The sequence below is a fragment of the Maribacter algae genome (assembly GCF_047345745.1).
In the GTDB taxonomy this organism is placed as follows: domain Bacteria; phylum Bacteroidota; class Bacteroidia; order Flavobacteriales; family Flavobacteriaceae; genus Maribacter.
The window spans coordinates 346,027-403,697 of sequence record NZ_JBLFES010000003.1; the positions used below are offsets into that span (position 1 = coordinate 346,027).

The window sequence follows — 57,671 nt, forward strand, 5'->3', positions numbered from 1 at the left end:
GAGACAATAAATATTGATTTAAAAATTTGATAATCAAATAGTTAAAAATGATATGTAAAAAGAGGGATTTTGTGTAATAGTGATAAGAAACAAAAAAAGTGTGTAATTGCTACACACTTTTTTTGTTTGTAAAGATCTAGTTTTATTATGCCTGATGTGAAGGCTTCAATAAATCGTTCACCGTTTTTACCGGATTGAAGGTGACCAGTGGCACCTCAACGAATATCGTGTTCCAAAAAGCCATGGCCCCGTTCCAAAGACCGGGTAATTCCAAAGCTTTTAATTCCCTTCCTTCTTTGGTTTTTTCAGTAATAAATCCTTGTTTGTGATCCACGAAGTCCAAAAGGTCATATTTTTCGCCCTTGTAATTTCGGATACCACAAACTAAGTCCACCGGATTAAAATGTGTCGCATGTTGCACTATGGCCGCTTGATCATTATCATTCATATCAATTTGGGCAGACTCTATAATCTGTAACGACACCTCACCGTTATTGTTTGTTATCCAAAACGGACCGCCGCCAGGCTCTCCCTCATTTTTGACCATGCCGCAAATACGAATGGGTCTATTGAGCATCTTTTTTAAGGTTTCAATTTTTTCAGATATCGAAGCTTTTTCAAAATCATCGGAAAAACGAACATTCAATTCCGTCTTTAAAAAAATTGTTACTTCCTTTAATCGAGACGCATCCATGGTGTCAGTATCCAATAGTTTGGCATATGAAAAAGCCTTTTCCTGAACTTTTAAAAGGACTCCGGCAAGTATTTTTTTACTTTCTGCTACGGCATCGGCATCTTTCATTACCGCAACATTATCGATATTTTTTATAAAAATGACATCGGCATCCTGTTCGTTTAGATTCTCGATCAAAGCACCATGTCCACCAGGTCGGAACAGTATGGAACCATCTGTATTTCTAAATGGTTTATTGTTCATATCTACCGCAATGGTATCAGTGGATGGTTTCTGAAAGGAATAATCTACGTGAAAAGTGGTATTGGTGTCATTGGCTATTTTTTCCCGTACTTCATTCAATTCAAAATTGAACATGGTCTCGTGCTGCTCGGAAATGGTAAAATGAAGTTTGGATTCGTTTTTAGCACTCGCATACAGCGCACCTTCCTTTAAGTGTTCTTCAAAAGGAGTCGCCGTATCTTCTACATACTTATGAAAGGGTAAGAGTCCTTTGGGGAAAAATCCGTAGTTCAACGCATTTTCGCTTAAAATTTCGTTTACAAAAGCATAGACTTCCGCTCCTTTGGAAGTAAATTCCGTGTCCAAACGATCTTTTACTTTTTTGTAGAAAGGGAAACGTTCTATCCCCTCGGAAAAGGTTTTTATATCCTTATCATTGGTTCTTTCTAGATATGCTTCCAAAGATTCTTCTGCCGGATCATAGGCATCCAAAAAATTGAACAGTGCTTTGAACATTCTGGAAGCTGCCCCGGATGCAGGAACGAATTTTAAGATGGACAGACCATCCGATTTTTTCTCAAACAAACTGATCAGTTCTTTCTCCTCTTCTTCCGAAAACTTATAGATACCATCACCCACAACTGCCGCATTCTTTAAATTGACAAAAGGGATACCTTCCTTAAAAGTACGTATCTGATCTTCTACTTTTTCCTTTGGTATTCCTTTTTCCCTTAGTTGTTGTACATCCTTCTCCGTTAAATCCATTTTTATTGTAATAGTTTGTCTATTTGTTCCACTGCATCTTGCAGTCGCTTTTTTTTATCTCCTGTCAATATAATAAAATTGCGATTATATTTTTCCAAGGTGTTTTTAAAATAGGAAAACATCCTTTCGCGCTCATTGGGCTTATCCCTTAAATCGTCTTCCTCCCAAGGAATATCTATATACGTGAGCAAATATAAATCGTACTTGTTTTCCAGTGCATATTTTTCCAAAATAGGGTCGCAATGTCCAATATAATACGCCTCGGAATATACTTTAGTTTCCAGTAAATCCGTATCGCAAATGAGAATATCCGTAGCTTTTTTGGTCAATTTATTCTCCAACCTCATCTGGCCCTCTGCAATGGGCAACAAATCTTTGGGTTCACAGGTCTTGCGTTCATTGTTCCACTTATCCTGTAAATATTCCCGGGCATACTCGGGGACCCACACGGTGTTGTAATGTCTCGCCAACTGTTCTGAAAGCGTGGTTTTCCCCGTAGATTCAGGCCCAAAGAGGACTACTTTAAAGATGCTCGAAGGTTGTTGTCTATATTTTTTTTCCATGCGAGATAGCCCTGAACGGCAAGAATCGTAAATATAAGATATTGGAGCGAAAGCATACCCCAACCCCTGTAGGCATAGAGCGGTACCGTAATTATATCGGCAAAAATCCAAAGCGTCCAATTCTCCAATTTCTTCAATGCCATATACCACATGGCGGTGAAGAATATACCCGAAGTGAAAATATCTATGTAATTACTGGTTTCGATTTCAACATTAAAGATTTGATATACTACATAATTGATAATCATGGTCATTATAAAGAGCCCGATGCCAATACCCTTTTCCCTTGTCGTAGTTCTTGTAATCTTGACCACTTTTTCATCATTCTTTTTTCGGGACCAGTTCCACCAACCGTAAATACTCATTGCGGACCAATAGAAATTCATCATCATATCTCCCAATAACCCGTCCCTTAAAAAAAGATAGACTGTTATTACCGTGGCAATCAACCCTGTTGGGTACACCCAAATATTCTCCCTTTTGGCAAACCATACGCTGGCACTACCAAAAAAGAACACGATAGCTTCCAGAACAATAATGAAGGTTTCCTTGTTGCGATAACCGTCAAGGAAAAAATCAAAAATGGGGCTCATATTCGCTTCTATCAGATTTTACCAGTTTCATGTAAAGTAACCCTTTGTCCATTAATTCGAAGGCCGTTTTTATTTCGGTGTTCAAAACACCCATAACGGTATCATACTCTCCAAAAACCTGTGTACTTAATGGATTCTCCAAAATAGTCAATCCAGATGCCCTAAGCTTTTTAATGAAATTAATGATATGCTCTTCAAAATTATTCTGAAGTGGCGAAAAAGTAAGTTCTACGGAAATGTTCATTGTTTAGGTGTTAGGTGTTAGGTGTTAGGTGTTAGGTGTTAGTAAAAAATTGTTTCAAAGCTTCAATCGCAAATAAACTTACAAACATATTCTGAGTACTGATTACTTAATGCTTATTACTGTTTACTAACTACTAATTACTTTTTTAAGCGCATAGACACAGGTGAACTCTTCAAATTCTAAAAAATCTACGGAATAGTCGGTCATATTACCCTCGTACAATATTTGTGCGGTCGTTTTTTGGTCTGCAAAGGAAAAATCGGCAACATCGATATGATGTAGAAAACTCAATCCTTGTTGCCCGTATATTTTGTACAAAGATTCTTTAGCTCCCCATACAATGGTCAATTTTCGTACAATCGCTTCGGTATTCGCAAGGGTTCTATATTCTTCAAAAGGGGTAAATTTATGTGCAATGCGTAAAATCTTCTCGCGTTGTTTTTCGATATCTATTCCTACTGCATCGGTCTTACTGATAATAATCCCCGTGAATTGGTGGGAGTGCGTGATGGAAATAAAATTTCCGTCCTTTAAATGGGGTTTTCCCACAGCATCATAATACAAATCCGTATCCACATATCCGTATTGCGCCAATAAATGGCGAATGCTCAAAAATGCCCTTCTATGCATTTGGGATTTCATCCCATCAAAACGCTGTTGGCAATGGTCACTTAAGGTAATTCCATCGGCTAGAAAGCGCTCTGTTTCTTCCACTTTCCAAATGGCCAAAGTAGTATTTTCGTCAACTGTTATAGTTTTGTAAAGCGGCATGGGATTCCTTGCTTAATTTGTACCTTTGCAGCGCATAAAATTAAGCCTTGCGCTTACGAACGAAAGTAAAAAGAAAAAAAGATATGAGCACCAAAACTATTCCATATGTACCTTTTAAAGTAAAGGATATTAGCCTGGCATCATGGGGAAGAAAGGAAATTGAACTTGCCGAAGCAGAGATGCCCGGATTAATGGCCCTTCGTGAAGAATATGAGGAAGAACAACCTTTAAAAGGAGCACGTATTGCGGGATGTTTGCACATGACCATCCAGACCGCTGTTCTTATTGAAACCTTGGTAGCTTTGGGTGCGGACGTAACTTGGAGTTCCTGTAATATATTTTCTACCCAGGACCAAGCAGCGGCGGCTATTGCCGATGCTGGTGTCCCCGTTTATGCCTGGAAGGGAATGAACGAAGAGGAGTTTGATTGGTGTATTGAACAAACGTTATTTTTCGGTGAGGACCGCAAGCCGTTGAACATGATCTTGGATGACGGCGGGGATTTGACCAATATGGTTTTGGACAAGTACCCGGAATTGGCCGGAAATATTAAAGGGCTTTCCGAAGAGACCACCACCGGTGTTCATAGATTATACGAGCGTGTCAAGAAAGGAACCTTGCCCATGCCGGCCATTAACGTGAACGATTCCGTAACCAAATCCAAATTTGACAATAAATACGGTTGCCGTGAAAGTGCGGTAGATGCCATTCGGAGGGCAACGGATACCATGCTGGCCGGTAAAAGAGTTGTCGTTGCAGGTTATGGTGACGTAGGTAAGGGTACCGCTGCTTCCTTTAAAGGTGCGGGTTCTATTGTAACCGTGACGGAAATTGACCCCATTTGTGCACTGCAGGCTTGTATGGACGGATTTGAGGTGAAAAAATTGGAAACCGTTATCGGAAATGCGGATATCGTTATCACGACTACTGGAAACAAGGATATTATTAGAAGGGAGCATTTTGAAGCTCTAAAAGATAAAGCCATAGTGTGTAATATTGGGCATTTTGATAATGAAATTGATATGGCCTGGTTAAATTCCAATCATGGGAATACCAAAGACGAAATAAAACCGCAGGTAGATAAATATACCATTGATGGGAAGGATATTATTATTTTGGCCGAAGGCCGATTGGTCAACCTTGGTTGTGCCACGGGGCACCCAAGTTTTGTAATGAGCAACTCCTTTACGAACCAGACCTTGGCACAAATTGAACTTTGGAAACATAGTGACAAATACGAAAACAAAGTATATATGTTGCCAAAACATTTGGATGAAAAAGTAGCGAAATTACATCTATCCCGTTTGGGTGCAGAGCTTACGGAACTAAAAGAAGACCAAGCTGAATATATTGGTGTTACGGTCAAAGGTCCTTTTAAACCGGATTATTATAGATACTAAATTTTAGTTACCTTCTCTAAAAAACACAATGTCCGTTCGAGCGCAGTCGAGAACTAAAAACAGGTTTTGATTTCGCTCCATCGGACATTTTATAATTGTAAATGAATATTCTACTCACAGGTGCTACGGGAACATTAGGTTCTCAGGTGTTGTTTTCTTTATTGGAAGACAAATTTTCCCGTATTGAAAAGTTATACCTTCCTGTCCGTGAAAAGAAGTCATTAATGCCCAAGGAACGTATTTTCAAGATGCTGGAGAGCGAACATGTTCCAAAGTTCATTAAAAACAACCTTCAAGAAATACGTCATAAAATTGTAGTGGTCCCGGCTAAGGATATTCTAAATCCTGAGTGTTTTTTAGGTGGAAATAGAATTACTCATTTTATACATTCGGCCGGTTTCGTAAATCTTTCTACTTTACCGGAAGCAAAAGACGAAATTTATAAGGAAAATCTAGATTTTACAAAATCGATTTTTAAAGCTTACACATATTACATTGATAAGTTTATCTATATCAGCACTGCCTTCTCAGCCGGAAATCTAAGTGGAATTCTTCCCAACGATTATCTCAAGGACAATCATACGGCACACAGAAACCATTATGAGGCTTCCAAATACGCTTCCGAACAATTTTTAACTGAAGCAGGAAAAGAAGCGAACATCCCCGTACAAATATTACGTCCAAGTGTCCTGGGCGGCAATATCATGGATCACCCCAGTTTCTTCATTTCCAAGTACATGGTGTTTTATCTTTTTGCAAAATTCTTTTATCGCAGTTCTTCAAAAGATAGTGTACGGATTACGGCCCATAACGATAGCGGTTTAAATATTATCCCAACCGATTACGCGGCAAAAGTAATTACCAACGTGTTCGATACCGATATTGAGCAATTGAACATTGTACATCATACGACCACACATATTGCCAAGGGCATTCAAAAAATATTGGATACGGTAGATTTTCAGAACTTCAGCCTTACCCAAAATATCATTGATACCGCCACTGGGTTCGAGTCCAAGTTAGAGCAGTTTTACTATAATACCATTGGCATACATCTCACACCCTACCTTACCTCCAAACCTTGTGAATGGGACACCACCCTATTACAGCAAATTTTGCCTATTCCCGAATATAATTTGGAGGATTATCTGGCCAATACTATCCAATACGCAAAAAAACAAGGATTTAAGAATCAGCAGTGGTAAGCGTTACTTTTTGGTTAATAATTTTGATTCCCTTCAATACCCTACTTATTTTCATTTACTTCGCACAAAAAATAAACTATGGTCATTTTTGTGGATATGGACGAGGTTATTGCGGATACCTATGGTGCCCATATCGAAATTTACAATAAGGAATTCAACGGCAATCTGACTTCCGAGTCATGTATGGGAAACGAGGTCTGGAAAATGGTGCCCGAAGCTCATCAGGAAAGCGTACGAAAACATGCCACCCGCAGGGGTTTCTTTAAAGATTTAAAGGTAATTCCCAACAGTCAAAAAGTGCTGCAAAAACTTTCTAAAAAATATGAGGTTTATATCGCTTCCGCAGCGATGCAATTCCCAAATTCCTTGGAAGAAAAAAGCGATTGGCTAGATGAATATTTTCCTTTTATTCCGTGGCAAAATAGAATCTTATGTGGGCATAAGCATGTCTTGAAAGGAGATATTTTAATCGATGACCGCAGTTATAATCTTCAACATTTTGAAGGTAGAGGAATTCAGTTTACCTCTCCACACAATGTAAACACAAAAGGTTTTGAAAGAGCCAATTCTTGGTTGGAAATCGGGGAGAAATTACTTTAATCCCAACTTCGCCAAATCGTAAAAATAAAAATTCTTTTCGTCGTTCATCGCAGCGAACAATCCGTTTGGAAAAGTATCGTTCAAGGGAACGGTCGCTACCTCACAACCATCTGTCTCCTTTGTGGATAAATTCACTGCCTTGATAAAAGAATTGTCTTTTCGGGAAAAAATATTGAACGCTCCCTGCTGTTGATCGGACACTATGATATAACCCTCTCCATTGGCATAATTTGCAATGGCGATACCCTCTATATCCCTCAAAAAATATTCTCCACCAAAACAAGAAATTTCTTCATTCCCCATATTCGGTTCTGCATGGTATTTTTTTATGCAGACACCTTCATCGGCATAATAAATGTGTCCGTTTTCATCGTCCACCGCAATGGCTTCAATTTCTTTTGTGCCACTGAAAGAGCCAAATTTTCGAACTAAGCTCGTGCTTACACCGGTACTATCGCTTAATAATGCATATTGATACAAATATCCTTCAGAAGGACCCGTTTTTCTGCCTACTATAGCGTAAACAGCATCGTCTTTGGGCGATTTGTACAATGCTAAGCCCATAGGCAATCTGTTTTCAATGAGCTCTTCGTCCTCAAAAACCGGAAATCCTTCCACATCCAAAGGTTTTATATCCGGTATGGAAAAAACCCTTATTTGATGTTGCTCCCGCTCCGTAAAGACCAAAATATCCGTTTGTGTGGAATCATTTAGTCGAAACCCATATTCCACATCTACATTATTCGGTCTTTTTATATTTCTAATGGTCTTTTCTTCAATAATTTTTCCATCTAAATCAAAAGCATAAATAGCACCGTTCGTTTCTTTGTCAGTGCCAAAAACAATACTCTTTGAAGCATCTTCCGGATTCACCCAAATTGCAGGGTCATCTGTATCGTTCAACGTAAACTCCGTGATAACATCTGGCGCAATAGGAGGCAACTTATTTCCGCAAGATGAAAAAAACGGTGCCATACCTCCTATCAAAACCCATACTTTTTTTATGTTCATATAGTTATTCACTTTTATTTACCGGACAAGTCATACTTTAATCCAAAGGTGAGCCTTTTTTCATAGAATTCTACCTGTTGCGTACGTCTTACATCACCTTGATAATAACGTAACGGTTGGTTCGTAATGTTGTTTAGATCTGCATAAACTCTGAGATTTTTGCTAATGGTATACGAGGCATTTAAATCCAAAAAGGTCTGTTTGTCATAAAACCTGTCCTCAAACGCGTTTCCACCAAGCTCATCGATATAGGCATCCGAAAAGTTAAGCGATAGGCGAAGGTTAAACCGCTTATCCGTATATGCCAAAGAACTATTGAACATATTCGGGGCCGTGCCGGGCAAATCTACATCTTCACGAATTTCATCACCGTTCCGGATACCGTCCGTTGAGGAATTTAAAAACGTATAGTTCAGATAAACATTGAAATTTTTAGCAAAACCGGGCAAAAAATCCAGTTGTCGCTGAAAGGCTATTTCTGCCCCAAAAATAGTTGCGGTATCCCCGTTCAGTGGCTGAAAGACATCAAATCCTGTAGCGGTGTCTTCCGAAAGCGAGGTATAGATAAAATCCTGTATTTCCTTGTGGAACAATCCTCCCGATAAAATTCCAACCGACTCAAAATAATGCTCTGCCATTACATCAAAGTTCATGGAACGGGTGGGGTCCAAATTAGCATTTCCCGCTACAATTTCTTCATCTTCATTGATGATATTCCTAAAGGGAACCAAATCCACATAATTGGGACGCACTATGGTATTGGTCCATGCAAAACGTAGAATAGTGCGGTCAGTGATATTATATTTTAAATGAAGCCCTGGCAAAATATTGGTATAGGAACTCTCATCCCTAATTTGGTTTACCCCATCAAAATCTCCTTCGTCGTTAAAGATTACTTCATTGCCCAAAGAGTTTATTTCTGTGTTTTCTACCCGTATTCCCGCCAGTATAGAAAACTTGTCCGAAAGCTGTTGGTTGGCCATTAGATATCCAGCAATGACCTCTTCATCTACATCAAAATTACCGGCCAAAAATTCATCTTCTACAGCACTGGTCTCAAAAATCGCCGTATCCGAAAAATTTAAATCCCCCAAAAATTCCGGCGACACATAATCTCCTGCCACATATTGGCTACCGGCTAGAAAATCAGCATTGGTCAAATCACTGGTATCCACATCTGCCAAGGTCGCAAATTGGTCGCTCAAGGGTTCCGATTCAAAGAAGTTATTGTCGCGAACTTTATTTTTTGTTCTATATCGACCTCCAAATTTGATAAAACCATCCCCTGCTCCGAAAATATCCGCGGGCAATTGAAAATTCAAAAAGGCGTTGATATCTTTTTCTTCCGTAAACTGATTCTCTTCCGTGAATTCCCTAAACTCAAAATTTGACAAGGCAGCATCCGCTTGGTTTGTGGGTCTAAACGAAGGATAGCGCGGATTACTTAGGTCCGCGGTAATCCCAATAGCATCGCCTATCTCATATTCCGCATAACGCTCGTTGGGTCTTTCCTCACTGGCCAAGGCATATGAGGCCATCCAATCTACCTTCAACGTTCCAAACAGATGATTCCCGCCTAAGCTGTAGTTTTGCATACGCTGATCTTCCAAACGTGTGTTCTGGATTCTACCTCCGGGAATACCGCCTTTCGTCTGCCTCCTTATTTCACCTTGGTAACCGATGATGTTATGGCTTCCGTCCTCAAAAACAGGTTCAATGCTTCTATAACGCAAACGAAATCTATTTTCACGGTCATCGCGCCAATTATACATCGTTTTAATAAATATTGAATTATTTGTATCAAAAGCATAGTCCATGTTAGCGGAAAAACTTCTTCTGATACGCTGTACCAAATAGGTTCGTATATCCGATTCTTCCACAATGGGAGCTACGGTTATATCTTCTCCCGTAATGGGGCTTTCCACTTCGTTCACCCATTCTGCCTCTACATTATCAGAACCAAAATCCACATTGTTATATGATGCGGCAACCATCCAACCAAACTTTTTGTTCTTGGAACGATCTCCCAATAAAAAGCTTCCGTTATAGATAGGTTTGTCATTGATAAAGCTTAAACCGGAACCGACGGTGGCGGACAATCTAAAGCTTTGCGGTGAGGAACGGGTAATCAAATTCACGGAACCTCCTAACGCATCACCATCCATATCAGGAGTTACCGCTTTGTTCACTTCAATAGTCTGTATCATATCGGACGGAATCAAATCCATCTGCACATTTCTATTATCGCCTTCGGCAGATGGAATTCGGCTCCCGTTCAGGGTAACCGAATTCAGTTCTGGCGCTAGCCCTCTAACAATGACGTTTCTGGCCTCACCTTGATCTACTTGCATTGTTATTCCGGGAACACGTTTAATGGCATCGCCCACATTGGCATCCGGAAATTTTCCGATCTGATCCGTTGATATGATATTGGTAATGTTCTGTTTGTTCTTTTGGGTATTTAAGGCTTTTGATTGACCGGAAAGGCCATATACTTGTACTTCATCCAATTCCATATTTTTTTGCAACATACTGATATTGGACGTAATAGTGGTATTCGCAATAATCTCGATTTCAACTTCTATATTGGAATATCCTAGATATTGGATCTGTAAATTGTGTTTCCCTGCGGGAAGATCAAGAAGAAGGTACTTGCCATCTACATCTGATATCCCTCCCTTGTTCAATGAGGTTACCAATACAGTGGCAAAAGGAACGGCCAAGCCATTTTCGTCAACAATAGTTCCTTGTACGTTTCCTGATTGTGCTTTTAAAAATAAGGGCAATACAAAAAGGGCAAATAAAAAGTAATTTTTCATTTTCTGAGTGGTTGTTGTTATGACCACAAAGAAATTGGATATGTTCGGAAGAGCGGGTTAGCTAACTTTTAAGCTTAAGTAATTTTTATATTGATTTGGAGTCCATTTAAAATTGACTTAACAATTATGTAACAAAAAACCCTCACATTATAAAAGTGAGGGTTTCAATGTCTTATGCAAGAAAAGAAATTTCTAAGCCTCAAAAGGCTCTATGGAAACATAGGATTTACCTCCCGCTTTCTTTTCAAACTTAACTAATCCATCTACGCGTGCATGCAATGTATGGTCTTTACCGGCATATACATTTTCGCCTGGATTGTGTTTTGTTCCGCGCTGTCTAACAATAATGTTACCGGCAATAGCAGCTTGGCCACCAAAAATCTTAACCCCTAAGCGTTTCGATTCTGATTCCCTACCGTTCTTTGAACTACCTACACCTTTTTTATGTGCCATTTTTTTACGGTTTTATATTATACTTAATAACGATAAAAGCAATTATGCTTTACCGCCATCTAATTCATCTTGCCATTTCTTTAACTCGTCCCACTTACCATCGGCAGCTAATTTAGCTTGTGCCGGCCAAGTATCCGTTACGTGGTTGCCACGAACATCTGCAATGATTTCAGAAATTTTAGCTGGTTTTGCTTTTGCCAAATCAGCAAAAGTAGCAATACCTGCCTCAACCAAAGTGGAAGCAATTTTTGGTCCAATGCCTTCAATTTTTTTAAGGTCATCAGCTTTAGTCGCTTTTGCCTTTGGAGCTGCTTTTGTTTTTGGGGCTTCCGCTTTGGGTGCTGTTTCCTTTTTTGGAGCAGCTTTTTTCGCCGTCGGTTCAGCTTGTTTCTTAGCCGGAGCCGCTTTCTTGGCACCTTTTGCTACAATAGACTCGATTACGATTTCCGTAAGGGATTGTCTATGTCCATTTTTCTTTCTGTAACCTTTACGTCTCTTTTTATGGAAGACGATTACCTTATCACCTCTTAGGTGTTTAATGACTTTGGCCTCTACTGCGGCTCCGTCTATAGCTGGGGCGCCGATAGTAACGTTCTTACCATCGTCCAAAAGAAGAACATTGTCAAAAGTTACCTTTTTACCTTCCTCTGTTTGTAAACGGTGAACGTACACTTTCTGGTCTTTCGCAACTTTAAATTGCTGCCCTGCCATCTCTACAATTGCGTACATATCGTTAAAAAATGTATTGTTAAAACCTCGTGGATTTTTTCCAAAGGCGGGTGCAAATATACTGCTTATTGCTTAATCCACAAGTGTTTTTAATACAATTTAATCTCACTTTTTGCCCAAATTATTGGAGGACTTGAACAACTGCATGAAAGACAAGGTCAAAACTATGGTCGTTGAGAACCCCATAACGGCTACGACAAGGAATACGATAGCCTCAAAACTCTCATATTCTTTGGCCCATTTTGTAGATAGTTCCTCTAAAAAACCTGGGTCGAGTTCCGTGGAGTACAAAGCAAAAAATAGGGTGAACGCCAAAGTAGCCATACCCCCTGTAACTAAACCTGTTTTAAAACCGGAACTGTAATTAAATTTTTCCTTTTGCTGGAGTTTGAAAAATTTAATGGCCTCATAAATACCAAAGCCCGTTATGAAAGCATTAAAAAGACTGTAAAAAACATTGGTATGTAAACCCAAGAGCGATAATACTAAAAAATATGCAATCAGGGATCCACTTGTGGCCATCCCGAAACGTATGGGTAGTGCAAATCTGTTCATGATTAAATATCTTGTTTACTAAAATTTAAAAATTATTAAACGTAAATCCTATAATTTCTTGTTAAAAAACCTTTTATTCAGAAATATTTCGACAACTTAATGATATTTTGTCGTAACAAATTGTTGTCTTTGGACACCAATGAACAGAAATGCATTTAATTCTAAACACTATACAAATGAAATACAAATTACTATTGGGCCTCTCCGTTCTTTTTGCCGTTGGTGCCGGCGCTCAAGAAGTGGCCTATGAAGAGTATGACCTGGACAATGGCCTGCATGTTATTTTACACCAAGATAATACCGCTCCCGTGGTAACGACCGCTGTTATGTACCATGTTGGGGGGAAAGACCGCGTGGATGGTAAAACAGGGTTTGCCCATTTCTTTGAACATTTGTTGTTCGAGGGGACAAAAAATATCGAAAAAGGAAAATGGTTTGAAATCGTATCCTCCAATGGGGGAACCAATAATGCCAATACTTCTAATGATAGAACCTATTATTATGAAGTATTCCCTTCCAACAACTTAAAATTAGGGCTTTGGATGGAATCGGAACGTATGTTGCACCCGGTCATTGAACAAGGGGGTGTGGACACTCAAAACGAGGTAGTAAAAGAAGAAAGAAGATTACGCTATGAGAATTCTCCCTATGGAAAATTTCTTTTTGCCGTTTCCGAGAATTTATTCGAAAACCATCCTTATAAAGATCCGAACATTGGCTACATGAAGGATTTGGACGCCTCTTCTTTAGATGAATTCATTGCGTATAAGAAAAAATATTACGTGCCCAATAATGCCACTTTAGTCGTCACCGGGGATATTGATACAGATCAAGCAAAAAAGTGGATCTCCGATTATTTTGGCCCTATTCCCAGAGGGGCGGATATTGTTCGCAACTATCCGCAAGAAAAACCCATCACCAGCCAAATCAACGCAAAAACATATGATGCCAATATCCAGATACCTGCTACCATAATAGGATATAGAACTCCCGGTTTTAAAAATAGGGATGCCTACGTGCTGGATATGATCGCTACCTATCTAAGTGACGGACCAAGTTCCAAGCTGTACAAAAAGATGGTGGACGAGCAAAAAGAAGCGTTACAGGTAGGATCCATCAATTTGGGTCAGGAAGATTATAGTATGTATTTGGTCTTCGCCCTGCCCGTGGGTCAAATTACTTTAGATCAACTGAACACTTCCATAGAGCAAGAAATAGAAAAAGCGAGAACCACTCTAATATCGGAAAACGATTATAAAAAGTTACAGAACAAGTTTGAAAACAGGTTCGTTAACTCCAATTCCAGCGTAGAGGGCATTGCAAGTTCTTTGGCAACAAATTATTTGTTATTCGGCGATACTTCACTGATCAATAAAGAGATAGAGATTTACCGTTCCATTACCAGGGAAGAGATCAAGGAAGTTGCCAATAAATACCTCAACCCTAACCAAAGGGTCGTGATAGATTATTTACCTGAAGAAAAACCTGCAAACTAGAAAGATGATGAAAAAAATATTATTATTATTCGTATTGATTGCGAGTGTCCAAAACATGGCGGCTCAAATAGACCGTTCCGTTATGCCAGAACCGGGTCCGGCACCGGAAATTTCCCTAGAGGAACCTAAAAGTTTTGAGCTGAACAATGGTCTTAAGGTCATGGTGGTAGAAAACCATAAATTACCAAGGGTTTCCATAAGCCTGACCATTGATAATCCTCCTATCCTAGAAGGAGAAAAAGCAGGTGTTTCAAGCCTTACCGGAAGTTTGCTGGGACTTGGTTCCAAAAATATCAGTAAGGACGATTTTAATGAGGAAATAGATTTTCTGGGTGCTTCGATAAATTTTGGAGCACAGAGTGCATCCGCCAGTTCGTTGTCAAAATATTTCCCTAGAATAATGGAGCTCATGGCAGATGCCGCCATCAATCCAAACTTCACTCAGGAAGAATTTGAAAAAGAAAAGGAAAGACTAATAACCGGGCTAAAAACACAGGAGAAAGATGTTTCCGTCATTGCAGGAAGGGTACAACGCGTATTGGCCTATGGCAAGAATCATCCTTATGGGGAATACACTTCAGAAGAGACGGTTAAAAACGTTTTGCTAACGGATGTAGAAGCTTTTTATCGCGATTATTTTGTGCCTGCAAATGCCTATTTGGTCATTATTGGTGATGTGAGCTTTGATGAGGTAAAAAAATTGGCGGAAGAGAATTTTACCCCGTGGACCAAGGCCGTACCCCCTTCACTTAGTTTTACAAAACCTAGCGATGCGCAATACACGCAAATCAATTTTGTGGATATGCCCAACGCGGTACAGTCAGAAATAGCAGTGCAAAATTTGGTAGAACTGAAGATGAAGAACGAGGATTACCTGCCTGCGCTGATAGCCAACCAAATTCTTGGTGGTGGTGGAGAAGGAAGGCTCTTCTTAAACTTAAGGGAGGATAAAGGTTATACCTATGGTTCCTATTCTTCTTTGGGTGATGACAAATATGAAGTCTCCAGGTTTCGCGCTACGGCAAGTGTACGTAACATGGTAACCGATAGTTCCGTAGTGGAAATGTTAAAAGAGATAGATAGAATCGTGAATCAACCTGTTACCGAAAAAGAGCTCGCCAATACAAAAGCCAAGTATGCAGGCAGGTTTGTAAGAGCTTTGGAAGACCCACAGACCATAGCAAGATATGCCCTGAATATTGAAACGGAAGGCTTGCCCAATGATTTCTACAAAACCTATTTGGAACGTTTGGAGAATATTACGGTAAACGATGTACAAAAGGCTTCGCAAAAATATTTTAGCACCAGTAATGCCAGAGTGGTCGTTGCGGGAAAAGGAAGCGAAGTTCTGGATAACTTGGAAAAAGTTTCCGTAAACGAAAAAAAAATCCCGGTCATGTACTATGATAAAACAGGCGAAAAAACCGAAAAACCCAACTACAATATAACCATGCCAGAGGGTTTAACGGCCAATACCGTTTTAGAGAAGTATATTGAGGCTATTGGAGGCAAGTCAAAATTGGAAAGCGTGGAATCCTATTTTATGATGGCCGCTGCAGAAATGCAAGGCATGAAATTGGAACTTGAAATGAAAAAGACATCCAAAGACCAATTCATGCGAGATGTGAAAATGATGGGGAATTCCATGAGCAAACAAGTATTGGACGGAAACAAGGGTTATGCCGTTGTGCAAGGACAGCGCAAAGACCTCTCCGAAGACGAAATCCTTAAGGTAAAGGAGGAGTCAGCTCCTTTTCCTGAGCTTAACTATTTAGCGGCAGGTAATATTGCTTTGGAAGGAACAGAAATGGTGGGAGACAGTAAAGCCTATAAGCTAAAAATTACCGATAATAAAACAGCTTATTATGATGCGGAGACCGGTTTAAAGTTACAGGAAGTTACCTCGGCGGAAGTTCAGGGACAACAAATGAAACAAACCCTTTTATTGGGTGATTACAAAGAAGTTTCCGGCATTATGTTCCCTTTTAAGATTACACAAAGTATGGGGCCTCAGAATATAGATTTTATCGTAACCGAAATAAAGGTGAACGATGGAGTATCTCCAACGGATTTTGAATAGTAGACTAAAGAATCTTATTAAAAAACCCGCTCCAAGGAGCGGGTTTTTTCATTCAAACACGGTCGTAAACACTACCCTATTTTTCTGATCTGCGCTTCTCCGATGACAATTCCTTTATCAACATCGGCGTCGCCCGAATAATTTATCTTGGTTTCTCCGTAGCAGGTCACTTTTAATCTATCGGAAACGTTCACCCTAAAATTACTTTCCCCATAAGCCGTTATCTTGGTCTCCTCATTATCCATGGCCGTTGTGTTCACTTCACTTTCACCGTAAGCCCTATAGACCTGTCTGCGTACATCCCCTTCTGTAATTTCAAGATAGCTTTCACCATAAATGGCAACGGTAAGTTCCTCCAGGTTCAGCGATTCAAAATATACTTTTGATTCTCCGTAAATGGTCAGTTTTAGTTCATCCTGATCAAGGGCACTTTTACATTTCACGATTTCTTCCCCCCTAATGGAAAGATTTTTCAAGGTTTTATAGGTAATTGTCGCTCTGGCCATAGTACCATCGTATGTTGATTTTTTTCCTTTCCATTGGTCCGTAGATACGCGCTCCGATTTGGTAACGGTCTTTGCTCCGTCCAAATACAAACGTAAGGTTCTGCCCTCTACCTCAACATTTATTTTGTCCAAAGAAAGTTTCGCGTTTTCTATGGTAACGGATTCTTCGGTACCTTCTATCAATACTACTTCAATATGCGGGCTTACAATAACTTTTTCAAAAGCAGCTACTGCAACGGTTTTGGTCTGCGCTAACGCACTTAGGGTTACAAAAAATAAGGCTGCGAATGTTAAGGTTGATTTTTTCATGACTGTTCGTTTTTTTTATTCGATGAATTGATTTTTACTTTTAACTAAAGAGTAAGGTTACTCTTCTTTGTTACAGTAAACCGAAAAAATTAGGGTTAAGGCTGGCGTTTTTTGTTGACCGTCCATACGCCTAGAAGGATGATGCAGCCCCCTAAAATTTGAAATACATTAATGGTTTCCCCATCCCAAATCCAAGTAAGAACAGCGACTAGTAAATGTTCACGACCAAAACTTCCAGTTTTGAAGGTGTTCCTTAACGGACTGGTTGAGCTTTTCAGTTAGATTGGAAGGATTGACCGTAGGAGCAATCAATGGTGTTGACCCCAATCTTAATCCGGCGATGGTCATTACGGCGGACACCGATAATTCTGGAGGAACTTATTTAAATATAGGTATTGGGTTTAATTTGTATGCCCCAAACCGGGCATTGAAAAACCTACGTTTTGGATTTGAACTAGCCGCTCCCATTTATCAAGACCTCAACGGAATTCAATTAAAAAACAAAGAAACGTTGACCACAGGGCTTCAATATTCTTTTTTAACCTAAAAAAGTGCTGACCAAAAAACTTGGTCAGCACTATTAAAATATTATCGTTTGGTCAGAATCAAAGTGTCCGTTGCATTCCCTTCTCCTACCTCACGGACTTCTACACGTGATTCGGAAACAGCATCTATCTTCCAGTTAACGTTCAATAATTCCAATGGTGCGCCGGTACCAAAATCCAATAGTAATCTGGTATTTCCTGTCTGAATCAACCAAGTGCCATTAAATATGGTTCCGTTGTCGGCGATTACCGTACCATCCGTATCAAAGTTGAAGGAGTATCCATTAAAATCTGTGGTCTTATCTACATCGGCATCTAAAAAAGTATTCACTTCCCATGTTCCATCGGTCAAAATTATGTTTGAATCTAAGCCGATATTATTGCCAGTACTACCTTCCTCACAGGTTTCTCTAAAGTGTAATTTATCGTCTCCTGTATTTAGTCTAACGTCGGTACCCCTACCGGTTTCTTTAATTTCTTCAAGATTCCATACAGAATTGAACTCAATAAATCCGGGGATGTTCAGTTCTAATGTAATGCTAGTATCCGTATCAGAGCTTATCCAAGTACCGATATACATATTCGTCGTGGAAATTGCCAATACCGTACCGTCTTCTTGAAAATTGAATAGGAAATCTTCGTAGGCGTCATCTAACTTTTCATCATCTATTTCTAATTTATGGGCCTCCCATGCAGTACATAACAACCACGTTTGCGATAATAGGTCTAGACTGCATTCTTCACAATCGTCATCATCAAAATCATTGTTATCATCCTCATCACAGTTGTCTTTTACACTTTCTATAGTTTCCTCCAGCATAATGATATCCGTTACTTCTATTTGGGTAGCATCACTTAAAAGTAAGGTTACGGGAAATTCTATAGTAACAACATCACGTTCATTTAAATCGGCTAAAAATACATATAACATTTCATCATCGGTCTTACTCACAATATCAAAAACCTCACTGTCTCGGTTAAAGACCGAAAAAGATATTGGGTAAATGAAATCAACACACTCAATATCTTCATCTACCATTGAACAAGTAGCTATAAAGGATGATAACTCATCCGGGGTGTTTACAATTACTTTGGTGAAGTCGGAAAGTACAATCGTAACTGGAAAATTTATTTCCAAAACTTTTTCGGCAGTGTCATCACCATCATCGTTCTCCAAGAGATTCTCTATGGTTTCGAAATCACCAACTTCATCAACCACAACTTCATCTCCATTTATAGAAACGGTATATGGGAATTGAATAGAAATACAACTGGCACCATCCACAATATTATCAAAGGAACCATCTTTTGTAGTAGTTCTTAACAAAAGGTTGGCTATATTGGTATCCAAACTCAAAGATTCTTCCGGTCTAGCACCTTCAAAAACAAATTCTTCTTCCCTACACGATATGTTGCACAGGAATAAGACCACTAATAAGAGGTTCGAAAATTTTAGAATTAGCTTCATTGGGCTTAATTTAATTTTGTTTCTTCACTACTAAAACAACTAAACGAATAAAACTCCTGAAAAATTTCAAAAAAATAAAGATTTCATACTTTTGAATAAAACCAGTTTTTTGAAAAAAGATTTATTCGAGGATGTTTGCCAAGAAAGTGTTTTTGGGAACATTTATAACAAACATGCCCAAAACCTGCATGATTTTCTCTATTACAAATATGGCGATAAGCTAAACCCAGGGGACAAAGCACAGGATGCATTCGCCAAATTATGGGAAAACTGTAAAAAGGTGTCGCCAGAAAAAGCAAGATCTTATTTATTTACGGTAGCCAACAATATGATGTTGAACGAGGTCAAACATCAAAAGGTGGTTTTGAACTACAATAGCACTCCTGTAAAAACCTATACGAATGAAAACCCAGAGTTTCTTTTAGAAAAAGAGGAATACTATAAAAAGTACCAAAATGCACTTTCTAAATTAAGCGAGGAACAACGTACCGCATTTCTTTTAAATAAGGCCGAAGGCAAAAAACATGAAGAAATAGCACAATTATTAGGAGTCACTAAAAAGGTTGTGGAGTACCGTATTTACTCAGCTTTTGACAAATTAAAAGGAGAGCTGCAAAATTTTAAGTTAAAATAATCAGGAGAATCAAAGACTTGGTTGTTATATATGCAAAGTGCCTAACCTATGGACAACGATAACTTAGTACAAAAATGGCTGTCAGACGAACTGACGCAGGAAGAAAACAAATCTTTCAATACGATGGAAGATGCCTCTTTTTACAAGGATATAGTTTCTGACGCCAAGCATTTTAAAGCTTCGCAATTCTCTACTATGCCCGATTTTGATACCTTCAAGGAACATAGAATGAACTCGCATACACCAGTCATAAAGTTAAAATGGCTTAAACCTATGATGCGTATTGCCAGTATTCTGGTCATTTCATTGGGTATTTACTATTTTACGATTTTTGAAAAACCCACGACCGCCAAGACACTTTTAGCCGAAAAAACCACCATTGAGCTCCCGGATGCATCTCGCGTAGTCCTTAATGCAGATTCTGAAGTGAGCTATGATAAAGATGATTGGGCAAATAACAGAACCATTACTTTGAAGGGCGAGGCGTTCTTTGACGTTGCAAAGGGTGCAAAATTTGATGTTTTGACCGAGAAAGGTACCGTTACCGTTCTTGGAACGGAATTTAACGTAAAACAAAGAGGTGATTTTTTTCAAGTAGCCTGTTATGAAGGTACGGTAAGAGTAACTATGGGTGACAATACTGAAATACTACATGCCGGAGATAATCTTTCCTCGTTCAATAGTCTTATAAATACCGGTAAACATGTTGTTGAAAGTCCGCAATGGACCAATAATATGAGTCAGTTTACCCGTGTACCGGTTTCCGAAGTACTATCGGAACTTGAAAGACAATACAATATTACCATTACCGCCAAAACAATAAATAAAAACGAATTATTTACAGGTGGTTTCACCCATGATGACATGAACAGCGCCCTTTTGGCCGTTTGCGAGCCCCTTGGACTAACCTTTGAAATAATAAACAAAGGCGATGTACGTTTAAGTACAGGTGAATAAAAAGTACTTTGTCTTAACATATCTTTTCTTTCTATGCTCCTGTTTTAATCTGTCCTCACAAGAGGCCATTAAAACAAAGCCTTTATCTACCATTCTTGCTGATTTACAACAGCGATTTAAGGTGCAGTTCAATTACGTCTCAACTTTGGTGGACGGGATTTCCGCAACGCCCCCTAAAAACACTTTTAATTTAAAAGAGGCTGTCTCGTATCTGAGTAGCGTAAGTCAGTTAGAATTCGTATTCGTTTCCGAAAGTATCATTACCCTAAAAAAGAAGCAACGTATACTCTGCGGTCATATTAGAGATAGGGATACGAATGAAATTTTGCCCTTTGTTACTATTCAAAACGGTACTGCCGGAACCATATCAAACGAAAATGGTTTCTTTGAACTCCCTCTAAATAGTAGTTCTAATATCGTTGAAATAAAACATATAGGATATACTTATGTAGAAAGAGAAATTCAACATTTGAATACAGCGAAATGTTCGGATATTTATCTTTTGCCCAATCAAGAACAACTGGCAGAAGTGGTCGTATATGATTACCTGATCCGCGGTATTGATCAGTTGGACAATGGTGCATATCAAATAGATTTCAATAAGTTTAGCCTGCTTCCTGGCCTTATTGAAGATGATGTGCTACAAGCCGTGCAGGCACTTCCCGGTATTCAGAGTATAGACGAAACCGTATCCAACATCAATATTAGGGGAGGGAGCAACGACCAAAACCTAATTACATGGGATGGCATAAAAATGTACCAATCCGGGCATTTCTTTGGATTAATATCCATGTACAATCCGCAAATTACCCAAAAGGTAATCCTTTATAAAAATGGAACTAATGCTTCGGAAACCGATGGCGTTTCCGGAACGATCGCCATGCATACCAGTGATAATATCAATTCAGAATTAAAGGGTAGCCTTGGTGTAAATTTAATCGATGCCAATGCTTTTATAGATACTCCATTAGGAAAAAAAGCCTCATTACAGATTGCCGCTAGAAAATCTATCAGCGACTTTATAGAAACACCTACATACTCGGAGTATTTTAATCGTATCGCCCAAGATACGGAGCTGGAGCAGAACACGGAAACCGTCAAAAATTCCGATATTGCTTTTGACTTTTATGACGTATCCTTTCGCCTGCTTTATCATCCTTCCGGGAAGGATAAGATTCGCTTTAACTTTATCCATACCAACAACAATATCCTTTTCAACGAGAATGCCACCGTTGGCGGAATGGAAGAGATACGTCAAAGCGACCTAAACCAAGGAAGTATTGCCGGTGCTTTATATTATGAGAGAAATTGGTCGTCTAATTTTGATACTCAACTTTCTATTTCCGAAACGGATTACAGTTTAAATGCAAGTAATGTAAATATCTTGACCGATCAACGTTTTCTTCAGAAAAATGAAGTTTCGGAAACAGGTATTAAACTCAATACAAACTATAAAATAAATGAAAATATAAAATGGGCCAACGGTTACCATTTTGTAGAAACCAAAGTAACCAATCTAGACAATATTGATAATCCACAATTTCTTTTGTTGGTAGGAGAAGTATTGCAAACCCATGGCATCTATTCACAGTTAGGATTTTTGGGAAACAATAAAAAGACACACGTAAATGTAGGTCTACGTTTTAATTACCTGGACAAGTTCAAAAAACAGATTTGGGAACCCAGGCTTAGTCTTAACCATGATTTTGGAAAAGGTTTTGGCGCGGAAATTTTAGGGGAATTTAAACATCAAAATACCTCTCAGGTGATAAACTTTCAAAACGATTTCCTAGGGGTAGAAAAAAGGAGGTGGCAACTTTCCAATAATGGGTCCATTCCGGTGATTACCAGCAAACAATTCTCTATTGGAGGAAATTATGTAAAGAAAGGCTGGCTATTAAACTTTGTTCCCTTTTATAAAAAAGTAAACGGTATTACCACCCAAAGTCAAGGCTTTCTAAACAATTATGAGTTCGTTAAAACCACTGGAGCTTATGACGCGCTAGGTGCTGACCTACTACTTCGCAAACAGTTTCCTAAAGTATCTGCTTGGTTAAGCTATTCGTACCTAAACAGTACTTACACTTTTAATGGGCTACCGGAAGTTCGCTTTCCCAATAATTTTGAAATTACACAAACTTTTACGGTAGGCGCCAATTATACCCTAAAAAAGCTTATCCTTGCAGGTGGTTTAAATTGGCGGAGCGGAAAGCCACTGACGATACCTTTGGAGGCAAATCCCGTAACCGACGGAGAAATAAATTTTGGTCCTGCCAACGCAATGCAACAAAATGATTACTTACGATTGGACATCTCTGCCAAACAAGAATTTACATTAGGTAACAAAACAAGAGGACAAGTAGGTATAGCACTATGGAATGTTCTTGACCGAAACAACACCATCAATACCTTTTATAGAGTAAATACTATGTCCGAAGTTCAGGAAAACAATCAAAGTTCCTTAGGTATTACTCCCAACGCAACGTTCAAACTATTTTTCTGATTATTTTAGAATTAAACACTGCGCCTAGTTGTGGCACAGTGTTTAATAGTTTCACCATCCATAATAAGTATGTACAGTGTTGCTAAGAAATTGGGGGATTTTTATATTAATACAATTAATACTAAGTATTGTATCGTAAATATAAATATTAAACCATTGAGGAAATTTTGTTGATATTTAAAGATTTTTTCAAATTCTTGCGTTTCAACATCGGTAGGGTTTGAGTTTGATTTGAGATTTTTCATGTTTCTTAGTCTTTTATTATAAAACAATCTCTTTTAAAAAACTCCTGAAAAAAAATAGCTTTTTTTAAAAAAAAATTTATTTTACTGAAAATCAATTAATTACACGCTAATAAAATTTAATCTTTTTTCTATCCGGCTTTAATAATACCAATCCATTGCTATTTTCATTTATCCATTAACATGAAGAGACTGCTTATTTCTATCTTTATATTTACTTATAGCTATAGCGACTTTAAATGTTACTCCTTAAATATAAATTGAATGATACATAAAACTCCCTTGTTATTTTTTAGCATTATAGCCATGCTGTTCATTTCCTGTAAAGAGGAAACCAAAAAAGTAAAGGAAGGCCCAAGTCAAATGGAACAGGTCATGGCCATACATGACGAAGTGATGCCCAAAATGGGGAAAGTGGGGAAACTCGTGGGGAAATTAAAACCTATGGCAGATTCCTTAGGTCTTGAATCTCCACAAGGAAAAGCTATGTTGGATTTACAAAATGCGAACAAAGCCATGATGGATTGGATGCATGGCTTTGGTGACCGTTTTGATTCCGAGGAAATATTGGAAGGCAAAGAGCTTACGGAAGAGAAGAAAAAATGGTTGAACGAAGAAGAAGAAAAAGTGCAAAGGGTAAAGGAAAAAATAAATTCTAGCATTGCACAGGCCGAAGCGTTATTGGCCAATTAGCCGTTCAACTATAAGAAATCAATCCCCCGACCACCACTTTTCCATATCGGTTTCATTTTCGTTTAAATAGATATAAGCCCCAATTTTCGGAACAATTATAGGCAATCCTAAATCCCCTGCTTTTTTGGAAACCTTTTCCACTGGTTCTGTCCAAGGATGCATGGCCAATTTGAACCCTCCCCAATGAATGGGCATTATCTGTTTAGCCCCCACATCTAGTCCGGCTTGCGCTGTTTCTTCGGGCATCATATGTATTTCCTTCCAAAGTTCGTTGTATTGTCCACATTCCATCATAGCGAAATCAAAAGGACCAAGACGGTCCCCTATTTCCTTAAAATGGGCGCCATAACCGCTATCTCCACTAAAAAAGATTTTTTCAGTGCTCGAAATGATGCTCCAAGAACTCCACAGTGTCTTGCCCTTATCCGTTAATCCCCTTCCTGAAAAATGTTGTGCCGGGGCACAAACTAATTGTAATCCTTCAAATGTAATTTCATCCCACCAATCCATCTCCAAAATATCATTTTTAGAAATACCCCACTCTTCCAAATGAGATCCAACACCTAACGGGGTATAAAATTTACCCACCTTGTCCTTTAATAATTGAATAGACCCATAATCTAAATGATCGTAATGGTCATGGGAAAAAATTACGGCATCTATTACCGGTAATTTTGAAATTTCAATAGGCAGGGATTTGCTAAATCTTTTTGGTCCTAATAAAGGGTGTGGTGCGGGGACATCGCCAAACATAGGGTCAATTAAAATATTCTTCCCCTCTATCTGCAATAGAAAAGCTGAATGGCCAAACCATACCAATCTTGTTGGGCCGGTGTATTGGGCTACTGATGTAGAATCAATTTTTAGAACGGGAATATTTATATCAGGTTCAGTATTTGGATTACCCTTAATATAACCGCCAAGCATCTTCATGAATTTATTAAAATCCATTTCCGATTTTACATCTCCGATATTTATGAAGACCCCGTCCCTGAAATTAGGAGATTTGCGAAATAGCTCTTTTTTCTCTTTAGAAGGAGTTCTGCCAAACTCCGGACTTAAATTTACGAATAGGATAACTACAATAACCAAGGCCAAAAACAGACCGCTTGCGAATAACAACATTTTTTTGAACGCTTTTAAAAGTTTACGCATTAGAAAGGCAAATTGTTTAGATCTACATTGCCCCCGGAAATAATGACTCCTACTTTCTTATCCTTATAGATTGATGGATTCTCGTTCGCATCTCGGATCAAAGCGGCTACCGTAACGGCACTTGAAGGCTCAATGATGATTTTCATGCGTTCCCAGACCAAACGCATGGCATCTACAATCTCGGCTTCCGTAACGCGAACAATTTTTTGGACATGTTTCTGAATAATTGGAAAATTCTTATCTCCCAAGGTAGTTTTGAGTCCGTCTGCAATGGTATCCGTTGTTTCATTTCCTTCGATTTTACCACTCATTAATGAGCGGTAGGCATCATCAACCGAAAATGGCTCACCTCCCAACACCGTACAGTCCTTTCCAAAATAATTTGCAGCCAAAGCGGAACCTGCAATGAGACCACCACCTCCTACGGGACAAAAAATCATGTTTAAATTGGGCTGCCCTTCCAATAATTCCATGGCCGCAGTACCATGGCCCATAATAACATTTTCATTGTTGGAGGGGTGCAAAAAAGTAGCTTCGGTTTGTTTTACGATAATATCCGCCATTTCCTGTCGTGCCCTTAACGTAGGTTCGCACTCATATATTTTTCCCTCGTATTCCATGACCCCTACTTTTTTAACTGCTGGAGCAGTGGAAGGCATAACAATATGGGCGGGAACGCCTATATTTTTTGCGGCCAACGAAAGTGCCTGTGCAAAATTACCGGAGGAATGGGTTACCACCCCTTTGCTTTTTTGAGTATGGCTTAATTGTAAAATGGCATTGGTAGCTCCCCTAATCTTGTAAGCTCCGGCACGTTGAAAATTTTCACATTTAAAGAATACCTCTATCCCTATTTTTGTATTGATGAGCCTTGAAGAAAGTACAGCAGTATTATGAATATGGGGTTTTATCCGCAAATGGCAATCCAATAGGTCCTGTTTTATCATAATTCTTTGTTCTTGAGCCCAAGTTATAAATTACTTGAATTCCCTCTGATCAATACGTTTACTTATTCGAGTATGTCCTTAAACCAAAAACTGATACGGCATCTACGCAATCGTCATTTCCATTTTAAGGATTCCATGATGATGCGGACATCATTTTGCAGGTAGGCCGCGGCCGGTAAAATAGAGTCATAATTGGGTTTGGTGAAAAAATAGACAGAGCCTGTTAAAAAATGCTCAGTACTATCCGTTACGAAAAATTGTGACTGGGAAGCAGCATCGCCTTGAACTTCGAACAATGCGCCGTATACTTTATTTTCAGGATTAACGAACGGATATGGTATGATTTGCCCTTTGGAAGCGTGTTCGTAGCTTAACTTCTCGGCATCCCTTATAAGTTTGTTCAGATTATCATCAATCTTTTTATAACTGATGAAAATGGCCCCTTTCATCTCCGGATATTCAATAGTGAACGCCTCCTCGTTATTGGCTTTCGCTTTCGCCAACTCATTGTATTGAAACTCAAAATTATCCGTTTTCAAAGTCTCTAGTTGACCTTGCGGGTATTCCAAACGCATCAACGCCTTGGGCTTGGGTATAGGGTTTTCTTCTTTGCAATTCACAAGAAGGAGCACAAAACAAATGACGGCCAAATAATTAAGCTTCATTGGGCATGGTAACTTTTATCTGTTTTAATCTTTTTTTGTCCAAACTCTCTATCACAAAAACGTAGTCTTGAAAAAACACTTTCTCACCCCTGCGTGGAAAACTTCCTGCTATTTCCAAAACAAAACCCGCTATGGTTTCGGATTCACCCTTATTATCCTCAAACGGCATTTCATCTTCCAATTTTACCACCCGGTAAAAATCCTTGAGTGCCGTCTTTCCATCAAAAACGTAATTATAATCGTCCAATTTTGAAAAAACAAGGTCTTCATCGTCAAACTCATCACTGATATCCCCTACAATTTCCTCAATAATATCTTCCAAGGTCACAATACCGGAAGTCCCCCCATATTCGTCCACGACGACCGCCAAATGATTCTTTTTTTCCTGAAACTCGGCGAGCAGATCGTCCAACTTTTTGTTCTCAGGAACAAAGTAGGGTTCACGGATCAGTTTGGTCCAATTAAAGGTCTTTCTTTCCAAATAGGGTAACAAATCCTTCACATACAAAACGCCCAATACTTTATCTATGTTCTCCGAAAAAACCGGAATCCTGGAATAGCCGTTCTTCTTTATTTCTTCCAATACTTCGGGGAATTTCAATTGCTCGCTTAGGGCGAAAATATCGATTCGAGGGCACATGACCTGTTTGGTATCCGTGTTTCCGAACGTTACGATGCCCTGCAATATTTTTTGCTCCTCTTTCGTGGTATCCCCATCCGAGGTAAGTTCCAAGGCTTGGGAAAGATGATCTACGCTTAAGTTGGATTTTTCCTTGCCCAATTTGTTGTATAGAAAAATAGTTCCGGAACGCATTGGCAGACTTAACGGAGAAAACAGAAAATCCAATACTTTCAGAGGATACGCCATAAAATAGGAGAAACTGAGCCTATTTCTATTGGCATAAACTTTTGGGAGAATCTCACCGAACATCAATATTAAAAAAGTAGCCACTACGACCTCTAAAATAAACCGGAGCGAAACCACCCCGAACAAAACCTTGGTAACATTCGAAAACAAGGTATCACCGATAATATTAAAGAGTAGCACTACCCCAATATTAATAGCATTATTGGTAATTAGAATAGTGGCCAATAACTTCTTTGGACGCTCCAACAGTGCGATCAGCATATTTCCTTTGGCCGTTTTTTGGTCTGCCATTTCCTTAATTTCCGTACCGGAAAGACCGAACAATGCTACTTCCGCACCGGAAATGAGCGCGGAAGAAGCCAATAACACAATAAGAACTACAATATTCAGCGCAAAAGCACTGTCCATAACCATAAAATTCAATAAAAAATAATAAGGGTCAGGGTCCAATAGTCAGTACTTTAATTTAGAAGGGTAAATCATCCTCAGGTTCAGGTTCGCTCACCTTGGGTGTAGATTGGCTTGGTGTATTCACAGAAGTGTTTTGGGCCGCTTGTTGGGTCGGTTGCGCATTACCTGCACTATTCGCCAAACTTTCTTTCTTGGTGGATAAAAAGGTAAAATCCTGAACGTGTACTTCGGTAGTGTATCTGGTGTTACCATCCTCACCTTGCCATTGCCTGTTTTTAAGCCTTCCCTCTACATATACCTTATCGCCCTTACCCAAATATTTCTCACAAATTTCGGCCGCCTTGTTTCTGACCACCACATTGTGCCATTCCGTATTGGTAACGCGTTCACCTGTTTGCTTGCTTGTGTAGGTCTCGTTGGTGGCTATCGGAAACCTGCCAATACTCCCGCCACCTTCAAAATAATGCATCTTTACCTCATCTCCCAAATGCCCAATTAGCATAACCTTATTTAATGTACCACTCATAATTTTTGTCTAATATTCAAAAGTACTAAAATTTAAATGTTTTGATGAAGTCCGCAATTAAAACAGGAACCGGAAATGCTTCGATTTTTGATACCAAAATCCCTTCTTCCAATTCTTCATCACTTTCCAAAATCCAAAAATGAGTGTGTAAGTGTTGATGGGACAATTTATGGATAACCGGTTTTTCATTATAGAGCGATATTCCATTTATTTTCTTGACACCCAAAACTTCGGTGTAATTTGATGCTATATATTTTTTATCGATGGAACCCTCGGATTCCAACAATGGAAACTCCCATAGGCCCTGCCAGATACCTTTTCCTTTTCGCTGTTTTAAAAAAGTAGTTGCGGTTTCAGCTCCATTACTGTAAACCGGCACTATGTAATTAAAGTATCTATTTCTGACTTTTGTCTTATTCATTTTTACGGGCAATGTGGCTACTCTCCCTTCTTTTAAAGCCATACAACCGTCATTTAAAGGACAGTGCAGACAGTACGGATTTTTGGGCCTACATTGTATTGCACCAAACTCCATAATCCCTTGGTTGTAATCCCGAATACGCTTCCTATCCATTACCTCAGTGGCCAATTCCTTAAAATATTTGATGCCCTGTGGACTGTTTATGGGTAAATCTACCCCAAAATATCTGGACAAGACTCGGTACACATTCCCGTCTACCACGGCCTGGGGTTCATCAAAACTGATAGAGGCAATAGCACTGGCGGTATAATCGCCCACGCCTTTTAATTTGAGAAGTTCTTTATAAGTACCGGGGAAATTACCATTATAATCATTGACTACCATTTTTGCGGTCGCATGAAGGTTTCTGGCCCTTGAATAATAGCCCAGACCCTGCCACAATTTCAATATTTGTTCTTCGGGTGCCTTTGCAAGATCAAAAACAGTGGGGAACGTTTCTACAAATTTCAAATAATAAGGAGTACCCTGTGCCACTCTGGTCTGTTGCAACATGATTTCGGAGAGCCATATTTTATAAGGGTCTTTTGTACCCCGCCATGGTAGGCTACGCTTGTTTTCACGGTACCAGGTCAATATTTTTTCGGAAAATGTCATTCACTTTAATACTAAGGAATAAAAGTAGCAGTTTATATACTTAAAATTAGCTCGTTAGGAAGAAAGATTCAATTTAATTTATATATTTGCAACCCGAAAAAACATACAGAAAATCTAATATTGTAAGATGACGAAAGCGGAAATTGTATCGAAAATCTCAGATAAACTGGGAATTGAAAAAGGAGATGTACAGGCAACGGTAGAATCTTTTATGGAAGAAGTGAAAACTTCATTGGAAAGCGGCGATAATGTTTACCTTAGAGGTTTTGGAAGCTTTATTATAAAGACTAGAGCCGAAAAAACCGGAAGAAATATCTCCAAAAACACCACAATAAAAATACCTGCTCATAATATTCCCGCATTTAAACCGGCAAAGGTTTTTGTAGAAGGAGTTAAAAGTAACGTACAAGTAAAATAATAATCTAAAAGAAGAACTTTATGCCGAGTGGTAAAAAAAGAAAGAGACATAAGGTAGCTACCCACAAGCGTAAGAAGCGCAGGAGAGCTAACCGACACAAGAAAAAGTAGTTTTAAAAACTACTTTTTCATTTTAATACGTTCCTTGACATAGAGGTTTCAATAACAAACCCCGGCAGATTTTTATAAATCTGTTTTCAACATTGTTTAATCAATCCGCTCCCAAAAATACTGGGAGGGATACAAAATACATTCAGGTGAATAGAGAATTAATCGTAAGATCTAGTTCCGATGCCGTTGATTTTGCTTTACTAAAAGACGGAAAACTCACTGAACTGCATAAAGAAGAAGATAATAATGATTTTTCTGTGGGCGATGTTTTTCTCGCCAAGATCAGAAAACCGGTAACGGGTCTCAACGCGGCGTTCGTAAACGTTGGGTATGAAAAAGATGCATTCTTGCACTATCATGACCTCGGGCCGCAATTATCTTCTATGCTTAAGTTTATAAAACAAGTGAGTTCCGGAAGGCTCAAGGATTATTCCTTAAAAAACTTTCCGTTCGAAAAAGATATTGATAAACATGGCAGTATAAACGATGTCATAAAAGCCAATCAGTCCCTTTTAGTACAAATTGTCAAAGAACCCATATCCACCAAAGGACCCAGAATAAGTTCAGAACTTTCCATTGCTGGGCGTTATTTGGTCATGGTCCCCTTTTCGGATCGTGTTTCCGTTTCACAAAAAATTGGAAGCAACCAAGAAAAGGACCGTTTAAAAAGGCTCGTAAAGAGTATTAAACCAAAAGGATTCGGTGTTATCATAAGGACAGTTGCAGAAGGCAAAAAAGTAGCAGAACTAGACAAAGACCTAGAAAATTTGCTGAACAAATGGTCAGCAATGTGTAAAAAACTATACCGCGCAAAGACACCTTCAAAAGTGTTGGTAGAATTGAACAGGGCCTCTTCCATTTTAAGAGATGTCTTCAACGATACATTTACGGGAATCTTTGTGGATGACGAAGCCCTTTATGAACAAATAAAGGATTATGTGGCAGAGATTGCCCCAGAGAAAGAATCCATTGTTAAGCTTCATAATACATCCGTTCCTATTTTTGAAAAATTTGGTATCGAAAGACAGATAAAAACATCTTTTGGAAGAACCGCCGCCATGAGTAAAGGTGCTTATTTGATTATTGAGCACACGGAAGCTTTACATGTGATAGATGTAAATAGTGGTAATAGGTCCAACAAAGCCAAAAATCAGGAAGATACTGCCTTGGAAGTGAACTTGCTTTCAGCTACAGAGATAGCACGCCAGCTTCGTTTAAGGGATATGGGAGGTATTATCGTTGTCGATTTTATAGACATGGTAAAACCCCAGCATAGGAAAAAGCTTTTTGAACATCTTAAGGAAGAGATGAAGGATGATCGCGCAAAACACAAAATTTTACCGCCAAGTAAATTTGGTCTCATTCAAATAACCAGGCAGCGCGTAAGACCCGAAATGAATATCAAAACAACCGAAGAACTCCCCAACCGTAACGGTCAAGAAGTGGAAGCTCCGATAGTTTTAATAGATAAGATAAACGTGGATCTTGAACGTCTTTTAAAAGGCCCTGCAAAGGATAATAGCATAACACTAAATATACATCCGTTTATAGCGGCGTTTATCACAAAAGGGTTCCCATCTATACGTACCAAGTGGTTCTTGGAACATAAAAAATGGATTAAAATACAACCTAGAGATGCCTACACGTATCTCGAGTATCGTTTCAAGAACAAAGACGGTAAAACCATATATTAGTGAAGACTTTCTTTAGGATTTTTAATCTCCCAAAGAAACCTTTTTGAACCTACCCTGAGCATAGCCGAAGGGTTTTATTCAAAAAAGATTTGCATAAAGCGACTCCCAAAAAGAGTCGCTTTTTTTGTTTCATATATTTGCATTTCAATGAAATATAACAACACTTCGTTTACTGTTACCGAAGCTCGCAAAAAACTGGAAAGCTATTGTGCTTACCAAGACCGTTGCCACAAAGAGGTTGTCCAAAAATTAAAAGAAATGCGAATGATTCCCGAGGCCATTGACCAAATTGTCACGCATCTTATTCAAGAAAACTATTTGAACGAAGAACGTTTTGCCCGAAGTTTTGCCCGAGGGAAGTTCAACATTAAAAAATGGGGTAAAAACCGAATCGTAAACGAATTGAAACAACGTGATATTTCTCGGTTCAATATTTCTACTGCCTTAAAAGAAATTGACGAAAATAGTTATTTGGAAACATTGGATGCCCTAGCCAAAAAAAGACTCGCTCAAATCACCGAAAAAAACACTCAAAGACGCAAAAAGAAACTAGCGGACTATCTATTATACCGAGGCTGGGAAAGTCATTTGGTCTATGCAAAACTTCAGGAATTGGTGAACTAGTTTTTTGTTTTATTTTCCAAAGATTTTTGGAGAAAAATAAGTCAAAAGTCCCAGTTCTTTTAAACACTTATGGCCATTGCAGAAACGAATCATTTCTACAACGGCCGCTTCAATTTTATGGGACCTTTTTAAAAAATTGCTACTATTCTTGAAGCCTTTCTATAATCATAGAGGAAAAATAGTTGACCCCAGTTCTTATACATTCTTCATCTACCGCAAAGTTGGGAGTATGCGGCATCGCAGCAATGCCTTTCTCAGGATTTGATCCACCCAAAAAGAAATAGACCCCAGGTACAGATTTCTGAAAATAGGCGAAATCATCACTAAATTGAAGTGGGGCAACACCATATAGCGGAATAACACTTTGTTTTCCATAGATATCAGAAATGCTCTTTATGGTTTTATAGGTGAGTTCTTCGTTGTTCATAGGGGTTTCCATAACTGGTAATCCTTTCTGTAAATTAAAGCGAACGGTTAGTAATTCTTTAGCATAGCCAGAAGCTTCAATTTTGCTTTTTATCAAGGGTAAGAATAAATCCAGTCGTTCCTTGGTACTCGTATTGAGCAAGATCCTAATCTTTAATGTATCGTTGGATTGTTGAATCTCAAAATCACTCATAAGAGCGGTATAGTCCTTATAAATGGTATTGGGATTGGTTACGCCTAATTTTGGGCTAAATAGATTGTTATTGTCCCAGAATTCAGCGTTTGGACCATAGGTCTGCGCACTCTTCATCAATTTTTTGGTAAAATCGACCAAAGCGTTTTGGTTATGGGATGTCTTATATATTATTTCCGCAACGGTGATATGGGCAAATACATTTTCAGCTTTCGTGGCTATAGTACCAACGGGGTATGGGGACATGTGGAGCCCATATATTTCATCAGGTTGGATAAGGTCAAACAATCCATCTGCGATCATGGCCTGTGCCCCTTCATTCATTTCTTCCGCTGGTTGAAAAACAAAATAGAGGATACCGTTCAATTTATTCTTGTGATGGGCCAAAACATTGGTAATTCCCATGCCTATGGCAGCATGCAGGTCATGACCGCAAATATGCCGTACGCCTTTGTTTTTTGATGAAAAATCTACCACATCGGGTATATTGGTCGCTATGGCATCAATATCGGCTCTCCAAGCAATTCTTTTTCCGGGCCTACCCGTATCTAAGATGCCCACTACACCATAGCCGCCCACACACGTTATAACTTCCAGCCCTAAGGATTCTAAATACACAGTAATTTTTTCTGACGTTCTTTTTTCTTCCCTTGAAATCTCAGGATATCTGTGAAAGTCTCTTCGGATTTTCACTAGACTATCAAAAATGGCATCGGTGCGCGATTTAACGGATTTGTGAATGGAAGTTGGCCTTGTTGCATTTTGACCCATAGTAAGCAGCCCGCTAAATAGAAATAGTATCATTAACGAAGTTCGGAGTATTCTTGTAGTTAAAGTCATTTTTTTATCCTTTAGATTAATATAGGCGCAATATCCGTTTTAGCGTTCTGTCTCAACAGGTCTTTTTGCTAGAGTATCGTTAAGAGAGGTTAAACTATCATCAACTGCTTTATAGGATGTCTGTTTTTTTGAAATACCTTTTTTGAATCTGAATTCGATTTATATTTAAACCCTTAAACTATTATTATCTATTAATTTATTAGCAGTTCAAGTTGTCTCCTCGAGCGCAGGCGAGAGGTTGTCAGGTAATCCTCCTCGATTTTTATTAAGAGTAGCGTAATCGGTTACAAATAAGTAAGTTAAGTTTTGATGTATCTATCTTTCCGGTTACCTTGCTATGTATTCATCCACTTTTTGAAATCACTTGTCTTGGGTCTGCTAACAATAAATTCTTGATCTCTTGGATTGGCAATGGAAAGTTTGACCCTATGATTGAAATATGGGTCTATTTTTTGGATGGACGTTTTGGCGACAATCTGACCGCGATTTATCTTGTAGAATTTGGTTTCATCCAGGGAATCGAATAATTGGTCTATGGTTTCATCGATAATAAAACGCTTTGTTGAAGTTACTCCAAAAGTGATGCTATCTTCGGAATAACAATACAACAGTTCAGAAATCTTAATTTGCACAAACCCATTTCCTTCTTTTACCAATAGTCCTTCTCTTTTTGGAGGTGCCTGCATACTGTCCAGAAGTTGCTTTAAAACAAGAGGATTCACTGTAGCGGATTTGTTGGATTTCGTAAACTTATCCAAGGCATTGTTCAAATCCTCTTTTTGAATGGGTTTTAATAAATAATCAACGCTGTTCACTTTAAATGCTTGGATTGCATATTGGTCAAAAGCCGTTGTGAAAATAATGGGGGCATCTATGGCTACTTTTTGAAAAATTTCAAAACTCAATCCATCTGCCAATTGAATATCCATAAATACCAAATCCGGTGCTGTGTTTTCTTGAAACCATAGCACGGCATCCTCAACGGTATCCATAATATCCAACAATTCATAATTGAAGTTACAGGCCTTTAACATACTTTGCAATTGGTTGGCTGCACGCGTTTCGTCTTCAATAATCACTATTTTCATCGGTCTATTTTTTGCATATTAGCTATAATTTTCTCGGTTGGCATCAAGAATTGTTTTGGCTTATTTCATGACTATTTTTTTGCCGTAGTTTTTAATAAGGGAAGGGAAACCGAAAACCGATTTCCGTCGTTTTGTATGTCGACCAGCTTATCGGTAAGCAATGCATACCGCTTTTCGATATTTTTGAGCCCCACTTTAGTTGAAGGTAGTTGTGTGGATTTTGATTGAATTTTATTATCGACAACAATACGATCATCCTTGATTTTTACATGCACCACAAGTGGTTTCGCTTTGGAAATGACATTATGCTTGATCGCATTTTCCAATAACAATTGCAGGCTCATCGGCACGATCATAGCATCCAAAGAAGCTTTGGGAATATCCCAATTCAATTTCAGGTTGTCCCCAAACCGTTCCGATTGTATGTGTATATAGGCTTTGGCAAATTTTAATTCGTCCCGGAGTGAAATCAGGTTGGCGTTGCCCGATTCCAGAAGAAAGCGGTACATGTCCGAAAGCTTGTCCACAAACTCTTTTGCATCTTCTTTGGGGTTTTGGTCGATGATATCCCGTAGCGTATTCAGGGTATTAAAGAAAAAATGTGGTTGAACCTGATTTCGATGCGCATCCAATTGAGCTTGAATAATGGCTTGCTTGGATTGCTCTTCTTCTTTGATGGATTTTTTGAGTCGCACAAAGAAGTAAATAGCTTCGTATATAGCCATTATCATAATAGTGATGAAGATGATGAATACCAAGGATTTACTCCGTTCTTGAAAATTATAGCTAACGTTTTCTAGTAATAAAGAAAAGAAAAGAACCCCTAAAAAATCCACGATAAGTATGGTGGCAACGATAGCGATAAAAAAAATAATCAAACGCCTGACATTGTCCTTTAAATCAGGATAGGTTTTCCGCAAACGAATCATGATCGCTCTGTTAATGAACCAATCACATATAGCAAAAAACAGGGCTACCCCTAAGACGATGAGTATCTCTATAAAAGAAAAACCGGATATATCATTAAACAGAAACGAAGTCGCTACACTTAAGATCAGAATGCCAAAGACCGAAAACCAAAAGTCGTTAAAGCCCAAATATTCTATACGTTTCTCTTTGTTTACGAGCATAGTAATTGGATTATAGTTTAACCAGATAATGTTCTTAAATTTTTGTTAGTGACACTCGAGTTAAACTTGTATTTCTTGGGTTTTATGAATTTTAAATGTAAAACAATAAGATGAAGTATCGGGGCAAATATCCAAGCTTTGGTCAATGAATGAAATGACTTTACGTTGAATCGTCGTTACCTATGGTTGAATTGTAATATGCTGCCTTGGATTTTATAAAGAGCGTAAAAATTATTTATGAAGATAATTTTGTAAGAGTAATCGATAGGTCCTAGAAATGGATTTTCCTTTTGTAATATAACAGTTTTGGTTAGCTGTTCGTTTTTCAATTAATTTCTTGCTACTCCTTCAAGAAGCCAAGGCTCTAGCGTTTTATCGGAGTCGATAGCATGTAATACCGCAATATCACCGGTTGCTTCAAAAACGACGGCCAATACCTCAGTTAGTTCAATAACATTCGCCTCCCGCAATTTGGCCTTTAAATCATCCTCTGTAACATTCGCTTTTTCAAGATTTTCCCAAAGAATTTCTTTTCCTTCCATGATAAGCAATGGAGGATTATCTACTATTTCACGTACCAATTTATATCTTCTTAAAAAAGCTACCAGTCCTTGAAGCAAGTACACCGTTGCCAATCCCACCAAACCTTCTAACAGACTTACCGAAGAAGACAATAATGTGGAAGCTATAATGGAACCGATAGCTATTGTCACCGCAAAATCAAAACTGGACATTTTTGAAAAACTACGTTTACCAAAAATTCTGGTAAAAAGTATGACCGCTACGTAAATTCCAATCGCCGAAAGTATTATATATCCTATAATATCAGTGCTACTCAAAATCCATTCTTTCATAATATGTTAATTTTAGTTTTGTTTTTCGAAAGTACCGCATTGCCTCCAAAAATCTCGCTGTAAAGGAAAATCTATTGCCGCTATTCAAAATAGCATATCTTAATTTATACAAGTAAATGATTCGAAGATGATTATCATCAAACTGATAACCCTAAAATAATGACCCGAATAATTTCCCGCCTTTCAAGAAAGGTTCAAAGAAACTACCTTCACTTAGAAATGTTAGAATATGAAAATCTCAGAATTAAATAGCAGTTCCAGAGTCTATACTAAACATATCTATTGATACTATAAAAAATTTAAAGACCGGGTCTGAAGATTTTAAATAAAAATGAGAAAGTAAATATTTGATGTCCCTTAAAATTTAAGATTTGAAAACAAATAATAAATTACCCGTAATAGGTATTATTGGGTGTGGTCCACGGGGTTTATCCGCCTTGGAATCTCTCTACAAGGAAGCTGCGAATCGCCATAAACAAGTTAGGACACTTGTTTTCGAACGCTCGGAATTCCCTGGAGCCGGACCTGTATACAATCCTCAACAACCCGACAGTAATTGGTTGAACGTCTCAGAACGTGCAATAGATATACCACCTCGAGAAGAAATTGTAACTGAGTATTTTACAATTCCCCCCTTCCCAAATTTTCAACAATGGTGTGGGTATAATGACCAAAATGAGAGTGACACGTCAATTGATCGTTTCCCCCTTCGTTCACAGCTTGGATTATATCTTCTGGAACGTTTTAAAAGTTTATCATCCGAACTTTTAAAGAGGGAACTGATGGAATATGTACATGGGGAAGTCATCAATGTAAATTTTAATAGTGACTCAATACAAATAGATGTTTTGGGTGGAAAAAGCTATCAAGTTACAGAGGCTGTCATGTGCATTGGGCATCAACCCATTGAACCGGACGACCAGTTGAAGGGATGGGAAAATCGTGTTTCAAATCTTGATAATGTGAAGTTATATACCCAACCTTATCCGTTGGACCGGATATTGGAATTAGACCACCAAAATGTTGAGGATATTGTCGCAATCAGAGGTTTCGGATTGGCAATGATCGATGTTCTCAGATCATTGACAGAAGGCAGAGGTGGAACATTTGAAGTTAAGGATTCCAAGACCCGCGAAATGGTTTACTTTGAAAGTGGTCGGGAACCGAAAAATATCATTCCTTTTTCGCTCAACGGTCTTCCAATGGCGCCAAAACCATTGAACAAAAAAATTGATTCCAAATACGTTCCTACTGAGAGAGAGCTCAACAAATATAGCCTATTGATCAAAGAATCCATGAATTCTAGCACCTTGCTGACATCCCCAAAATTTCTAATAGAAGCAATAGCACCAATAATCTGGGCCAAGTTCGCAGGTTTACAGGGCAAGACTCTTGACCACTGCCTTTCGGAAGAAGAAATAATTGCCGCAATCAAGGCTTGGTTAACCGACGAGGATTTTGAACACGACCTCATAATATCCAAGGATCTATCCTCGGAAACAATGATGCGAAAATTCATAGGAATGGCTACAGGCCATGAAAAAGTGAGTTTGGATTTTTGTATTGGCCATGTATGGCGTCATTGCCAGCCTACCATGTATAAGTTGTTATCTTTCGCACCGTTATCCGACGAGCTTATCAGTGATATTGTCGCCCTGGACGAACGGCTAAAACGGTATACTTACGGCCCACCCGTAGATAGCCTTCAACAGGTTTTGGCGCTCCTCGAATCCGGGAATATGACTCTTGATTTTGTTCATGATCCGAACATTGAACTAGGAGAAGGTGGCTGGAAGATAGAAAAAAATGGAACTTTCAAAATAGCCAATATCATGGTCAATTCCGTGTTGGACTCTCCACAAATTCAAAAGGTAATCAGTCCATTACCAAAGGGTCTAATAAATAAATCCGAAATTGAGTCGTTATGCGACACTTTAGGGATTCGTACAGAAAAAGATGCGACCATAGCTAAAAAAGGTATTAAACCAGATATATCGTTTTCCGTCTTGGGAAGATTGGCCAAAGGTACCCTTATCGGTGTTGACGCTATAGCGGAGTGTTTTAGCGATCGTTCCGATGATTGGGCAAAAGGAGTTATTTCGCGATATAAAAATCATAATAAAGACAGTTAATACTGCGTACTCAAGCATCTCTATGGTCTGTAAAAGATTACTTGGGTTTTTCTTTTCTACATATTGAACTTTTAATATCGTTAAAGATATTATCTATCAGAGGAACATTTACTTTTCGTAAAAGTTCAAAATCAATTTAAGGTTTTTGTGAAATCAACTTATTCGTCCTAAAAATGGCTTTTTCATTTTTCCAGTCGATCCAGCGTTGGCCTTTTAGTTTTCGCATCAACACGTCAAAATGGCGCATGATGAAAATGTTATAAGCCGCGTGCGCAAAATTAAAGGGGTTTCTGGCCAAAGCGCGTAGGCTCATAGAAAAACCGGCAGTTTTGTATTTCATATAGTGCCAATATCCTTCAGGAATATACAATACTTCCCCATGTTTCAGTCCAGTTTTAAAACCATTAGCGTTCTTTAAAGCGGGCCATTTTTCAAAATCAGGATTGGAGAAATCAATACTTTCATGGGTAATAATGGAATAAGGAACTTTATAAAGATGCTTATTCTCCGATTGAGGGAAAAGCACGCACTCTTTTTCGCCCTCAAAATGAAAATGGAAGATATTGGCAAGGTCTATATCATAATGCATAAAGGTATGTGAATTCTCCCCTCCAAAAAACAACATGGGAACACCTTTCAGAAGGCGAATACCAAAATCCGGATAACTGAAATCTTTTTGAAGTACAGGCACCTCTTTTAAGATATTCCAAAGAAAAATGCGAAACTTGGTAGGCTCACTTTTTAAAAGGTCTATGTACTCGGACATCTTCATTTGGGCGTGTGGTTCATTAAAACCATCTTCATGATGTACCGGACGGTCGTCATACAGGGGAACAATTTTATCCCCTGCCACTTCTTTCATATACGCGAACGACCATTTGGAATGAGCGGCCCAATCCCCATTAAATTCTTCTATGACCACAGGTAATTGTGGTTTAAGATAGTCCTTTAAAAAGTCCTGTTTTGAAATGCGCTTTACCCTAGGAATTTCAACTAGCTTCAATGGTATTTGGGTTTTTTTAGGAATCCCAAAGTTAATTAACCTCTTGAAAACATTTTCTTAAAAATTACAAAATGTAGGTTCAGTTAGTCAGCTTGGCTTTCTGCTTGGCCATTTCATTTCGTTCAATAGTGTGGCTTGGTCTTGTCCATTTTGGTTTCTCCCCTAAAGGTTGGAATTCGGATTCTGAAGCTTCCACTGTTTTGGGCTGAGACACTTTGGTAAAAGGCTTTTGAGGATTCAGCCCCAATAACTTGAACATTTCCATATCCTCGTTTACATCAGGATTTGGGGTCGTTAACAATTTATCTCCAGCAAAAATAGAATTTGCACCCGCAAAGAAACACATGGCCTGGCCTTCCCTACTCATTTCGGTACGGCCGGCAGACAATCTCACTTGCGTTTCGGGCATGACGATTCTCGTAGTGGCCACCATTCGTATCATATCCCAAATAGCAATAGGCTCAATGTCTTCCATTGGAGTACCCTCAACGGCAACCAAGGCATTTATGGGAACGGATTCCGGTTGCGGATTCAAGGATGCCAAAGCGACCAACATTCCCGCACGGTCTTCCAAAGCTTCGCCCATCCCAATAATACCGCCGCTACATACGGTTACATTGCTTTTGCGCACATTATCTATAGTTTCCAAACGATCTTCAAAAGCACGGGTAGAAATCACGTCTTTATAATAGTCTTCAGAAGTGTCCAAGTTATGGTTGTAGGCGTATAATCCCGCCTCTGCCAAACGTTTTGCCTGATTTTCGGTAAGCATTCCCAAAGTGCAGCAAACCTCCATATCCAACTTATTAATGGTCCGCACCATCTCCAAAACTTGGTCAAACTCCGGACCATCCTTTACATTGCGCCAAGCAGCTCCCATACACACACGAGAACTTCCGGAAGCCTTTGCCCTTAGGGCTTGCGCTTTTACATGTGGTACGGTCATTAAATCGTTCCCTTCAATATCCGTATGGTAACGGGCCGCTTGTGGACAATATCCGCAATCCTCTGGACAACCCCCGGTTTTTATAGAAAGTAAGGTAGATACTTGAACCGTATTAGGGTCGTGGTTTTCCCTATGAACGGTAGCTGCATCATATAACAATTCCATCAAAGGTCTGTTATAAATTGCTAAAATTTCTTCTTTCGTCCAGTTGTGTCTTACTTCGGCCATATTATCTTCTTGATGATTCCAAAAATAGCGGAAATAGGTTAGAAATTTAAATTCTAACTTCAAATAATACATTACGGGATGTTGAAAAATCCCTATCCTCAAATAGACTAGACTTTCAAATAGGGTTATTCAACATATGTGGTGCCTTTCCATACAATTTGTTGTAGCCGTTATAAGGATTAATCTATAATTTTCGACTCAAATTTATACGATTATGAAACTTATATTCCTTCTATTACTATCCATTTTAACTACCTCGCCCAATCTTGACAAAAAAGACCCTCCGGAACCGGAAATTGGAAAAAGATGGGTGCTGAACCTTCAGTATTCGGACGAATTTAACGGAAATTCACTGGATGCCATGAAATGGAAAAATAGCTATGACGGTTGGAAAGGAAGAACACCAGGATTTTTTTCCCCGGAATCCGTTTCGGTGCATTCGGGGATGTTACAGATTAAAAACGGTGTGTTGGATAAATCCATTACGAATCATACCAAAGAAAAGTATAGTATAAAAGGTGGCGCAGTGCAATCATTGGAAAAAAGCGCACATTTTGGATATTATGAAGCACGTTTTAAAGCTTCGCGCATAAATATGTCCACCACTTTTTGGATGTCCAACAAGAAAGTACCTGTAGACTTTACCACAAAAATAAGCAACGGTAATTGCGAAAAAGACCAGTTCAGTCAGGAATTGGATATTGCAGAGAGTATTGGAGGCGAAATTACGGTGGGGGACAAGTTTAGAAAAAATATGAACTTCAACACACATTATAGGTATATTGACTGTGAAGGAGGCAAGGAAAAATTCTATTCCGCCGGGAATAATGCCGTTGAAGGAAATGGGCTTGCATCCAATGCCACATTGAGCACGGAATCATGGCAAGATTTCCATACTTACGCAGCCCATTGGAAAAATGCCAACGAAGTTTCTTTTTATGCAGATGACAAACTGGTCGGAGATGTTCAAATACGAACCGATGTGGTCGACGAGCCTTTTCCTAGGCCCATGGGGATAAATATGGTTACGGAGACCTATAACTGGGCCAAACCGTACCCGAACAATGAAGAACTGGAAAATGATGAAATAAATACCTCATACTACAACTGGGTACGTGCATATACATTGGTGGATATTGATACTGAAACTAAAAACCCTAAAAATTTTAAAGGAGAAGGCTCGGAAATTTACAAGGAAGAAATTAGATTATTTGAAACACCGACCATATCCAAAGGCGAAATCAGTATTCCTTATGTTTATAAAGCCAATACTAATAAATCCTTTCTCTTTAAAGTAATGGAGGGTGATGAAGTGGCATATGAAACCGAAATTCAAATTTTAGCAGGTTATGGAAAAGCCATTAAAAATGTGAAAGCTAAAAAATTGAAAAAAAATACGGACTACACCTTCACCACGACTTTTGTAAAATAATTTCTAAATGAAAGCCCTAACGGTAATGGAGATCACTGTTAGGGCTTTTTGGCTTTATAATGCTATTCCCCTTTATTCTTGTCGGAATTTGAGGTTTTTTTAGCATCGGAAGAATCGCTGGTGTTCGGTGCCACATCTTTTCCTTTTAAATATTCCGGCAGTTGCATTCCCGCCATGTCGAACATCTCCTGAAGCGGAGGAACCGACTTGTACATTCCTGAGATAAAATTGGCCGTTGAGTTTTTACCATCCTCGCCTTTGGCACCAGAATCCCAAACGGTAACTTTATCGATTTTAATATTTTTAATCGCCTCGGCCTGTTTTTCGACCAGTTCAGGTAGTTTATCCGCAATCAGTAACAATACCGCATCTTTAGGGTCGTTCCCGGCGGCTTTTACGATTCTATCCAGACCTTCTGCCTGTTTGGTCAATACTTCAAAAATACCTTTTGCTTCCGCTTGTGCTTTAAACAAAATAGCATCCGCTTCACCTTTCGCCTTTCTACGGATCATTTCCGCTTCCGCTTCGGCATCGATCTCTACTTTCTTTTTATCAATCTCCGCAGGAACTACCACATCTGCCATTTGGGAACTTCTTTCCCGTTCGGCCCTTGCAATTTCAGCGTCTTTTTCCGCTGCATAGGATTCTTCCAATGCCTTTGCCGCCTGTACTTTTTCGGCAGCTATCGCCGTACGCTCCGCTTCCGCTTCGCGTTGTCTTCTCAACGAGTCCGAATTGGCCACATTGATTTTCGCCACGTTTTCCCCTTCAACCGCCTTTGCATTAGCGGCCGCCACTTGGGTACGTTGATCTTGTACCGCATTGGCTTCACCAATGGAACCATCCCTATTTTTCTCCGCGACCGACTTACGGGCGGCATTTATGGCATGCGCCGCCGCTTCTTTACCAAGCGCTTCGATATATCCGGACTCGTCTACGATATCCGTAATGTTTACGTTAATCAGTTTAAGGCCTACCTTCTTTAATTCCGATTCTACACTTTGGGAAATATTGGTCAAAAATTTATCCCTATCCGAGTTGATTTCCTCAATATCCATAGAGGCCACCACCAAACGCAATTGACCAAAAATAATCTCCTTGGCCAAATCCTGTACCTCTTGCATTCCCAGACCTAAAAGTCTTTCAGCTGCGTTTTGCATAACACCCGGCTCCGTAGAAATACCAATCGTAAAACGAGATGGAACATTAACACGAATGTTCTGTCTACTCAAGGCATTGGCCAAATCTACCTCAATGGAAATAGGGGTCAGATCCAAAAATTCATAATCTTGGATGACCGGCCAAATGAATGCGGCCCCACCATGGATACATTTAGCGGAATTTCCGGTACCCACCTTACCGTACACTACTAGAATACGGTCAGAAGGACATCTTTTATATCTCCTGATGAAAGAAATAATAATAATGAAAAAGAACAGTATTGCAAAGCCTATGGCCAGCAAAGAGGCACCTCCGCCCAGTTGTAATGGTAATAGCATATAGTTATTTATTTAAGAGTTCAACAATTAATATTCCGTTTGCGGTAATTTCCTTGACCTTGACCACATTGCTTTGCACAAGGTCTTTATCTTCATCCGTCAAGGCTTCCAATTCGCGTAGCGTTCCTTGCACATTAATACTTACTTTTCCTATTCTGGAACGGTTGGCACCGATGGTAAGATAGACTTCCCCTATTTGGCCAAGAGCATTTTTTAGTTTTAACGTACCGCTACTTTGCAATTTGGCCAGGTAATAAAATAAGGCGGCCATGGCCGTCATCATAATCAAACCGCATATAACGGAAATCAAGACCGTAATCGGTTTTGAAAGACCATTTTCGATACAGGCAATCCCTGACCATCCAAAAATGGTCAAAAACCCCATTAAGTTCTTAAATGAAAGGAACTGAAAACCGATTCCCGTATCGCCTTCTATCTCAACATCTACATCTCCGCCCAAATCATCAGCGTCTCCACCAACAAGTGTCATTACGATCAGTACAAGAAAAATTGCTGAAGAAATTAGGGCAGTGACCCAATAAATTTTTTCAAAAAGCGACAAGGCAGCGAACCATTGTTCCATAACAATAGATTTAGTTGGTTATAGGACTTTCTTTTAAAGTCCATTGAAAGATACTATTTTTTGAGATTTACAGGATTTTTATTATCCTATCTTAGAAAGTAAAATGCTCACCGCGTTTCCTCCAAAACCTACGGCGTTGACCATGATTTTCTTTAGCTCCATTGGTTCCGACGAATAAGAGATAAAAGGGACTTTAATCGCTTTTTGATGTTGTATCATTAGAACTGCCAGTTCTACACTCAACATCCCCGAAGCACCAAATGTGTGGCCCACTTTCCATTTATTGGTAGTCAAAAAAGGAAGTTTGTTACAAAAAACTTTTTTTATGGCGTTGTGTTCGGTCAAATCTCCTTTGATGGTGCCAGGCGCATGCATGACGATTGCATCCACGGAATCTGGCGGAATTTCCCCCAAAGCCATCTTCATGGAACGTTGAAAACAATCCGCATTGGTAGAAATGGAAACGTTATGTTCCAAGGGTTCCGTCGCATAGCCTATCCCTTCAATAACTGCAAGACTATTTTCAGGTATTCCTTTTTCCAAACAGACAACCGAAGCACCTTCGCCCAGTATCATGGTATTCCGATTTTTTTCAAGGTCAAGTGCTCTGCAGGGATAGTTTGGACTTTTCGTGCCTTGAGCAGAGTCGAAAGGCTCTGTTACGGAATCGCAAATCTTGTGACTTCGGCTTCGCTCAGTCACCGGATTTGCATAAATTTTTAGCGCCTTCATTTGGGCGATGGTAAATGGGGTCAGCGGTGCTTCGCTGCCTCCCACTAAAAAATACTCTGCCATTCCCGCTTTTAGCCAGGCCACCCCGTTTAACAACGAATGTAAAGCTGTGGAACAGGTTATGGAATGTGATATATCCGGTCCCTGCGTTCCCAGATCATGCGCAACCCAAGAAGAAATATTGCCTAAAGTAGTCGTTGGCGAGGCTGGAGTGGAAACATTTTTGGTTTCTAAAAACTCCCTGTGGTATTTTTCAAATAGTCCTGTAGCCCCTCTAGAGGATCCTATATTGATTCCAAAATTTATATTGGTGGACCAACCTGCATTTTGAACGACTTCCCGTGAAGCTAAAATAGCATAGAGGACACTATTGTCCAATCTTGTATATTTAGCTTCCGAATTTCTTAGTTCCTCTACATCCATTTTATCTTTCTCTGATATGGATGCGGCCCAATGGGATTCCTCCTTAAAATCATGTTGTGCAAAACAGTGATTCGCTTTCAAATAATTTTCCCAAACCACATCGGAACTACTCCCCAAAGGAGAGATAGAAGCCATTGCGGTAATGGAAATTGGTTGATTCATCGACTTGAAAAATTTATCCAAAACTAGGGCTTTTACACATTTTATAATTCCTTTTTCTATAGAAACTACCTCGCTTTTTGAAATGCTGTTTTAGAAGCCTACTTTTACACCATAAAATTGGCCGGTAGACGCTATGAGTTCAACAAAGCTTTGTATTGTTATTCCCTGTTTTGACGAATATAAACGGCTGCCGGAACAAGATTTTAGAAGGTTTCTTGATCAAACTTCAGATACCGTTATTTGCTTTGTTAATGACGGTTCTACGGACAAAACGCTGGAAAAACTCAATTCTATCCACGACGATTATCCGCAAAGTACTTTGGTCATTGACAATCCAAAAAATTTAGGTAAGGCCGAGTCTATCCGAAACGGTATTTTACAACTTTCCAAATCACAGAATTTTCAGCATTTTGCTTACTTGGATGCCGATTTAGCGACTTCCTTGGAAGAATGCCGTTCTTTATTGAACCGACTAGAAAATGGGTTGTCGTTTGTATTCGCTTCCAGAATTTTAAAAATTGGGTCGGTGGTAGAACGTAAATTTTCCCGGTTTCTATTTGGTCGTATCATCGCCACTTTTATTTCGAATATTTTGGGTATTGCGGTGTATGATACGCAGTGCGGGTGCAAAGTATTCAAATCCGAACTGGTTCCTATATTGTTTGATCAACCTTTTATCTCCAAATGGCTTTTTGATGTGGAGCTTTTCAGCAGGCTCCTTTCCCATTATGGAAAAACGACCGCGCTTTCAAAAATGGAGGAAATTCCCGTGAAACGATGGGTGGACCAAGGCGATTCTAAAGTGAAACTCTCTTATTTCTTTCGGCTTTGGTATGATTTGTTTCTCATCAGAAGGGCACATCGGAAGGACTATAAATTTTCCGGTTGAAATTTTTCCAACAACTCACGAATACTATCGTAGATTTTTTCTAACTGTGCGTTCGTAATGACATATGGCGGAAGTACATAAACCGTATTTCCCAAAGGGCGAAGATTAACACCTCTCTCCATAAAAAATTTATACAACTGGTCCCTCAGTTTTCCATAACGGTCTGTTTCCATATTCAAATCGATAGCCAAGATAACGCCCAAACTTCTAGCTGTTTTGACTTTGGAATGCTCTATAACTTCCAAAACAAAATCTTGATGTGCTTTTTCTATGTAGTTCCTCCGTTCTATGATCTCATTGGAAGACAACAGGTCGATCCCGGCCAAAGCCGCGGCACACCCCAATGGGTGGGCGCTAAAGGTATGCGCGTGGAAAAACCCTTTATGGACCTCATCGCTTAAGAAAGCATCGTAAACCTCTTGGGAACAGCTTGTGATACTTAATGGGAACATTCCTGCGGTCAATGCCTTGCTCAAACAGATGATATCCGATTTTTGTTCCAAATAATCGGAGGCAAAGTTTTTGCCCGTTTTTCCAAAACCGGTCATGATTTCATCCGCAATGCATAACACTCCGGCTTCTTGGCACTTTTTAATCAGGGCATCCAATCCTTTGGAAGAATGAAATTTCATTCCTGCCGCTCCCTGTGCCAAAGGCTCAAAAATAAATGCCGCACAAGCATTGTTTTGGAGTATCTGTTTCAACTGTGCTGTTACGTCATCAATAGTATCTTCCTGTGGGGCAGGAATTCGTTCTACTTTTAACAGAAAATCTTCAAACGGACCATTGTAGGAAGATAGACCGGAGGCGCTCATCGCCCCAAAAGTATCGCCGTGAAATCCGTCCTCAAAAGCAATAAGGGTATCCCTTTTCTCTCCATTATTATGATAGAACTGAAGTGCCATTTTAATACCCGCTTCCACCGCCGTAGAGCCATTGTCATTAAAAAAAACCTTAGCCTGGTTTTGAGGCAAAATTGCCATTAGTTTTTCGGATAATTTTACGGCCGGCTCATGGGTAAAACCACTGAACATTATAAAATCCAATCGTTGCATTTGAGCCGTAACCGCAGCTGTGATATAATTATTGCAATGCCCGTACATAGCGGTGTACCAAGAAGCAATACCATCTATATAGGAATTGCCCTGCTCATCCCAAAACTGTGCTCCAGCGGCCTTGACGATACCCAAAGGGGGAGCTGCCGTTTGATGTTGCGTTAACGGATGCCATATGTACTTTTTATCCCTTTCGGAAAGATTATTTTTCAATACTCCTTATTTTCTTAAACCCAGCTTTTATATCTTGCAAAGATGGGAAATAATGTTGATGGTTGACCCCTTCGGCTACGCTCAGGGCAGGAATTGATGGTGAAAAAATCCATTCCACACCAAATAACAAAAAAACTTATTACTGGATACTGTTTATTTAGTACTGTTTACTGATAACTGAAAAAGGAAATTCTATTTCATGCTGAATCGTTTTATCAAATTTCTTCTTCCTCATTTTGAAAAACTGAACGATAAAAAAGCGATTCTATATTTCTTCGTAGCCGGTCTTTTACTCCGTTTTCCTTTTTTCTTTAGGGATTATGTAGACCGGGACGAGAGCACCTTTATTCTCGTAGGGCAATCTTGGGTGGACGGTTTTCTCCCCTATACCGAATTGTGGGACATAAAACCTCCACTGACTTTTGGCTTTTTTGCCGTTATCATTTATTTGTTCGGAAAGAGCTTTATTGCCATACGGTTAGCGGGGGTTTTCCTTATTTCGGCTACGGCATTATTTACCTATAAAATTGGCACTTCCATCGGTTCCAAAAAAACAGCGTTTTGGAGCGCTATGGCCTGCATTGCATTACAGAGTCTTTTTGGTAGTATTCAAGGTGTGATGTCCGAGCATATCTGTATGACCTTTTTTATGATGGGCATTTATTTTTTCACCAAGGAAAAAACAGGTTTAAACTTATTTTTCGCAGGGCTTCTCATAGGTGTTGCACTCATGGTGAAATTAAACTTGGCCTATGCCGCGCTTTTTATCGGCCTGTATGCTGTCTATTATTTTACAAAGCGAAAACAATATTCAACAGGAATCCTGGGAACGGGTTTATACGGAACAGGTATCATCCTGATGATTCTTCTGACCGTTCTACCCTATTATTTGGAAGGCCTTACGGAGCTTTGGTGGAAATCCAACTTTAAGGCACCTATGGATTATGCCAATGCCAGGCGATATTCCATTTTTAGATTGATGCCCTTGTTTTTGGGCATTTCCGGCTTTTTATTCTTTGCATGGAAAAAGAAGTATATCGATTTTAAACAGGAAACCGTACAGATTTTAACCATTGTTATTTTTGGTGTGCTATTTTCATTTGTAAAAGCGGGAAGAATTAACAGTCACTATCTCATTCAGCTTTACCCGTGTCTTATCATTTTAATAGGCGTCGTCCTTTCTAAATTGCAGTTTCTCAAAAATCCCAAACTATATAAGGTTTATTTGATGCTCTTGTTTTTAATTCCGGCGGAAAGCTATTTGGAATACTATCGTATCGTAAAACATAAAATAGAAAAAGGGACTTTTTATAACGGCGAAGGGGTTTCCGTACCCCGATATATCGTTGAGAACGATTTGGATACGGACAATATTCTCTTTTTAGGCTACCATATCGGGTATTGGGCATTGGACAAAAAACCACCTACAAAAGCAGCTACCCACCCAAGCAATATCCTAAAGGACGAAATGTTTTCAGCCTATGACAATCCTCGCGAAACTGCCATGGAGGAACTACGTTATATTATGGAAACTTTACAACCAAAAACGATTGTAGTACGAAAGAACAGAAAAATATTCGATAAAAAAGAAGAAGAGCATAATACATATATCGATACCTATCTGCTCGAAAACTATAAAATCGAGGCAACGGTAGAACAAGCTGAAATACTACAACGCCTAGAGTGATTCCAAAATATGACGGAACTTATCCGCGTACTTTTTAATGACCGCTTTATCAAATTTTTCCTCCTCGTCAATACGTCCAATAAGGGACACTCCCGTTTTATGAAGAATAATATTTTCCGTGTGCGGATTAACATCCCCACTGAACAGGACAGAAACATCGTATCCTTTCTGCTTCAATAAATTTATGGTCAATAAGGTATGGTTAATGCTCCCTAAATAGTGTCTGGAAACTACGATGATCTTATAACTGGGGTGAATGATATCCAAAATAGTGTCTTCCTCGTTCAGGGGAACCAATAATCCGCCTGCACCTTCAATTACGAGATGGTTTTCGGTGTGCGGCTCTTTAATATGAAACCTATCGATTCGCTCCCCGTCTACCTCTGCAGCGGCATGCGGGCTCATAGGACTTCTAAGCTCATAGCTACTGGGGTGGATTACGGTTTTCGTGTTGGAAATCAGTTTTTTCACCTTATCCGGGTCCGTATTTTCCAATTCCCCAGCCTGTACGGGTTTCCAATAATCAGCTTGTAATGCCTCGGTAATTATAGCCGAGGTTATTGTTTTACCTACTTCGGTAGAGATTCCGGTAACAAAAATTTTCTGCATCAATTTTTAGGCTTAGTAATTATTCCACAATTTAGGCACTTATATTTTCTTTTTTCAAAAAATGGAAAAAGTTTATAAAATATTCCCGCTCTGTTATAATATGCCTCGGATTTAGTGGCTTTGCAATTAGGACAGACAATAGGATTCCCCTCGTCGTCCAAGGCATATGCCCTAACCTCGTCATAAATTTTCAACGCCCTCTCCTTATCCTTGGAATACACTTGTAACTTGACCCCACCTATGGCATTACTGATCAAAGGGTCCGAATTTAGCGTATTCTCATCCCTGAGAAATACGGGGATTCCTTCCGATTCCAATTTTCCCTTTATAATTTGGACATCCGCTGCATATTCGAAAGCTGCTAAAAGATAAAATTTCTCTTCCATAACTTAAATATATTTCGCCAAGAGCTCCAAAACTAACCCAATTTCCGCTTTGGAATTATCGCTATGCAAACAAAAACGAAGCCTTTCCTCGCCTTCTGGAACCGTAGGCGATAAAATAGCTTTAACATCAAAGCCTTTTTCCATTAGTTTTTGAGAGACATCTTTGACCTTTTTGTTACCCGGTATAATACAGGATTGTATTGCGGACTCGCTATTTATGAACTTTTGCCGTAGTCCCAATGTATCAATTTTTTCCCTGAACAACCCAATGTTTTCCTTCAGCAAGTTCAGCGCAGATGCTCCTTCATGTCTTAAATATTCATAGGCAGTAATAGCAGTGGCGATGCTATGTGGGGATAGGCCCGTAGAGTAAATTAAGCTCCTCGCATAGTTCACCAAATAACTTTTAAGTTGTTCCGAACCTAAGACCGCTGCACCGTGGGCTCCTATTCCTTTCCCAAAAGTGACCAGTCTGGCAAAGACATCTTTTTGCAAGCCCAACTCCTGTACCAATCCCGTTCCGTTTTTTCCAAGGACTCCCGTAGCATGTGCTTCATCTATGATCAGACGATAGCCATTGGATTTACAAAATTGCGCCAATGCTTTTAGATCCGGTGTGTCCCCATCCATTGAAAATACAGATTCGGTCACGATATAAATGTTGGTCTCTTGGGTAGTCGATTGCGCTTGAGCCGACAAATCAATTTTAGCCTTTAAATCATCAAGTTGATTATGCCTGAATTTATAATTTTTAGCGAGGCTCGTTCCAATCCCTTCGCGGATGCTGGCATGAATAAATTCATCGTAAAAGACGACATCGCCCCGTTGCGGTACCGAACCGAAAAAACCCACATTGGCATCGTATCCAGAATTAAAGACCAAAGCACTTTCAGCTTCATGGAAATGTGCCAATTTTGCTTCCAGTGTATCGTAAAGCTTATGATTTCCAGTAAGCAATCTTGAACCCGTAGCCCCATTTTGGGCTATATTTTCGGTAAGCAATAACTGAAACGTTTTTGAAAAAATGGTTTCGTTATGGGCAAAACCCAAGTAATCATTAGAGGAGAAATCTATTAATCCAGATGTTCTCCCAAGATTTCTAAGGGAGTTTTCCTTGCTCCTTTTTATAAGTTTATTTTCAAGATTTTTCGGGAGTTGCTGCATGCTTTCAAAAGTAGCATGTTTCTCAATTATAATCTAAAGTGCAGATTATTTTATTCGTTGACCGTAAACTCAAAATCTTCGGGAACTGCAGTATTGAAAAGGTGTTGAATTTCAATATTAACTTTATCAAAATCAACGTTTTGGCTAAAAATAGATAGGAAATCAAAATTGAACCTGAAGTTGCCCGTTTCGGCCAAAATAATCCCAATTCGAGATTCATAGGTATCCTCTGCATCGTTTAAGACCACATCAATAGTTTCAAAAGGTCCTATTCGTCCTTTTTCCGCAAAGAGAAATTGCCCGTCAATAGTAGTCCCGATGTAACTATTACCTAATTCCGAAAATTTTTCCAATCGAAAAGAATATCCAAATGATTTGGCATTGGTGCTTTCATATACATCCAAAAGATTGGTAAATCCCTCCTCTTCTAAGTATCTGCTAAAATTGAGTTCAATAAAAATAGTATCCCCGACCACATAATTTCCTTCATTTTCAAAAGTTAGGGCATCGGTAAGTCTTAATTCGATAAAACGATTGGTAATTCCATCATCTCCGGAAAAGCAGGCATTTAAAAGCAATCCGACCAAAATCAAAACAATTGTGCTGTATTTTTTCATATTATCCTTTATTTTAAAATCGATATCCTACTTTAATTCCGGTACGCACTAATGTTGCATTTAGGAAAAAGAAGTCGGTATTAAAATTTGTTCGAATACCAAACTCTCCTTCCAAGACCAGTTTCTTTTCCAATAACAAAAATCGATATCCATATCCAAAACCCAATCCCCCTACGGTGTATTCTTCAATACCTCTCTCATAAACCCCAAAACCTTCCACATTGGTGTTACGAACAAAACGTCTGGACTCCGTAACTTGACTCAACGAGCCAAAAAGTTCAATAAAATGACTCTTATTTTGCGCGCCTTGGAAATACAATCTTCCAAAAGGCATTATCTCATAATTAGTATCAAATCGGTCAATATCACCCGAGGAACCCGTACTCAACTCACTTATACGATCACCATAGATAGCACCGGCCAATCCCACTGCCCATGTATTAGCAATAGTACGTTCATAGCTTAGATCAAAACTTTCGAACAAGGGTAAAAACAGATTTGTTGAAATGTGGTTGTTATAGGTTGTAGAAACATCGTCCTCCTGTGCGTAAGTTTCTAAAAAAGAGAATACTATAAAAATCAAACAAAATAACGCTACTTTACTTTTACCCATGAAAAATCATTTTATATTGCAATCTACGTATTTAGAACAATTATAAATAATTTAACCCTACCCGAAAAAGTCATTTTTTTCAAAATACTTAAAAAGACCTATTTGTAAAATATTTCCGTGACGCTGTAAAACTTACTGACTTGAGCTTCTTATTTTTACCTAAAATCATTTTTATGAACCGTATACTGCCTTTTTTACTGATATTATTCTTGACGCTAGGACTAAATGCCCAAACCAATACATACAAAATTTCATTTCCGAATGCCGTTCATCACGAGACCAAGATTTCCATAAAATTTCCAAATATTACTTCAGATACATTAGCGGTACGAATGAGCAGAACTTCTCCGGGCAGGTATGCGTTGCACGAATTTGCAAAAAACGTGTATAGTTTTGAGGCAACGAACAGTAAAGGAGAAGCATTGAAAGTGATGCGGCCAGACCCTTATCAATGGGTAATCAGTGGGCATGACGGACAAGTAAACATAAGCTATACCCTTTTTGCCAACCGTGCCGATGGCACCTATTCCCAGATTGATGAAACCCATGCACATTTAAATATCCCGGCAACATTCATGTACGCCCCTTCCTTGAAAGACCGAAAAATTGAGGTTGATTTTATGGTCCGAGAGGATCTAAATTGGAAAGTAGCCACACAATTACAAAAGATTTCCAAAACAAAATACGCAGCACCAAACTTATATTATTTTATGGACAGCCCCACGGAACTAAGTGATTTTGGGCTTAAGGAATTTGAGTTCGATGGGCAGATGATCAGATTGGCCTTGCACCATAATGGTACCCAAGAAGAATTGGATACTTATTTTGAAAAGGTAAAGCGGGTGGTCCTTGAACAAAAAAAGGTATATGGCACGTTGCCCACTTTTGATTATGGCACATATACTTTTTTGGCCTGTTATGTTCCCAATGCTTCTGGAGATGGAATGGAACATCGTAATTCTACCGTTCTTACCACTAAAACTAGTCTGGCCGATGGCGGTATGGAACGTAATATCGGAACGGTATCCCATGAGTTTTTCCATGCTTGGAATGTAGAGCGTATTCGCCCTAAAACCTTGGAACCTTTTGATTTTGAAAATGCCAACATGAGCGGAGCACTTTGGTTTGCCGAAGGGTTTACCAGTTATTACACCAATCTTATTCTGTGCAGGGCCGGACTTATGTCTCCCGAAAAATATGTAGAAGGCCTTACCGGTACTTTTAATTATGTGTGGAATTCCCCAGCACGCCAGTTCTTCAATCCCATTGAAATGAGTTATCAAGCTCCTTTTGTGGATGCCGCTACCGCTGTGGATCCGGTCAACAGAGAAAATACCTTTATTTCTTATTATTCCTATGGAAGTATTCTGGGACTTGCCCTAGATTTATCGTTAAGACAAAATGATTTGAACTTGGATGATTATATGAAATTGGTATGGAATAGTTATGGTAAATCGGAAATACCCTATACCATCACAGATCTTCATAAATCCTTAAACCAATATGCAGGCGAAGCTTTTGGAAACCTGTTCTTTGAAAATTATATCTACAAAAGTAATATGCCCGATTATAAAGCACTTTTGGCCTCTGTGGGATTAGCATTGAACCAGAAAAATGAAATACCTTATTTTGGAGTCGCAGCAGCCATTGATGAAGACTTAAATGGTGTTATCAAGAGTAATCCAAAAATAGGAACACCAGCTTACAAAGCTTCTTTGGACAAAGGGGATGTCATTACCGCTATCAATGGAACATCTTTCCCCAATGGCGAGCAGTTTACTTCATTTATCGAAAAGCAACAAGTAGGTGATACGTTAAAATTCGATTTTAAAAGATTTGGAATTCAGAAAACCACCAATGTAGTATTGGAAGCAAGTCCGTTATATACTATTTATCTGGAAGAAAAAGAAGGAGAAAAACCTTCTGATGAAATTTTGAAAAAAAGAAAAGATTGGCTTAAAGTAGAATAAATGGGCATAACGTACTCTAGAGCTAGGACGGCTAGTGAATTGAAAGAAATACTAGCACTGCAAACTACGAACTTAAAGGACAACGTATCACATACCGAAAAAGAAAGTCAAGGGTTTATCACCGTTTCGCACACGTTTGACATGCTCAATAAGATGAACAATGCCTGCCAACACGTAATAGCAAAAGACAATGCTAAAGTCATAGGCTATGCTTTGGCCATGCTGCCCTCGTTCCGAAATGAAATTCCCATACTCACACCAATGTTCGTGTCCGCAGATTCACTTTTAGGCAATAAAAACTACTTGGTTATGGGTCAAATTTGTATTGATAAGAATTATAGAGGAAAAGGAATTTTTAAGGGCATGTACACATTTTATAAAAATGAATTAAGCCCTCAGTATGATTGTCTGTTCACTGAGGTTGCTACTGAAAACACGAGGTCATTGTCCGCGCATAAAGCTATTGGTTTTTCTATTTTAAAGACAGAAATAGCCGGTGATGTTTCATGGGAATTAATGAACTGGCATTGGTAAAGTCCTTTATTGTTTTTTGGAAAACACTAAAACGTTAAATATATTCTTCAAAAAATAGCTATAACACTTTTCAAAAAACTATTTTGAAATCTCAGCTTGAAGATTTTGAGCCGTTAAATCTTTAACCTCCGAATTTTCGATACTTTCTTTTAAATCATCGGCGACCACATAAGAGGAGACGAGATCCGTTTCTTTTTCGCAGGAGATAAATGGGGTGCATAACAATAACACGAACAGTGCGCTGATAGCATTCTTAGCATTAAAATTCATTGGGGGAAGCAGTCGGTTTTTATTTTCACTTTAAAAATATCTATTGTAGAACGTATATCGATAAAGTTTATTATTTTTTCGATGAACTGCACGAAAGTTTTAAAAATTTAGAGAAATCATTAATATTTTTCCTACAATTACAAATTAATTACCATTTATCGAACATTTATTATTGTTTTTCAATAATTTAATTATATTTGTTATTGAAAAACAATAATTCTATGAAAATATTTGGACCTAAATTACTATCTACAATTGCTTTTTACTCATTTAGAACCATCGCAGTTTTACTTCTTGTGTTTATTATCTATGTAGACCTTTCCTTTTTGGCGGATAATTTTACTGAAGAAAATGGTCGCTATTATATGAATATTCCTTTTATTGGAGAAATTAAAGGAGATTATAGATTCAATGTGATATTGACCATAACGCTTGGAACTATTTTCGGAGTGTTATTCTTTTGGGTGTTATCCAATATTTTTAAAGAGCTTTCCAAAAAAGTGATTTTTAATCGCAAATCCATCAAAAACCTTAAATACTTTACTGCTTTAAATTTAATAGTAGGTCCAATTTTGTATGTTCTTATTCATTATCCAATCATGCAAAAAACTGATTTTAGAGATATTCACAACCTTATTTTGCATCTAATATTTGGTATGATAGCGTTTTTTTTAACCTATATTTTTAAGAAAGGCTATAGTGTCCAATCTGAAAACGACTTAACAATATAATATGGGAATCGTTGTAAACTTGGATGTTATGCTGGCCAAACGTAAAATGAAAAGTAAGGTACTCGCAGAAACTATTGGTATCACAGAAGCCAATCTATCCATTTTAAAATCTGGCAAGGCAAAAGCCGTTCGTTTTTCAACTTTAGAAGCTATTTGTAAAGCTTTGGATTGCCAGCCCGGGGATATTTTAGAATTCTGTCAAGAATAAAATTATTCATAAATTTCAACTATTCCCCTTCCAGTTCATATCCTAAATCCTTGCCTTTTTTAACTCTTGGTAAGCCTTCCGTCATCCAAAGCGGTGCCGGTGCTCCTTTCAAATAATGGTCAAAGAACTGCATCATCCTAATGGATAGATCTTGCCTGTTTTTTATTTGGGTAAGGTTATGCGCTTCTTTGTTATACACCAAAAGCCAAGCGGGTTTTTGCAACCTTCTCATGGCCATAAACATCTCTATACCTTGATAATAGGGTACTGCACCGTCTTCATCATTATGCATCATCAATAAGGGCGTTTCAATATTCGGCACTCCGAATAAAGGCGAGTTTTCAATATATAGGTCCAATCCTTCCCAAAGATCTTTACCTATTCTTGTCTGTGAACGTTCATATTGAAATGCCCTACTTAAGCCGGAACCCCACCTAATTCCGCCATAGGCAGAGGTCATATTACTTACAGGAGCTCCCGCCATAGCTGCCTTAAATTTATTTA

56 protein-coding genes (1 of these 56 running past the window's edge) are annotated in these 57,671 nt (G+C 38.9%); 21 read left to right on the forward strand and 35 right to left on the reverse strand.

Features of this window, described 5'->3' with window-relative positions:
• Positions 1-145: 145 nt before the first annotated feature.
• The 5 genes from ACKWBX_RS13110 to ACKWBX_RS13130 all read right to left on the reverse strand — a co-directional run bounded on the left by ACKWBX_RS13110 (position 146) and on the right by ACKWBX_RS13130 (position 3,852).
• Positions 146-1,681: a DUF4301 family protein gene (locus ACKWBX_RS13110; RefSeq protein ID WP_413969155.1), complete on the reverse strand. Its 1,536-nt coding sequence runs from the start codon at positions 1,679-1,681 to the stop codon at positions 146-148.
• Between the two features lie 2 nt (positions 1,682-1,683).
• Complete coding sequence (locus tag ACKWBX_RS13115) at positions 1,684-2,244, reverse strand: AAA family ATPase (RefSeq protein WP_413969156.1); 561 nt, start codon at positions 2,242-2,244, stop codon at positions 1,684-1,686.
• Positions 2,199-2,837, reverse strand: coding sequence for a nicotinamide riboside transporter PnuC (gene pnuC, locus ACKWBX_RS13120; protein WP_413969157.1), 639 nt, complete (start codon positions 2,835-2,837; stop codon positions 2,199-2,201). Before pnuC ends, ACKWBX_RS13115 begins: the two co-directional genes overlap by 46 nt.
• Complete coding sequence (locus tag ACKWBX_RS13125) at positions 2,821-3,081, reverse strand: YkoF family thiamine-binding protein (RefSeq protein WP_413969158.1); 261 nt, start codon at positions 3,079-3,081, stop codon at positions 2,821-2,823. Before ACKWBX_RS13125 ends, pnuC begins: the two co-directional genes overlap by 17 nt.
• 126 nt (positions 3,082-3,207) lie before the next feature.
• Positions 3,208-3,852 (reverse strand): 4'-phosphopantetheinyl transferase family protein, encoded by a 645-nt coding sequence (locus ACKWBX_RS13130; RefSeq protein WP_413969159.1) that lies wholly within the window; start codon positions 3,850-3,852, stop codon positions 3,208-3,210.
• Between the two features lie 83 nt (positions 3,853-3,935).
• On the opposite strand from ACKWBX_RS13130, the gene ahcY reads away from it, so the two are divergent.
• From ahcY to ACKWBX_RS13145, 3 genes are all read left to right on the forward strand, one after another.
• Entirely contained in the window at positions 3,936-5,252 is a 1,317-nt protein-coding gene (gene ahcY / locus ACKWBX_RS13135; RefSeq protein WP_413969160.1) for an adenosylhomocysteinase, read from the forward strand.
• 101 nt (positions 5,253-5,353) lie between these two features.
• Complete coding sequence (locus tag ACKWBX_RS13140) at positions 5,354-6,457, forward strand: SDR family oxidoreductase (RefSeq protein ID WP_413969161.1); 1,104 nt, start codon at positions 5,354-5,356, stop codon at positions 6,455-6,457.
• Positions 6,458-6,535: 78 nt separating this feature from the next.
• Positions 6,536-7,057 (forward strand): 5' nucleotidase, NT5C type, encoded by a 522-nt coding sequence (locus ACKWBX_RS13145; protein ID WP_413969162.1) that lies wholly within the window; start codon positions 6,536-6,538, stop codon positions 7,055-7,057.
• Here ACKWBX_RS13145 and ACKWBX_RS13150 read toward each other — a convergent pair.
• From ACKWBX_RS13150 to ACKWBX_RS13170, 5 genes are all read right to left on the reverse strand, one after another.
• Positions 7,049-8,068: a phytase gene (locus ACKWBX_RS13150; protein WP_413969163.1), complete on the reverse strand. Its 1,020-nt coding sequence runs from the start codon at positions 8,066-8,068 to the stop codon at positions 7,049-7,051. The genes ACKWBX_RS13145 and ACKWBX_RS13150 overlap by 9 nt on opposite strands.
• 14 nt (positions 8,069-8,082) lie before the next feature.
• Positions 8,083-10,887 carry a TonB-dependent receptor gene (locus ACKWBX_RS13155; protein WP_413969164.1) on the reverse strand — a complete coding sequence of 935 codons (2,805 nt, stop codon included), beginning with the start codon at positions 10,885-10,887 and terminating at the stop codon, positions 8,083-8,085.
• 192 nt (positions 10,888-11,079) lie between these two features.
• Positions 11,080-11,340: a 50S ribosomal protein L27 gene (gene rpmA / locus ACKWBX_RS13160; protein ID WP_099544685.1), complete on the reverse strand. Its 261-nt coding sequence runs from the start codon at positions 11,338-11,340 to the stop codon at positions 11,080-11,082.
• 42 nt (positions 11,341-11,382) lie between these two features.
• Positions 11,383-12,069: a 50S ribosomal protein L21 gene (rplU, locus tag ACKWBX_RS13165; RefSeq protein WP_413969165.1), complete on the reverse strand. Its 687-nt coding sequence runs from the start codon at positions 12,067-12,069 to the stop codon at positions 11,383-11,385.
• A 105-nt stretch (positions 12,070-12,174) separates the two neighbouring features.
• Positions 12,175-12,624, reverse strand: a complete 450-nt coding sequence (locus tag ACKWBX_RS13170) for a DUF4199 domain-containing protein (RefSeq protein ID WP_413969166.1) — start codon at positions 12,622-12,624, stop codon at positions 12,175-12,177.
• Positions 12,625-12,800: 176 nt separating this feature from the next.
• Here ACKWBX_RS13170 and ACKWBX_RS13175 point away from each other — a divergent pair, with 176 nt between their 5' ends.
• Positions 12,801-14,120, forward strand: a complete 1,320-nt coding sequence (locus ACKWBX_RS13175; protein WP_413969167.1) for a M16 family metallopeptidase — start codon at positions 12,801-12,803, stop codon at positions 14,118-14,120.
• A gap of 7 nt (positions 14,121-14,127) precedes the next feature.
• Positions 14,128-16,200, forward strand: a complete 2,073-nt coding sequence (locus tag ACKWBX_RS13180; protein ID WP_413969168.1) for an insulinase family protein — start codon at positions 14,128-14,130, stop codon at positions 16,198-16,200.
• 71 nt (positions 16,201-16,271) lie between these two features.
• On the opposite strand, the gene ACKWBX_RS13185 is transcribed toward ACKWBX_RS13180, so the two are convergent.
• Positions 16,272-17,015 (reverse strand): head GIN domain-containing protein, encoded by a 744-nt coding sequence (locus ACKWBX_RS13185; protein ID WP_413969169.1) that lies wholly within the window; start codon positions 17,013-17,015, stop codon positions 16,272-16,274.
• Positions 17,016-17,280: 265 nt separating this feature from the next.
• Here ACKWBX_RS13185 and ACKWBX_RS13190 point away from each other — a divergent pair, with 265 nt between their 5' ends.
• Complete coding sequence (locus ACKWBX_RS13190) at positions 17,281-17,562, forward strand: hypothetical protein (RefSeq protein ID WP_413969170.1); 282 nt, start codon at positions 17,281-17,283, stop codon at positions 17,560-17,562.
• A 41-nt stretch (positions 17,563-17,603) separates the two neighbouring features.
• Here the strand turns inward: ACKWBX_RS13190 and ACKWBX_RS13195 are convergent, their stop codons facing one another.
• A complete protein-coding gene (locus tag ACKWBX_RS13195; RefSeq protein ID WP_413969171.1) occupies positions 17,604-19,028 on the reverse strand; it encodes a hypothetical protein in 1,425 nt (474 codons plus the stop codon).
• 109 nt (positions 19,029-19,137) lie between these two features.
• Here ACKWBX_RS13195 and ACKWBX_RS13200 point away from each other — a divergent pair, with 109 nt between their 5' ends.
• The 4 genes from ACKWBX_RS13200 to ACKWBX_RS13215 all read left to right on the forward strand — a co-directional run bounded on the left by ACKWBX_RS13200 (position 19,138) and on the right by ACKWBX_RS13215 (position 24,057).
• Positions 19,138-19,662: an RNA polymerase sigma factor gene (locus ACKWBX_RS13200; protein ID WP_413969172.1), complete on the forward strand. Its 525-nt coding sequence runs from the start codon at positions 19,138-19,140 to the stop codon at positions 19,660-19,662.
• Positions 19,663-19,710: 48 nt separating this feature from the next.
• Entirely contained in the window at positions 19,711-20,619 is a 909-nt protein-coding gene (locus ACKWBX_RS13205) for a FecR family protein (protein WP_413969173.1), read from the forward strand.
• The gene (locus ACKWBX_RS13210; RefSeq protein ID WP_413969174.1) at positions 20,612-23,122 is read left to right on the forward strand and encodes a TonB-dependent receptor; all 2,511 of its coding nucleotides are present in this window, start codon (positions 20,612-20,614) and stop codon (positions 23,120-23,122) included. The genes ACKWBX_RS13205 and ACKWBX_RS13210 overlap by 8 nt, the downstream gene beginning before the upstream one ends.
• A 506-nt stretch (positions 23,123-23,628) precedes the next feature.
• Positions 23,629-24,057, forward strand: a complete 429-nt coding sequence (locus ACKWBX_RS13215; RefSeq protein ID WP_413969175.1) for a hypothetical protein — start codon at positions 23,629-23,631, stop codon at positions 24,055-24,057.
• Positions 24,058-24,075: 18 nt separating this feature from the next.
• Here the strand turns inward: ACKWBX_RS13215 and ACKWBX_RS13220 are convergent, their stop codons facing one another.
• The 6 genes from ACKWBX_RS13220 to mutY form a co-directional block, all read right to left on the reverse strand.
• Complete coding sequence (locus ACKWBX_RS13220; RefSeq protein ID WP_413969176.1) at positions 24,076-25,212, reverse strand: MBL fold metallo-hydrolase; 1,137 nt, start codon at positions 25,210-25,212, stop codon at positions 24,076-24,078.
• Positions 25,212-26,159, reverse strand: a complete 948-nt coding sequence (locus ACKWBX_RS13225; RefSeq protein WP_413969177.1) for a pyridoxal-phosphate dependent enzyme — start codon at positions 26,157-26,159, stop codon at positions 25,212-25,214. The genes ACKWBX_RS13220 and ACKWBX_RS13225 overlap by 1 nt, the downstream gene beginning before the upstream one ends.
• A gap of 113 nt (positions 26,160-26,272) precedes the next feature.
• Positions 26,273-26,824: a gliding motility lipoprotein GldD gene (gldD, locus tag ACKWBX_RS13230; RefSeq protein ID WP_413969178.1), complete on the reverse strand. Its 552-nt coding sequence runs from the start codon at positions 26,822-26,824 to the stop codon at positions 26,273-26,275.
• Positions 26,814-28,142: a gliding motility-associated protein GldE gene (locus ACKWBX_RS13235; RefSeq protein ID WP_462044489.1), complete on the reverse strand. Its 1,329-nt coding sequence runs from the start codon at positions 28,140-28,142 to the stop codon at positions 26,814-26,816. Before ACKWBX_RS13235 ends, gldD begins: the two co-directional genes overlap by 11 nt.
• Positions 28,143-28,158: 16 nt before the next feature.
• Positions 28,159-28,629: a single-stranded DNA-binding protein gene (locus ACKWBX_RS13240; protein WP_413969179.1), complete on the reverse strand. Its 471-nt coding sequence runs from the start codon at positions 28,627-28,629 to the stop codon at positions 28,159-28,161.
• 25 nt (positions 28,630-28,654) lie between these two features.
• Complete coding sequence (mutY, locus tag ACKWBX_RS13245; protein WP_413969180.1) at positions 28,655-29,704, reverse strand: A/G-specific adenine glycosylase; 1,050 nt, start codon at positions 29,702-29,704, stop codon at positions 28,655-28,657.
• Between the two features lie 127 nt (positions 29,705-29,831).
• Between mutY and ACKWBX_RS13250 the strand changes: the two genes are divergently transcribed.
• The 3 genes from ACKWBX_RS13250 to ACKWBX_RS13260 all read left to right on the forward strand — a co-directional run bounded on the left by ACKWBX_RS13250 (position 29,832) and on the right by ACKWBX_RS13260 (position 32,550).
• On the forward strand, positions 29,832-30,122 hold the full coding sequence (locus ACKWBX_RS13250; RefSeq protein ID WP_013306152.1) for an HU family DNA-binding protein: 291 nt from the start codon (positions 29,832-29,834) through the stop codon (positions 30,120-30,122).
• A gap of 256 nt (positions 30,123-30,378) precedes the next feature.
• On the forward strand, positions 30,379-31,926 hold the full coding sequence (locus ACKWBX_RS13255) for an Rne/Rng family ribonuclease (protein WP_413969181.1): 1,548 nt from the start codon (positions 30,379-30,381) through the stop codon (positions 31,924-31,926).
• 147 nt (positions 31,927-32,073) lie between these two features.
• Complete coding sequence (locus tag ACKWBX_RS13260; RefSeq protein WP_413969182.1) at positions 32,074-32,550, forward strand: regulatory protein RecX; 477 nt, start codon at positions 32,074-32,076, stop codon at positions 32,548-32,550.
• Positions 32,551-32,692: 142 nt separating this feature from the next.
• Here the strand turns inward: ACKWBX_RS13260 and ACKWBX_RS13265 are convergent, their stop codons facing one another.
• The 4 genes from ACKWBX_RS13265 to ACKWBX_RS13280 form a co-directional block, all read right to left on the reverse strand.
• The gene (locus tag ACKWBX_RS13265; RefSeq protein WP_413969183.1) at positions 32,693-33,973 is read right to left on the reverse strand and encodes a M20 metallopeptidase family protein; all 1,281 of its coding nucleotides are present in this window, start codon (positions 33,971-33,973) and stop codon (positions 32,693-32,695) included.
• A 371-nt stretch (positions 33,974-34,344) separates the two neighbouring features.
• Positions 34,345-35,097, reverse strand: a complete 753-nt coding sequence (locus ACKWBX_RS13270) for a LytR/AlgR family response regulator transcription factor (RefSeq protein ID WP_413969184.1) — start codon at positions 35,095-35,097, stop codon at positions 34,345-34,347.
• Between the two features lie 71 nt (positions 35,098-35,168).
• Positions 35,169-36,227 (reverse strand): sensor histidine kinase, encoded by a 1,059-nt coding sequence (locus ACKWBX_RS13275; protein ID WP_413969185.1) that lies wholly within the window; start codon positions 36,225-36,227, stop codon positions 35,169-35,171.
• A gap of 329 nt (positions 36,228-36,556) precedes the next feature.
• Complete coding sequence (locus ACKWBX_RS13280) at positions 36,557-37,081, reverse strand: DUF421 domain-containing protein (RefSeq protein ID WP_413969186.1); 525 nt, start codon at positions 37,079-37,081, stop codon at positions 36,557-36,559.
• 371 nt (positions 37,082-37,452) lie between these two features.
• Between ACKWBX_RS13280 and ACKWBX_RS13285 the strand changes: the two genes are divergently transcribed.
• Positions 37,453-39,213, forward strand: coding sequence for an FAD/NAD(P)-binding protein (locus tag ACKWBX_RS13285; protein WP_413969187.1), 1,761 nt, complete (start codon positions 37,453-37,455; stop codon positions 39,211-39,213).
• 136 nt (positions 39,214-39,349) lie between these two features.
• Here ACKWBX_RS13285 and ACKWBX_RS13290 read toward each other — a convergent pair whose 3' ends face one another.
• Positions 39,350-40,216, reverse strand: a complete 867-nt coding sequence (locus ACKWBX_RS13290) for a cupin-like domain-containing protein (protein WP_413969188.1) — start codon at positions 40,214-40,216, stop codon at positions 39,350-39,352.
• A 79-nt stretch (positions 40,217-40,295) separates the two neighbouring features.
• Positions 40,296-41,390 carry a biotin synthase BioB gene (bioB, locus tag ACKWBX_RS13295; protein ID WP_413969189.1) on the reverse strand — a complete coding sequence of 365 codons (1,095 nt, stop codon included), beginning with the start codon at positions 41,388-41,390 and terminating at the stop codon, positions 40,296-40,298.
• 214 nt (positions 41,391-41,604) lie between these two features.
• On the opposite strand from bioB, the gene ACKWBX_RS13300 reads away from it, so the two are divergent.
• Positions 41,605-42,822: a family 16 glycosylhydrolase gene (locus tag ACKWBX_RS13300; RefSeq protein WP_413969190.1), complete on the forward strand. Its 1,218-nt coding sequence runs from the start codon at positions 41,605-41,607 to the stop codon at positions 42,820-42,822.
• A 62-nt stretch (positions 42,823-42,884) separates the two neighbouring features.
• Here the strand turns inward: ACKWBX_RS13300 and ACKWBX_RS13305 are convergent, their stop codons facing one another.
• The 3 genes from ACKWBX_RS13305 to ACKWBX_RS13315 form a co-directional block, all read right to left on the reverse strand.
• A complete protein-coding gene (locus tag ACKWBX_RS13305) occupies positions 42,885-44,321 on the reverse strand; it encodes a flotillin family protein (RefSeq protein ID WP_413969191.1) in 1,437 nt (478 codons plus the stop codon).
• Between the two features lie 4 nt (positions 44,322-44,325).
• Complete coding sequence (locus tag ACKWBX_RS13310) at positions 44,326-44,904, reverse strand: hypothetical protein (RefSeq protein ID WP_413969192.1); 579 nt, start codon at positions 44,902-44,904, stop codon at positions 44,326-44,328.
• Positions 44,905-44,985: 81 nt separating this feature from the next.
• Positions 44,986-46,221, reverse strand: a complete 1,236-nt coding sequence (locus tag ACKWBX_RS13315; RefSeq protein WP_413969193.1) for a beta-ketoacyl synthase N-terminal-like domain-containing protein — start codon at positions 46,219-46,221, stop codon at positions 44,986-44,988.
• Positions 46,222-46,354: 133 nt separating this feature from the next.
• On the opposite strand from ACKWBX_RS13315, the gene ACKWBX_RS13320 reads away from it, so the two are divergent.
• A complete protein-coding gene (locus ACKWBX_RS13320) occupies positions 46,355-47,110 on the forward strand; it encodes a glycosyltransferase (RefSeq protein WP_413969194.1) in 756 nt (251 codons plus the stop codon).
• Here ACKWBX_RS13320 and bioA read toward each other — a convergent pair.
• Positions 47,092-48,378 (reverse strand): adenosylmethionine--8-amino-7-oxononanoate transaminase, encoded by a 1,287-nt coding sequence (gene bioA / locus ACKWBX_RS13325; protein WP_413969195.1) that lies wholly within the window; start codon positions 48,376-48,378, stop codon positions 47,092-47,094. The genes ACKWBX_RS13320 and bioA overlap by 19 nt on opposite strands.
• A gap of 199 nt (positions 48,379-48,577) precedes the next feature.
• On the opposite strand from bioA, the gene ACKWBX_RS13330 reads away from it, so the two are divergent.
• On the forward strand, positions 48,578-50,065 hold the full coding sequence (locus ACKWBX_RS13330; protein ID WP_413969196.1) for an ArnT family glycosyltransferase: 1,488 nt from the start codon (positions 48,578-48,580) through the stop codon (positions 50,063-50,065).
• Here ACKWBX_RS13330 and bioD read toward each other — a convergent pair.
• Genes bioD through ACKWBX_RS13355 form a run of 5 tightly spaced genes read right to left on the reverse strand, consistent with a single transcriptional unit; the run spans position 50,057 to position 53,454 of the window.
• Complete coding sequence (gene bioD / locus ACKWBX_RS13335) at positions 50,057-50,674, reverse strand: dethiobiotin synthase (RefSeq protein ID WP_413969197.1); 618 nt, start codon at positions 50,672-50,674, stop codon at positions 50,057-50,059. The genes ACKWBX_RS13330 and bioD overlap by 9 nt on opposite strands.
• Entirely contained in the window at positions 50,674-51,060 is a 387-nt protein-coding gene (locus ACKWBX_RS13340) for a putative signal transducing protein (RefSeq protein WP_413969198.1), read from the reverse strand. The genes bioD and ACKWBX_RS13340 overlap by 1 nt, the downstream gene beginning before the upstream one ends.
• A 3-nt stretch (positions 51,061-51,063) precedes the next feature.
• Positions 51,064-52,224, reverse strand: a complete 1,161-nt coding sequence (locus tag ACKWBX_RS13345) for an aminotransferase class I/II-fold pyridoxal phosphate-dependent enzyme (protein WP_413969199.1) — start codon at positions 52,222-52,224, stop codon at positions 51,064-51,066.
• A 50-nt stretch (positions 52,225-52,274) separates the two neighbouring features.
• Positions 52,275-52,841, reverse strand: coding sequence for a hypothetical protein (locus ACKWBX_RS13350; protein ID WP_413969200.1), 567 nt, complete (start codon positions 52,839-52,841; stop codon positions 52,275-52,277).
• A gap of 13 nt (positions 52,842-52,854) precedes the next feature.
• The gene (locus ACKWBX_RS13355) at positions 52,855-53,454 is read right to left on the reverse strand and encodes a hypothetical protein (protein ID WP_413969201.1); all 600 of its coding nucleotides are present in this window, start codon (positions 53,452-53,454) and stop codon (positions 52,855-52,857) included.
• A 173-nt stretch (positions 53,455-53,627) separates the two neighbouring features.
• On the opposite strand from ACKWBX_RS13355, the gene ACKWBX_RS13360 reads away from it, so the two are divergent.
• Together ACKWBX_RS13360 and ACKWBX_RS13365 are read left to right on the forward strand one after the other, a co-directional pair.
• A complete protein-coding gene (locus ACKWBX_RS13360) occupies positions 53,628-55,424 on the forward strand; it encodes a M61 family metallopeptidase (protein ID WP_413969202.1) in 1,797 nt (598 codons plus the stop codon).
• Complete coding sequence (locus tag ACKWBX_RS13365; RefSeq protein ID WP_413969203.1) at positions 55,425-55,958, forward strand: GNAT family N-acetyltransferase; 534 nt, start codon at positions 55,425-55,427, stop codon at positions 55,956-55,958.
• A 78-nt stretch (positions 55,959-56,036) separates the two neighbouring features.
• Here ACKWBX_RS13365 and ACKWBX_RS13370 read toward each other — a convergent pair whose 3' ends face one another.
• Positions 56,037-56,228 (reverse strand): hypothetical protein, encoded by a 192-nt coding sequence (locus ACKWBX_RS13370; protein WP_413969204.1) that lies wholly within the window; start codon positions 56,226-56,228, stop codon positions 56,037-56,039.
• A 221-nt stretch (positions 56,229-56,449) separates the two neighbouring features.
• Here ACKWBX_RS13370 and ACKWBX_RS13375 point away from each other — a divergent pair, with 221 nt between their 5' ends.
• On the forward strand, positions 56,450-56,959 hold the full coding sequence (locus tag ACKWBX_RS13375; RefSeq protein WP_413969205.1) for a DUF2975 domain-containing protein: 510 nt from the start codon (positions 56,450-56,452) through the stop codon (positions 56,957-56,959).
• A gap of 1 nt (position 56,960) precedes the next feature.
• Positions 56,961-57,167, forward strand: coding sequence for a helix-turn-helix domain-containing protein (locus tag ACKWBX_RS13380; protein WP_413969206.1), 207 nt, complete (start codon positions 56,961-56,963; stop codon positions 57,165-57,167).
• A 19-nt stretch (positions 57,168-57,186) separates the two neighbouring features.
• On the opposite strand, the gene ACKWBX_RS13385 is transcribed toward ACKWBX_RS13380, so the two are convergent.
• Positions 57,187-57,671 carry the 3' portion of an alpha/beta hydrolase family protein gene (locus tag ACKWBX_RS13385; RefSeq protein WP_413969207.1) on the reverse strand. 2,344 nt of this gene lie beyond the right edge of the window, so only the last 485 of its 2,829 coding nucleotides appear in the window; the start codon falls outside the window, past its right edge; the stop codon is at positions 57,187-57,189.

What these genes read in the sequence shown, in the direction of transcription:
- ACKWBX_RS13110 (WP_413969155.1), bottom strand. Translation starts at nt 1,681, where the DNA reads ATGGATTTAACGGAGAAGGATGTACAACAACTAAGGGAAAAAGGAATA.
- ACKWBX_RS13115 (WP_413969156.1), bottom strand. Translation starts at nt 2,244, where the DNA reads ATGGAAAAAAAATATAGACAACAACCTTCGAGCATCTTTAAAGTAGTC.
- pnuC (WP_413969157.1), bottom strand. Translation starts at nt 2,837, where the DNA reads ATGAGCCCCATTTTTGATTTTTTCCTTGACGGTTATCGCAACAAGGAA.
- ACKWBX_RS13125 (WP_413969158.1), bottom strand. Translation starts at nt 3,081, where the DNA reads ATGAACATTTCCGTAGAACTTACTTTTTCGCCACTTCAGAATAATTTT.
- ACKWBX_RS13130 (WP_413969159.1), bottom strand. Translation starts at nt 3,852, where the DNA reads ATGCCGCTTTACAAAACTATAACAGTTGACGAAAATACTACTTTGGCC.
- ahcY (WP_413969160.1), top strand. Translation starts at nt 3,936, where the DNA reads ATGAGCACCAAAACTATTCCATATGTACCTTTTAAAGTAAAGGATATT.
- ACKWBX_RS13140 (WP_413969161.1), top strand. Translation starts at nt 5,354, where the DNA reads ATGAATATTCTACTCACAGGTGCTACGGGAACATTAGGTTCTCAGGTG.
- ACKWBX_RS13145 (WP_413969162.1), top strand. Translation starts at nt 6,536, where the DNA reads ATGGTCATTTTTGTGGATATGGACGAGGTTATTGCGGATACCTATGGT.
- ACKWBX_RS13150 (WP_413969163.1), bottom strand. Translation starts at nt 8,068, where the DNA reads ATGAACATAAAAAAAGTATGGGTTTTGATAGGAGGTATGGCACCGTTT.
- ACKWBX_RS13155 (WP_413969164.1), bottom strand. Translation starts at nt 10,887, where the DNA reads ATGAAAAATTACTTTTTATTTGCCCTTTTTGTATTGCCCTTATTTTTA.
- rpmA (WP_099544685.1), bottom strand. Translation starts at nt 11,340, where the DNA reads ATGGCACATAAAAAAGGTGTAGGTAGTTCAAAGAACGGTAGGGAATCA.
- rplU (WP_413969165.1), bottom strand. Translation starts at nt 12,069, where the DNA reads ATGTACGCAATTGTAGAGATGGCAGGGCAGCAATTTAAAGTTGCGAAA.
- ACKWBX_RS13170 (WP_413969166.1), bottom strand. Translation starts at nt 12,624, where the DNA reads ATGAACAGATTTGCACTACCCATACGTTTCGGGATGGCCACAAGTGGA.
- ACKWBX_RS13175 (WP_413969167.1), top strand. Translation starts at nt 12,801, where the DNA reads ATGAAATACAAATTACTATTGGGCCTCTCCGTTCTTTTTGCCGTTGGT.
- ACKWBX_RS13180 (WP_413969168.1), top strand. Translation starts at nt 14,128, where the DNA reads ATGAAAAAAATATTATTATTATTCGTATTGATTGCGAGTGTCCAAAAC.
- ACKWBX_RS13185 (WP_413969169.1), bottom strand. Translation starts at nt 17,015, where the DNA reads ATGAAAAAATCAACCTTAACATTCGCAGCCTTATTTTTTGTAACCCTA.
- ACKWBX_RS13195 (WP_413969171.1), bottom strand. Translation starts at nt 19,028, where the DNA reads ATGAAGCTAATTCTAAAATTTTCGAACCTCTTATTAGTGGTCTTATTC.
- ACKWBX_RS13205 (WP_413969173.1), top strand. Translation starts at nt 19,711, where the DNA reads ATGGACAACGATAACTTAGTACAAAAATGGCTGTCAGACGAACTGACG.
- ACKWBX_RS13215 (WP_413969175.1), top strand. Translation starts at nt 23,629, where the DNA reads ATGATACATAAAACTCCCTTGTTATTTTTTAGCATTATAGCCATGCTG.
- ACKWBX_RS13220 (WP_413969176.1), bottom strand. Translation starts at nt 25,212, where the DNA reads ATGCGTAAACTTTTAAAAGCGTTCAAAAAAATGTTGTTATTCGCAAGC.
- ACKWBX_RS13225 (WP_413969177.1), bottom strand. Translation starts at nt 26,159, where the DNA reads ATGATAAAACAGGACCTATTGGATTGCCATTTGCGGATAAAACCCCAT.
- gldD (WP_413969178.1), bottom strand. Translation starts at nt 26,824, where the DNA reads ATGAAGCTTAATTATTTGGCCGTCATTTGTTTTGTGCTCCTTCTTGTG.
- ACKWBX_RS13240 (WP_413969179.1), bottom strand. Translation starts at nt 28,629, where the DNA reads ATGAGTGGTACATTAAATAAGGTTATGCTAATTGGGCATTTGGGAGAT.
- mutY (WP_413969180.1), bottom strand. Translation starts at nt 29,704, where the DNA reads ATGACATTTTCCGAAAAAATATTGACCTGGTACCGTGAAAACAAGCGT.
- ACKWBX_RS13250 (WP_013306152.1), top strand. Translation starts at nt 29,832, where the DNA reads ATGACGAAAGCGGAAATTGTATCGAAAATCTCAGATAAACTGGGAATT.
- ACKWBX_RS13260 (WP_413969182.1), top strand. Translation starts at nt 32,074, where the DNA reads ATGAAATATAACAACACTTCGTTTACTGTTACCGAAGCTCGCAAAAAA.
- ACKWBX_RS13265 (WP_413969183.1), bottom strand. Translation starts at nt 33,973, where the DNA reads ATGATACTATTTCTATTTAGCGGGCTGCTTACTATGGGTCAAAATGCA.
- ACKWBX_RS13270 (WP_413969184.1), bottom strand. Translation starts at nt 35,097, where the DNA reads ATGAAAATAGTGATTATTGAAGACGAAACGCGTGCAGCCAACCAATTG.
- ACKWBX_RS13275 (WP_413969185.1), bottom strand. Translation starts at nt 36,227, where the DNA reads ATGCTCGTAAACAAAGAGAAACGTATAGAATATTTGGGCTTTAACGAC.
- ACKWBX_RS13280 (WP_413969186.1), bottom strand. Translation starts at nt 37,081, where the DNA reads ATGAAAGAATGGATTTTGAGTAGCACTGATATTATAGGATATATAATA.
- bioB (WP_413969189.1), bottom strand. Translation starts at nt 41,390, where the DNA reads ATGGCCGAAGTAAGACACAACTGGACGAAAGAAGAAATTTTAGCAATT.
- ACKWBX_RS13300 (WP_413969190.1), top strand. Translation starts at nt 41,605, where the DNA reads ATGAAACTTATATTCCTTCTATTACTATCCATTTTAACTACCTCGCCC.
- ACKWBX_RS13305 (WP_413969191.1), bottom strand. Translation starts at nt 44,321, where the DNA reads ATGCTATTACCATTACAACTGGGCGGAGGTGCCTCTTTGCTGGCCATA.
- ACKWBX_RS13310 (WP_413969192.1), bottom strand. Translation starts at nt 44,904, where the DNA reads ATGGAACAATGGTTCGCTGCCTTGTCGCTTTTTGAAAAAATTTATTGG.
- ACKWBX_RS13315 (WP_413969193.1), bottom strand. Translation starts at nt 46,221, where the DNA reads ATGAATCAACCAATTTCCATTACCGCAATGGCTTCTATCTCTCCTTTG.
- ACKWBX_RS13320 (WP_413969194.1), top strand. Translation starts at nt 46,355, where the DNA reads ATGAGTTCAACAAAGCTTTGTATTGTTATTCCCTGTTTTGACGAATAT.
- ACKWBX_RS13330 (WP_413969196.1), top strand. Translation starts at nt 48,578, where the DNA reads ATGCTGAATCGTTTTATCAAATTTCTTCTTCCTCATTTTGAAAAACTG.
- bioD (WP_413969197.1), bottom strand. Translation starts at nt 50,674, where the DNA reads ATGCAGAAAATTTTTGTTACCGGAATCTCTACCGAAGTAGGTAAAACA.
- ACKWBX_RS13340 (WP_413969198.1), bottom strand. Translation starts at nt 51,060, where the DNA reads ATGGAAGAGAAATTTTATCTTTTAGCAGCTTTCGAATATGCAGCGGAT.
- ACKWBX_RS13345 (WP_413969199.1), bottom strand. Translation starts at nt 52,224, where the DNA reads ATGCAGCAACTCCCGAAAAATCTTGAAAATAAACTTATAAAAAGGAGC.
- ACKWBX_RS13350 (WP_413969200.1), bottom strand. Translation starts at nt 52,841, where the DNA reads ATGAAAAAATACAGCACAATTGTTTTGATTTTGGTCGGATTGCTTTTA.
- ACKWBX_RS13355 (WP_413969201.1), bottom strand. Translation starts at nt 53,454, where the DNA reads ATGGGTAAAAGTAAAGTAGCGTTATTTTGTTTGATTTTTATAGTATTC.
- ACKWBX_RS13360 (WP_413969202.1), top strand. Translation starts at nt 53,628, where the DNA reads ATGAACCGTATACTGCCTTTTTTACTGATATTATTCTTGACGCTAGGA.
- ACKWBX_RS13365 (WP_413969203.1), top strand. Translation starts at nt 55,425, where the DNA reads ATGGGCATAACGTACTCTAGAGCTAGGACGGCTAGTGAATTGAAAGAA.
- ACKWBX_RS13370 (WP_413969204.1), bottom strand. Translation starts at nt 56,228, where the DNA reads ATGAATTTTAATGCTAAGAATGCTATCAGCGCACTGTTCGTGTTATTG.
- ACKWBX_RS13375 (WP_413969205.1), top strand. Translation starts at nt 56,450, where the DNA reads ATGAAAATATTTGGACCTAAATTACTATCTACAATTGCTTTTTACTCA.
- ACKWBX_RS13380 (WP_413969206.1), top strand. Translation starts at nt 56,961, where the DNA reads ATGGGAATCGTTGTAAACTTGGATGTTATGCTGGCCAAACGTAAAATG.